Genomic DNA, 57,671 nt, shown 5'->3' with positions numbered 1-57,671 from the left:
GCAACATCTGTTCCTGAAATTACAGCTTTACCCAACTCCATAGCTTTTTTAATCAATGGGGTCTCGCGAGGGATAGCAACAACGTCAAATACAATTTTAGCTTGCTCAATCTCGTTAAATCTGAATGAGAGTTCGTCGGCACCCTCCCCACCCTGCATACCAACAGATGTTGCATTGATTAAAACATCTGCAATTACAGGCTCGCTGTCGAGTTGCGTAGTATACCCATATTCGTGGGCTAAAGCTTTTCCTTTGTCTAGACTTCGAACCACAAGCACCCCGTTGCGATAACCATTATTGGCCAATGCAGCTAGAACTGCTCGCGCCATACCACCGTTACCACGCAAGGCAAATCGCAATGAGGGATCAACTCCGTGCTTCCCAAGAAGTTGCTCAATAGCTATATAATCGGTATTATAACCCTTCAAGAAACCTGAAGTATTGACTATCGTATTGACAGATCCAATAGTTTGAGCCGAACGATCGAGCTCGTTGAGGTGTGGAATACAAACCTCTTTAAAAGGCATAGAGATAGCAGCTCCACGGATACCTAATGCTCGGATACCCGCCACAGCATCTCCAATATTCTGAGTAGTGAAAGACTTGTAGATAAAGTTTAGTCCGAGCTTTTGATAGAGGTAATTATGAAAGAATGTTCCGAAATTACCAGGACGTGCTGCCAATGACATGCACAGTGTAGTATCTTTATTTATTAACATAAGAGTATTATTTAATATTTAGTGGAATTAGAGCTTTACATTAAACTTATTTAGGCGATTGTCGACCATACTTGCTGGAATAATTTCCTTAAACTGCTTAATCAAAATATTGACTAAGCGCTCCTTTACAAAGTCGTGACGCATCACTAGTGCAATTTCTCTAACTTGTTCAGGATAGTTTATCGGACGGACATTTCTGCGTTGACACTTCTTGAGTAACCCGATATGTAGTTCAGGAATTAGTGTATAACCTCCATTCAAGTCGACAATGCGCACCAAGGTGTCAATACTTCCTTCTTCGTAGGCTGAAAGTTGAGCAGTACTAGGTTTAAGGTTGGGCTTAGTTTGTTTTTTAAGGCAATGTCCTTGCTTTAGAAGCCACATATGTTCGGTTTTAAATTCGTCAGGCACTACAGAAGCGTGACTATAAAGTGGATGATTCGGCGATATGTAGGCATAAAAACGTTCGCTATAAAGAGGCACGTGAATAAGATCATCGGCCTGTTCGGGAACTTGCATAATGGCAAGGTCAAGCTCACCACGCTGTAACTTGTGGACTAACTGATTGGGGCGAAGCTCAGATACCTCAAGATGTACTTTGGGAGCATTTTGAGTAATCTGATCAAATAGCTTTGGCAAGATGTAGGGTGCAACCGTAGGAATAATACCTAAACGAATATCTCCCTTATCATTCTTTCGCTCCAACCGAACGATTTCTTCAAATTGCGAAGTATGATAAAGAATAACTTTGGCCTGATCTATCAGTTTCTGCCCCAAGTGCGTGGGCATAATAGGTTGAGACTTACGATCAAAAATAAGCACATCGAGTTCGACCTCTAATTTTTGAATCATAGCACTTAGAGTCGATTGCGTAATATCGCAAGCCTGAGCAGCCTGACCAAAATGGCGATATTCGTTTACTGCAATAATATAATTGAGCTGTTGTAAAGTCATACTAATCGGTTTTATCAATGTAAAGATAGAAATTATCTGTTTGATAAATACTTATATATAACTTAAGTTTGTATCAAGCAATGAAAACGATTGCTAGTAATTAGTTCACAAATCACATTTAGAATACAACAAAAAACAAATCAGTTATGATTATTGCAATTCCAACAAAAAACGGCAACGTAGACAACCACTTCGGACATTGTGCCTACTATACTTTTTATACCGTAGATGAAAATAAAAACATCGTAGATGAGAAACGATTTGAAGCTCCAAGCGGCTGTGGCTGCAAGTCGGGTGTAGCAACTACACTTAAGGAACTAGGCATTAAGTTAATGCTTGCAGGAAATATGGGAGATGGTGCACTCAATGTACTGGCCCAAAATGATATTCAAGTAATCAGAGGATGCTCGGGTGAAGTCAAAGAAGTTGCCCTAGCCTACCTTCGTGGAGAACTTGAAGACACTGGAGTTGGCTGTGCATCACATGGTAGTGACCATGTATGTTCGCACGATCATGAACATGAATAGGAGGCAACTTTAGATTTAGACTAATCTCTAAATTTCTTTTAGCTAGCGTACTCCTACTTCAAGGATACGCTAGTTTTTTTATTTCATGCGTGCATAGCTATAAAAGCTAGTTAACACCAATTCGTTGTCTTCGTTATACTGATAGCTAAGCTTTACACCAGAGGCCAGTCGCAGAGCTACAATTTTATCGAAAGTATCTTTTGAATAGAAGTTCCAATCAATACCTTCAAGGGTTAAGTAGGCTAGCATCACAGATAATGGTGTATGGTTGCTCAATGCAAAGTTGAGATTGAGACAGAATTGACTATCCACTACATCGATATTGATACCGTAGAGTTGGTAATCGATAAACATGTATTCAACACCCTGACGAAAGATCGAAAACCCTTCGGTTGAGTCGGATGGATTGAAGTACTGCTTTTCGGACTCATGAATTTCTCCCATTCTTTCAGTGAACAGCAACAGATCAGCTCCTACTCTTAGCCCATCCAATGCACCAGTTTTGAGATATTGACTGATATTTAGCATACGTGAATTATTTAACGGTGATTTGATATAAGCATCTCAACAGTTGGGATATCGGCCTCAGCCCAAGCTAGTTTTTTTAGGTCAGATGGATGTAGCCAACACAAGTCTTCATGTTCAGTGAGCCGAGGGACGTCCTTAACCAATTGACACAAGTAAGTATTAAGTATAATTGCACGAGCGGCATTGACATGCGGAGTCCGTGCAAGCTGTTTCCCAACCTCAATGGTACAACAAAGCTCCTCCTGAATTTCTCGAACTAGGGCCTCTTCAAATGATTCCCCAACTTCGACCTTACCACCAGGAAACTCCCAATAATGTGCTAATTGCATCGCCCCACCACGTTGAACACAGAGAATTTTATCGTCTTTCACAATAACAGCACCAACAACCTCTATAAACTGACTCATTATATAATTGTATTTTAAAGCGTGCAAAATAACTTATTTTTACAGCATACGGAAATAAATATGCTTCTTAAATATTTATATATCGGATAAGTCTTACTAAATTAGTTCATTAATGATTTCAAGTATTTATTAATCCGACACACCTGATGAAGAAAACAACATTAGCCCTAGCAACCCTCTGTGGAGTCACGGGGTCAGCACTAGCTCAAACTGATTTAACTTATCAAAAACCTCCTCAAGAAATACTCGAACTAGCCGACTTTGAGCGTGCACCGCTCCTGATGATGGATAGTCAACTTAAGTATTTGGTATTTAACTATACCAACACTTATAAGACTCTCGAAGAGCTTGCCCAAGAAGAACTACGATTGGCTGGACTTCGTATTAACCCAGTGACTAGGATTAGCAGTACAGCACGCTATTACAATAAACTGACTTTTAAGAAGCTACTAGGGGATCAAGAAATAGCCTTTGAAGGAATGCCGACCAATGCTCAAATCGCTAACCAAACTTGGTCGCCCGATGAGAGCAAAATAGCCTTCACAAATACTACAGCAAAAGGTGTAGAATTATGGATAATAGATATGGCAACAGGAAAGGCTAATTTGCTGAGTCAGGCCAACCTTAACGCTGTGATACGATCACCTTTTGTATGGGCAGCCGATAGTAAGGGGCTTTTTATCACCGTTCGCCCTAAAAATGGAGATGAGCTTATAAAAGAGAACCAAGTTTTGCCTACTGGCCCTACAATTTCGAATAGTGTGGTGGGACAGACGGCACAGAATATTACTTATCAAGATCTTTTGCAAAACTCTACCGACGAAAAGAACTTTGATGCATTAATCAGTTCGGAAATCTACTATATAGATCTCAATGGTATAGCTAAGCTTTGGGCTCCTAAAGACCAATATGCAAAACTTGCCTTGTCACCAGATGGGAACTATCTCTTGATAGACAAAATAATACGACCCTACTCGTATATTGTGCCCTACGCCAAGTTCCCAGTGTTAACTGAGGTATATACTAAGGAGGGAGAACTTGTAAAAACGATCAATCAAAAACCTCTTATCGAGCATGAACCACGTGGGTTTATGGCAACCTATACGGGTAAACGAAATATTTCTTGGAGAGCAGATCAACCAGCAACACTCTACTGGGCCGAAGCACAAGATGGTGGTGACCCAGCCCAAGAAGTGCCTTACAGAGATTTTGTATACCAATGGGAAGCTCCTTTCACTGACGAACCAAGTTACCTGACCAAAACAATCAATCGCTTTGGTGGAATTGATTGGGGAAAGAGTACGCTAGCAGTGCTTTCAGATTTTTGGTGGGACACTCGTAATACCAAAACCTACATATTTGACCCCACAAAAGCTCAAGAAGAGCCTAAAATTATATTTGACAGAAACTATCAAGATCAATACAATAACCCTGGTGACTTTGATTTGGTTAAAAATAAGGCGGGACGATTTGTACTTCGCCTAGAAGGTGATCATGGCTTTCTTGTTGGCCAGGGTTACCGTGCTGATGGACAATTTCCGTTTGTTGACCAGTATGACTTCAAAACCCTGAAGTCTAATCGTATTTTCGAGTCGTCGTATACCGATAAACAATTGAATATATCCAGAATTATCAATCCTAAGAAGGGGGAATTCTTAGTTAGCCTTCAATCGGCTACTGAATACCCTAACTACTACATTATAAACTCGAAAAAACGAATTGCACCTATCCCTGTAACTTTCTTTAAAAACCCTTTCGAGTCGATCGCTGGAGTCTATAAAGAGGTGATTACCTACAAACGTAAAGACGGCGTAGAACTCAATGCAACACTTTACTTACCAGCAGACTACAATCGTGAAGAAAAGACTGAGAAACTGCCTATGGTTATGTGGGCTTACCCAACTGAATATAAGGATAAACAGAGTGCTGGCCAATCGACCACCAACCCAAATGAGTTTATCTATCCGTTCTACGGATCACCAATATACTGGGTAACTCGTGGTTATGCTATTTTGGACAATGCTGCCTTCCCTATTGTTGGTGAAGACAAGGAAGAGCCCAACGATACCTTCTTAGAGCAATTGGTAGCCAACGCCGAAGCAGCAATAGATGCAGTAGATGCTATGGGTTATATTGATAGAGATAGAGTCGCGGTTGGAGGACACTCTTATGGTGCGTTCATGACAGCCAATCTGCTTACGCATAGCAACCTGTTTGCGGCTGGAATTGCCCGTAGTGGAGCATATAACCGTACGCTAACGCCCTTTGGTTTTCAGGCAGAACAACGTAACTATTGGGATGTGCCTCAGGTCTACAATGCAATGTCTCCGTTTATGCATGCAGATAAGATGAAGACTCCGATGCTTCTTATTCATGGAGCTGACGACAATAATCCAGGTACGCATACCATGCAGAGTGAGCGATACTTCAATGCCCTCAAGGGGTTTGGAGCACCTGCAAGGCTAGTACTACTACCCAAGGAAAGCCATGGCTACGCTGCCAAAGAATCGGTTTTACATGTGCTTTGGGAGCAAGACTGTTGGTTAGAGAACTATGTAAAGAACAGACATAAATAAGTCTATAAACTAAAAAGAACGGTAACCCTATGCTAGGATTACCGTTCTTTTTGTATAATGATATTAAGAGTCAATTACTTTGCACTTGCTGCAAATTGGTCAAGCATCATAATACCCATTTGTGAAAGTCCTTCGTAAACCTCGTGAGGTAATTCACCTTTCACACGGAATGCAACCACTTTATTAGACTTATCAAAAAATACACCATAAGCCTCTTTCCAAGTGTCTTTTAGTTTCTGACCTACAACATAAACTTGAATACCGTTAGGATAGGTTTTAGAGAAAAGCACTTCGAAACCCTTAGGTACACTTACTGTTTTCATTTCTTCTTTAACAGCTGCCACTATTGTAGCAGATGCCGATTCAAAGACAGTAACTTCGTCTCCCTTGACTCCTTGAATACCCAATTCTTTGGCCATTTGCTCGTTTTCTTGCTGAGTAACCTTGTGATCCTCCCATTTCTCAGTAGTAGAAACTGGATAATCCTTTTTCCATTTCGTGAATAGGTCATCGATGTTTGTTGCAAATAACAGAGGCGTGCATAGAAGCATCACCAACACTAGATTTAATCTTTTCATATTCTTTTATCGTTATAAACCACCACTTAATTGACTGTAATATTTTATTAAAAGCGGTGAAAGGTAAAGGTCAAAAAAAATCATGGTATTGATCATAGACCTTTAATATAGTTCCATACCATGTTTATTAATAGTAAAATGAGTAGAGCATAAAGCACATAGGGATTCCACTTCTTACGGAGTGCTGGGATAAGTGTATCTGAACCCCTAAAAAGGTCAACCATAGCCCAAACACAACCCACCAACAGTGCAGAGTGTGTCAGTAGCGTTAAAGGATTCACCATAAAACCTCCTAGCAAATCCCCCTTTAAAAACAAACTTGTAGCTCTTATAGAGCCACAAGCAGGGCAAGGAATGTCTAACGTAAATTTTAATGGACAAAAAGTGAACTGCTCAACTTCTTGGGGATAGAAATAGAAAATTAGATATCCACCTACAAGAGTGAGAACAATTAACAAATACTTATATCTCGACTTGATAGGCTTTGTTTTAAAGAACATTCTTCATGAAAAGCTCAAAGTTCTTCTGCTTTGTCACATTCATTATTAAAAACCAATCGACAATTGTCCAAATCCCTAGTCCTCCACAAGTAATCAATTTAAGGATACCCAGACCCACATCTCCCAAGATAATTCGGTCTACACCGAGATAACCTAGGAATATAGATAGGATAAGAATCATTATAGGATTTCTGTAAGGCAATACCTGAATTACATGAAAATTATCCTCGTCCATCTCTTGTAATAACTTACGCATTGCATAAATTTTGTCAGCTGAGAAGTTATCACTCTCTCTTGCTAAAAACACTTCAATTTGCCTGCTGTCCATTTGTAATTAGTTTGAAATAATACATCGGTTTAATTAATATTCTACTGGAAAAGAAAATCTAAAGATTCTTCAACCCATCACGATCCAATATAGCAATCTGACGATTGTTTACTTGAATAAGTTGCTCTTCTTCTAACTCGGTTAATGTACGAATTAAGGATTGACGAGAAACACCAAACTTATCGGCCAACTCTTGACGCCCCATAGGAATCTCAATCACTTTATCATTATTTTGAAGCTCCGTAAAGCTCAAAAAGTACTGTGCTAATTTTAGTTTTAAACTCATCAATGAAAGAAAGTGTATTTTATCACTCAAGAATCGATTAATATCAGAAACTATCTGGATAAAGTTAAAGAGTAGATTTGAGTTGGCCTGCATAGCCTTCAAAAACTCTTTCTTACTCATCTTCAACAACGAGAGATCACCTTCGGGGATTACATTAACAGGAAACTCACTTTTTGTAGCAAATAACATAGCAGGTGCAAGAATTCGCCCTGCTCCAATCTTTTCAATTTGCAGATACTTTCCAGAGTCCGATACCATTCGTGCAATAGCATTGCCTTCGAGTACAAGTAACAAAAACTGACAGGGATCACCCATCAATGCAATAATGTCGTTTTTGGAATAGGTTTCTGTTTTGTAAATATAAAGGCTTAAAAATTCTTCAATGTCGTTTTCGGAAAATCCTTTAAACAAGGACGACTTACTTAAGACTTCTTTTATCATTTCAATATCCATAAAGCACTCCTTTATTATTAATTTAGAAACAAGATATAAATTCTAAGTCAAAAGAGAAGTAAGTTTCTTTTTTTTCTTTAAATTAGAAAGAAAGACCGATAAAGCTCAACAAAAATGGTAAATGTCACATAGGCGACAGTTTATCTCTTCCCAAAGCTTTTACTTTGTCTCAACAAGAAAGAAATAGATTATTAACTACGTAATAAAAATATGAGCTATGGAAAATATGTTTTGTTTTCAATGTCAAGAAACTGCTAAAAATGTAGGTTGCACCGTTAAAGGTGTTTGTGGCAAAGATGCTGTAACTTCTAATGCGATGGATTTACTTATATTCACACTAGAGGGAATCTCAGTTGTTTCGACTGCACTAAGAGAAAATCAAATCAAGTTTGACGAAAAAAGAGTTAACGAATTTGTTCGTGACGGACTTTTCGCAACCATTACCAACGCTAACTTCGATGAGACAAGTATTAAGAATCGTATCACTTCTGCACTTGCTTTACGAGAAGAATTAAAACTAATTGCACAAGAAAGCAATATTACTTTACCTAAACTAGATGCACTTAATTGGCATACTACTGCTGACAAATACGATGCAACAGCACGTGTTGTGAGTATCTTACAAGAAAGAGATGAAGACGTACGCTCACTCAGTCAACTAACAATCTACGGACTCAAAGGTATGGCTGCTTATGCTGAGCATGCTGCACGTTTAGGCTACACAGAAAATGAAATCGATGCCTTCATGCAAAAAGCGCTTAACGATATTATCCTTAAAAATCGCACGGTTGAAGAGCTAATCGCACTAGTTCTCGAAACTGGTAAGTTTGGAGTTCAAACAATGGCTCTTCTGGATAAAGCTAATACAGAAAGTTATGGTAACCCTGAAATGACTACCGTTAACATTGGTGTAGAAAAGAACCCTGGTATCTTGATAAGTGGTCACGACCTCAAAGATATGGAAGAGCTTTTGAAGCAAACTGAAGGTACTGGTGTTGATGTTTACACACATAGCGAAATGCTTCCTGCCAACTATTACCCCAAATTCAAACAATACAAACATTTCGTGGGTAACTACGGTAATGCTTGGTGGAAACAAAAAGAAGAATTTGAATCATTCAATGGCCCTATTCTATTTACAACAAACTGCATTGTACCACCATCCAAAGGTGCAAAGTATTCTGATAAAGTATTTACGACCAACTCTACAGGTTTCCCTGGATTTATTCATATCGAATCGGATGCCAACGGTAAAAAAGACTTCTCTCAGGTTATCGAGCTAGCTAAAACTTGCCCAGCACCAACCGCTATTGAAGAAGGTAGCATCGTAGGAGGTTTTGCGCATCACCAAGTGCTTGCACTAGCTGATAAAGTAGTTGATGCAGTTAAATCGGGAGCTATCAAGAAGTTTGTAGTTATGGCAGGTTGCGATGGCCGTATGAAGAATCGCGGATACTATACCGATTTTGCTGATGCACTACCTGATGATTCTGTCATCTTAACAGCTGGTTGCGCTAAATATCGCTACAATAAACTTCCGCTTGGTGATATCAATGGCATTCCTCGTGTGCTCGACGCAGGTCAATGTAACGACAGTTATTCACTAGCTGTGATTGCAATGAAGCTTCAAGAAGCATTCGGGTTAGACAATATTAATGATCTACCAATCGTTTACAACATTGCATGGTATGAGCAAAAAGCTGTTATTGTATTATTGGCCCTACTTAGCTTAGGTGTAAAGAATATCCACCTCGGACCAACACTTCCAGCCTTCTTATCTCCAAACGTAGTTAACGTTTTGGTTGAAAACTTTGGTATTAGTGGCATTTCTGATGTCGATACAGACATTGAAGAGTGGATTGCTTAATTCCTATAGCAAGTATTGAACCCACATTAACATCGCCCCTTTGCAAGCTTGCAGAGGGGCGATACTGTTTACATTTAGTTCATAAATGATTGTTCTTTCCAAATAAAACTTATCTTTGTAGCCGATTAAAAATTAACAACATCCTTGCTCGTTACTTGAGCGTAGGACGTGTGCTTGGCCAACCACGTAAAAAACAAGAATATATGAAACAAAAAGTGTCTATCCCCTTCATGATGATGGGGATATTATTTAACGTCTGTCTTATAACAGCGAATCTTTTAGCGACAAAACTAGTTCACCTTTGGGACTCACCTAGTCTGGATATCACAGTAACAGCTGGGCTTTTGGTCTTTCCGATTTCCTATATCATCAACGACTGTATTGTTGAGGTATGGGGGTTTAAGAAAGCTAAATTGATTATTTGGTCAGGGTTTGCCATGAACTTTCTGGTTGTGATTTTAGGTCTGTTGGCTACAGTCCTACCTCCTGCACCAGACTGGAATGGTAATGAGCATTTCAACTATGTCTTTAGTTTTGCTCCACGAGTTGCTGCTGCAAGCTTACTAGGTTTTTTAGTTGGATCTTTCCTCAATGCCATGATTATGAGCAAAATGAAAGTGGCTAGCAAAGGCAAGAACTTTGCCTGGAGAGCCATATGGTCAACCATTGTAGGTGAAGTTGGCGATTCAATCATCTTCTTTACTATTGCATTTACAGGTGTCGTACCTCTTCAAGTGATGCTATACATGATGCTCACACAAGTCGTGCTTAAGACAGCGTATGAAATTGTAATTCTACCGATCACTATGCGAGTAGTCAAGAAAGTAAAAGAGATTGAGGGAGAAGATGTATATGACGAAAGCATCTCTTATAATATACTTATAGTAAAAGATTTATGATATGTTGAATACCAATCAAGCGATCGTATTGTTTAGCGGAGGTCAAGATTCCACAACCTGCCTCTATTGGGCTAAAGAACGATTTGAGAAAGTCTATGCACTCAGCTTTAGCTACGGACAAAAGCACAGTAACGAAGTAGAAATTGCTCGGCAAATAGCCTCAGAGGCTGGCGTAGAGTTTCATGTACTAGATGCGCATTTCATCTCTTCACTGAGTGTAAATTCGCTCACTGATAGTAGTCTAGAAATGGACGAAAGCAATAGTCTCCCCAATACGTTTGTACCAGGTCGTAACCTCTTCTTTTTGAGTATGGCAGCTGTATTTGCATTTGAGCACGAGGTCAAACATATTATTACAGGGGTTTCTCAAACAGACTTCAGTGGATATCCCGATTGCAGACATAATTTTATCCTATCGACCAACACCACATTGAATTTGGCTATGGAGCGTGAATTTGAACTTCATGCACCGCTTATGTGGCTTGACAAATCACAGGTATGGGAACTCTCTGACCAACTAGGTGTTTTCGACCTAATTAAAGATAGAACTTTAACTTGCTACAATGGAGTCGTTGCACAAGGGTGTGGACATTGCCCTGCTTGCAAATTGAGAAATAAAGGATTAGAAGAATATTTAAATAGAAAGGAAAAACGATAATGCGTCAAGACAGTGAATTAAAAGAACAACTCTCAGCTCTTGGAGCTGCTACAGAGTATAAGCAAGACTATGCACCTGAGGTGTTAGAAGCCTTCGACAATAAACATCCGATGAACGACTATTGGGTGCAATTTAATTGTCCTGAGTTTACAAGCTTATGCCCAATCACAGGACAACCCGACTTTGCCGAAATCAAAATTAGCTATATCCCAGAGATTAAAATGGTCGAAAGCAAAAGTCTTAAGCTATATCTATTTAGCTTCCGTAATCACGGTGCTTTTCATGAAGACTGTGTCAACGTTATCATGAAGGACCTAATCAAGCTGATGAATCCAAGATACATCGAGGTTACAGGAATATTCACCCCCCGTGGTGGAATCTCAATTTACCCCTATGCTAACTTTGGTCAACCAGGAACTAAATACGAAAAGATTGCTGAGCATCGCTTAATGAATCATTAAAAGCCTACTAGGCAACTATGTGAAGAAGAATAGGGTCAATCTAGCTAAGTTAAAGCTAAGATTGACCCTATTTATTTTGAGTATATTCTAACTAATTACTCACCTAAACCTAAGAATTGGAACGGTTTAGAAGTCTTTAGAGATTTAACGGCATTACCATTATAAGTTTCTTCGTTGGTTAAGTTTAACTTCTTAACAGGAGCACCTGGTTTGAAATCTAGATCTTTCAAATCTAACCAAAAAGTATTTGGAGTCAAGACTGACTCGTAGAAGTAAACTTTATTCTTTTGATCAGAAACAGTTCTCCAACGTGTTGAAGCAATATTTGGTTGATCAGGTGTGCTGATTCCATAAGGAACTGAACAGTTACGAATCACACTAAAAATACTAGCTACACCAATGCGAACATCTGCTGTTTGTGGAATAGCGTGCGTATAGAATGAAGCTCTTACAAAACGGTCAGCAGCACGGTTAGTACCAGGTAACATTACTGTTCCACCAATTTGTTGCCAATAATCGTCTAAAGCCAATTGTTGAGCAAAGATTGGAGAGTTAGTCATTACTTGATATTCTGGGCTATGGCTAATTACTAATTCACCATCGATATATTCAAGTAAACCACACGAGTACAGGCATCAGCTTGGGTAAAACCAGCAAATGCTATACAACCTAATGCTATTAAAAACTTTTTCATAGTTATGTTTATTTTAAAAACTTAATGATTACATAACAAAAAAACAGATAGATGGTTGTCGTTTTTTATAGGTTTCGATGAAAATGGACGTATTTAGCTAAAATTCTTATTCTATATCATTTTGTTCGCACACTCCATGTAGCCATATAGAGCAAAGCAGCAAGTAACACAATAACTCCTCCTAGCTGAGATGAGAGGTAATCACTTGCTATTCCCATCAATAATGGGAATATAGCTCCACCAACTAAACCCATAATCATGAGTGCAGAAACTTCGTTCTTAGCCGAAGGCATCAATAATAAGCAACGTGCCACAATAATTGGGAAAACATTGGAATTACCTATACCCACTAAACCGACAAAGAAATATAGCCAACCAACCGTTGGAGCAAAAAACAATCCAATGAAGCCAACAGCAATCAGCACGGAGCCAATATTGAAAAACAGTTTTGACGATATTTTAGAGAGCGTCATAGCTCCTATTAAGCAACCCACAGTACGAAGTAAAAAGTAAACACTATTGGCATACGTAGCGATTTCGATGCTACAGCCTGTGCGCTCCATAAGAAGCTGAGGAGCACTAATGTTCATTCCTACATCAATCCCTACATGACAAAGCATTGCCAAAAAAGAGATCCGAATAACTCGGTTATTGAGCAGCCTCAAAGTAGACTTAATCCCCATACCCTGAACTACAGGTTGCTCATGGATAGGCGTAAAGCCTAAAAAAAATATTGCAAATAGACCGTAACCAATAACTATAGGCAACATAAGGGTCCAACTAGCCCACGACTGACTTGCCCAAGCTGCCATAAACGGTACAGTAAAAGAGCCCAATGCCTTAACGAACTGCCCCAAAGTTAACGCACTTGATAGCTTCTTACCACTTACAATATTTGCTAGCAGGGGGCTAGCAGCGACTTGAATCAATGTTATTCCAACTCCTAAAACTGCAAAAAACAGAATAACACTGACAAAAGTATAGCTAAAAAGTAAGAAGCTTAACGCCAAGCCCATCAAAACCATACTCAAAATTACAGTATTCTTTTGCCCGATCTTTGTCATTAAAGCACTCGTAGGGATTGAGAAAAATAAGAAAGAGAGAAACAAGAGCGTCGATAAGGCCCCAACCGTCGTATCGGAAAGTTGAAAATCTACTTTAAGATAATTTGAAGCAACGCCTATGACATCGTAGAACCCCATGGCCAAAAATGCAACCATGACCGAAATCAGACTTAACGTGATGTGTTTTTTATTTTCCATTGTGTTTGTTGTTCTTTTGAATACTAAGTACTGAGAATAATTAAACTCCACTTCGCAAAGAGAAGTGGAGTTTAAAATTATTTATGCTATAATTCGAGATCTAGACCTATTGTGTTACTATTTGTACCGCATCAATCCATAGTTTACTACCTGGTGCCCCACTATATAAATAGCCTTGGCTACTTGACCAGAAGAAAAATCCAATACGATAATTTAGAGCATAATCAAAAGCTTTCCCCTCGGCATAGACCAATGGAACATCAAAGCGAGCATAGCTCGATTGATCATCTGAGCTTACTAAATCTCCCCTAGCAATAATCCTACTTGAATTAGCCAAAACTTCGCTAAGTGTGAGCATCTCTTCATCGTTAAGAGGGTCTTGCACCTCATAGAGGAATACAGAAATTCTCATTTCGTCATTTACCCCCTTCAAATAAGCAGTTTCATCTGGCTTACTCAAATCGATACATTGGTAAAATTCCTGACCTTTCTCATATTTATAATATCCGCTAAGGCTAATCGGTTCATAGAAAATCGGATAACCGTAATGCATCTGTTTATCGAAATTATTCAAATTGGTCTGGAATGAACCTGTATAAAGTGTTCCTCCTGCAATTTTAGGGATACCATAGGTATTGTCCTTAGGTGGATTCATGTCTATCGTTTCAATAAGAGCAGCACTTCCACCCTGATATGAATCCGAGCTACTCACTACTCCATAACGACTTACTGGCTGGGTAGAAACCACTAGGTCATTTTGTTTTTTGAGCAAGTGCATAAAAGGTGCATACAGAGCATTACTACTCTCCCATTCAAATCCATATTGACCCACAGGAATCTGATATTTAGTAGCTTCATAAATGGTATTAGGATTCGCAATCTTCCAAGAGTCAAAAGAAAATATTCCTGGGCGTTCTAATATATTGACCGTATAAGTCTTCTGATATATTCCATCTTCTGAAGTTACAGTATAAACTACTGGAACCGTAAAATCTTGTGACGTATCAGCTGCAGGCGATATAGTAGCTCCTGACGAAACAGAAATATTGGGTACTAAATTAGTCAAATCAGCCAGAGAGCCTTCTTTTGTTGTTGCTAATAAGATATTACCTTGCTGCTCAAAAATATGAGTGCTATTGGGAATAAAGTATTCGCTGTCAATCCTAAAATCTAGGATTGAACAGCCTGAGTTCAAATCGTTGCTCATAGGGCCTGAAAAACTAAAAGACATTCCGTAAAGATCAACAGCATCCAATGATGAGATTGTGCCCGTGAAGCTTAATAGGCCATCAACAATACTACCTTGAAGCTCAACAGCAAGTTCAGCTCCAAAATCAGTGGTTATATTTTGCTGAGTAGAAAGCGTTACTGTGCCACCATATTCTACAATGGTAGCCAACACATTGATTAATTTCAGGTCTGCATTTAAATCAGATGAAAAAGGAAAATATGAAATTGTAAGGTTTACATGTTCATCCATATCCTTTTTAAGATAGACTTTACGCTTAAAAGAATCAGATGATGAGTTTAGATCGCGTTCAAGTTGTCCAATATAAACTCCATTATGTTCTGTCCCAATGGTGATCCTATCATCTAAGTCACTCTCCTGGGAACATCCCCAAAGACAGAACAAAGAGATACAAACCATGAGATAAAATAAGTATTTCTTTTTCATCCTATTTCAAATTTTCAGTTTATGCAATTATAATTCACTAACTCACAAAAATAGAGTAAATGAAATAGATAACATCAATTTTGAGCAGAATAAATAACTACGATAGCTTAACTTGGCTCCAAAACAAAAGCTATTTACCAGTCTAGTTTACAAATAATCAAGGATATAATATTAATAGATTATTTATGTTAAAAGACCCATTTATAAAGGCTTATAACACTTTTACACTAAACCAAATAGGGCGCAAATTTGTATTTATATATAGATTACAAATCAAAGTTTAAGGTTATGAGAAGAATACAAGTTACATTATTGACTGCTTTTTTATTTATTACAGCTTCTGTTTTTGGTCAGTCAAACAAAGTTCTCGATGGCTTGGCTAATTCTTACGATTACACTCAAGAAGCTATTGCTTCGATAGCCAAAGCAGCAGAGAATATGACTGAAGCCTATCAATATTTATCGTCCAATGGAGCTAAACGTTTTATTAAGTTTTCGCTAGAGAATTTTGAAATTGCTGGACAACAAATTACTGCTGCCAAATCTGAAGTAAATTCAATCGTTCATGCAGCCAAAGAGGCTGACATTTCGGAGGACATTGAGTCAATACTAAGTTTGTACGAAGAGATCCAAGATGAGATTGATCTGGCAGTAACAGCAAGCAAAGAAGCTATAAACCAGAGAGAATCATCCGAAATAGATCAAGAACTTCGAAAAGCTTCTCAAGGGCTTGAGTCTGCTCTACCCAAAATGATCTCTGCACTCGAAAAAACCAATGAGGTAGTATTAAAAATGCACTAACTTCTATTTTGTTAATAGAACAAACTATACAATATGAATTATAAAATCATTCTTTCGTTAAGCTGTAGCCTATTATTATCGGGAACAGCAATATCAGCTACCCCTAAACTAGCTAAAACAAATTACGTACAAGATCATAACCAACAAACTCCTGAGTTTGCTGTTACGATCAAAAAGCAAGCACTACTGACCATGGAAGCCATCAACGATACCTTCAGGAGCTTACACTCTGCCAACAAAAATGCATCTATCGATAATGCGATTGAAAATGCGAATAGCCTGATAGTATTGCTTGGAAAATCAGACTCGCAAGAAGGACTTAGTAAAGCTCAGAAATTAAGCTTTCAAAGCGTATTGAAAAGAACTCAACGAGCCAAGACATCACTCGGAAATGCAAAATCAGAAAGCTCTGTTCGAAAAGTAAAACAAGAAATTGTTGAAGCTAAAAAGAACCTAGGAAAAGCTTTAGGAACTATTGATAAAGCAGTAGGATACAGCTTATAGTGCTAATAAATCTAACGGAGTATTCTAGTTTACGATAGGCCGTTTCAAGCTTATTACTAGGGGCTTAAAATACATTATCAATAAGCTTAAATATATTCTTATCATTTGTATATTAATATCAAATCTTTGTTTACATTTGCGCCGCTTAAATTTTAAATAATACAATTATGGCAAGGAGCGAATTTGACGATTTCGATGATGACTTGGATAATGGCCAAGACATGTATAGCGATAATAACTACGACGAAGACATCAGTCTTGATGACGAGGATTTCGATGATGAAGACTCGTACAATATGATCGATTCGTATATGTTAGACGACAAGGATTGGGATGAAGACGACTGGACATCAGGCGATGAAGACGATTCAGATGAGTTTGACGATGACGATGCTGAGTAAGTAACTGTAAGCATTTACACAAAACAAAAAGCGATAGAAGTAATTTCTATCGCTTTTGTTTTATATCTAATTAAGCCGTTAAGCTTGGTCTTTGTCGTAGTGAACTAAGATATTCTCATCAACCTCATAGGTTGAAACAGGCTTAGCGCAAGTTTCATAAATAGGCACTACATAATACCCTCCTTTATCACAACCAACAACCTCAACCAAACATCCCATTATCTTAGCTGTAGAACACACTTTTTCTTCACATCTAACAGCTTGGTCGGCTACTTTGCCTTTAACCTTCTCCCAACGAGTCAATAATTCTGGAAACGGAGTTGAAACAACTTTTACCTTCATTTTTATTCCTTTTAAAAGTTAGTAAATCTGCATAATCTTGATTGATCATAAAGATAGCAAGAATATCCTATTAACACACTATAGAGGCTTTAGTTTGAAATTGCTATAACCTGAGACGGATAAAACAAAATCTCAAAAGAATTGGGTGTCAGATAAACTAAGACACTCAATTCTTTTGAGGTTTCAATACGTTATATTTTAAAGGTGAATCCCCTACTTATAAACTATAAGAAGTTAGTGGACTACCAGATATAGCATCTATACTAGGGACTGATAACTTAGCTTGGTGTGCCACTCGACCCGCTTGAACAGCCAATTGAAAAGCCTTAGCCATCTCAACAGGATTGCCAGAACGAGCAATAGCTGTATTTACAAGAACAGCTGCAACGCCCATCTCCATTACCTCAGCGGCATGTGAAGGAGCACCCAAACCTGCATCTACGATAACTGGAATATTACAAGCCTCAACAACCAAACGCAACATATCCTTGGCCTCAACACCACGGCTGGTACCTATTGGAGCAGCAATTGGCATTACACATGCAGCACCTGCTTCTTCTAGTCTTTTGCAAAGAATAGGGTCAGCAATTGTATATGGTAAAACCACAAAACCCTGTTTTACTAATTCTACTGTAGCATTATATGTTTCAATAGGATCGGGTAAAAGTGTTTTAGGGTCGGGATGAATTTCTAGCTTAATCCAGTTGGTTTCAAAGGCTACTCTAGACAGTTCAGCAGCAAAGACAGCTTCTCTCGCATTCTTAACTCCAGAAGTATTAGGAAGCAATTGAAGTCCTGGACGGCGTACATGCTTCAACATATTATTATCCTTATGTGATCTCTCTGGATCCAAACGTCTCATAGAAACCGTTACCATCTGCGTATTAGATGCTGCAATAGTTTTGCTCATCAACTCGTATGAGCTAAATTTGCTCGTGCCTAAAAATAGGCGAGAGTCAAACACTTTATCTGCGATATATAATTTACTCATAGTTAAATTTAAAATAGGGATACATGTTCATATCTTCAATATACCATAAGTCACGTATGAATTATAGCAACCTAAGTTTACTCTCTTTTTATTATCCTCCTGAAACTGCTTCAAGAACCATTAACTCAATATTCTCTTCAAGAATTGTATTACCCCAAAGATTACGAGGTACTACTTTATAATCAATTGCTATTGCAATGCCGTCTTTAGGTAACTCTAATTGAACTGCTAAATCGGCTAAGGAAGAACCTGCTTTAACTTCTAAAGGCTTGCTGTTAATTAAAATATTCATAGATTCTGAATTTTATTTTAATGTGATTATTTATAATATAGAAAATCTATAACGATGTATAACAAGAAAAAGCCATACATTTATAATTCATAAATATAACAGTTTTTTCATGAATGACCTTGGCCATAGCACTCTTTTTATGTAAATAAAACCGTCTCTATTTTTTAGCTACTTATAGTCAGAACGATAAAGATAAGCTAGTAAAAACAAAAGGAGTCCTCTTGGGCATCATTTAATACCAAGGGGACTCCTTCTTTAATATTTTCAACCTATTCTTTTTTCTGTGACCCTTTACGGCTATTTCTTTTAGCATTCCATACTACGGCAAAGAAAGCTAATATGATACAGAGTAGCGAGAGAACAAAGCTACGAGTATCTCCCAACTGCACACTCTTCAAGGCGTATGGCATTAATATAATTAATAGAATTACAAATAAGCCAATAGATACTTTAGTCTTCATAATAGGTTTGTTCTTATATAAATTGTGACAATACTCAACTACATAGTCTTGTATACTATAATAACAAAACAACGACTAAAACGTTTAGATTAACTTAGGGTTATTCTCCAGCAAGAATATCCCTTGAAAACTGAATCAGCTCTTCTTGTGTCACCTTGTCTGAGTAGACAGCTTTACTTCCGTTATTGTAAGGGCCGTATTGCTCAATAGAAGTTATGTTGAATAGTGCTAGAACTGGTATGTTTGAAGCACTTGCTAGATGCATAACACCACAATCGGCAGTAATGAACAGTGAGCCTTTAGATATGGTAGCCACCATTTCGTGCAAGTCAGTACTATAATAACTGGGTGCAGCAAAATCAATTTGTGATACCTTCTCTTTGGGTAAGACCTCTACGATATTGTAATTGGGAAACTCAAACTTCAATTTATCGTAAAAAGAAGTCCACCAAGTTATAGTTAGGCACTTATTACCTGTAGCAAAGGTGTATATATAAATCGTTGGCTTATCCTGAGGTATAATTTCATGATAGACTCTCTCCCCATTTTCGAGTTCATCTTCAGTCAGATTAAACGATAAGATAGGAATGGCAGCAGCAGGGAAATCAATACCCGACTGAGAAAGTAAATATCTCAGGTTATACACGGGTTGCTTTGCCATATGAATATAATCGGGGTACTCTAATTTCAATGACTCTACTTCATCGCCAAAATCTTTCATCGATGCTTTAGATAGCTGAGCAGAAAGTCGTCCTGAAGACGAATTAGGGATTACATTTAAGACTAAATCGTAATCCTCCTTCTTTAAATTCCACCATACTCGAATGTATTCACCCAATTCTTTAAAGGGTTTTGAAGGCAATACTATAAGTTTATTGATGCTTTTGTAGTTTTCGAAAATAGGAAATCCTACTCCACCCCGAACAAACAAATCGATTTTAGCATTGGGTAGTAATCGCTCTATCTCCTGAACTAAAGGTGTTACCATCAATAAATTTCCAAGTCTAGAGTTGGGTCGGCTGATTAAAACTCGGATGGGACGCTGCAATATATCATCGACTGAATCGAACTGTACAGTTTTACCTTTAATATGCTTGGTCAGACTGTAAAGCAACTTGCGTCGAATATTATTGATCTTTTTTTTCATTCTAAAGACTATCAATGTTATTTTAACATGCTAAATAAGCGAAACATTCTGTTGAAAAACTGTATTTCTTGGACAGGCTTTTGAACTAACATCAGAATAATACTATTAAATGCTTAATCCATCGGATATTACAATGGAGCTACTTTTCTAAATCGCGTAAAAGTTTTCCTTTGCTCGATAAGCTTCCATCCAATTTGGGTGAGCCAATAATTTGAGATGTATAGATACCACTATGCCCAGAGAACAAATAGGCAATAACACAACCCAGTGCAATAAAAACACCTGTCTCAGTGCCAAAAAGCTCCATCCCCATAATGGTGCAGGCTAAAGGAGTGTTTGTAGCTCCCGAAAATACAGACACAAAACCAACAGCCGCTAATATACCTACAGGCATTGGGATTATTCCACTTAGCGCACTACCTAAAGTTGCACCAATAAAGAACAACGGTGTTACTTCACCACCCTTGAAACCAACTCCCAACGTAAATGTTGTGAGTATTATTTTGATTAAGAACGAATACCACTCCTCTTGAATCAGAAAAGACGAAACAATAGTAGGTATACCAAGACCGATATACTTAGTTGTTCCCAATAAATAAATTACTAAAACCAGAATTATTCCACCCAAAAAAGGTCTAAGAGGAGAATATCTAATTAGTTTCTTTGAGTATCGGGTCCAGAAATGAACCATATGTGAAAACAAAAAGGCAGACAGCCCAAAGAGAATGCCTGCAAGAAGCACATAAATCAAATTCATGGGAGTAACTTGGGGTATCACCCCCACAGCATAAGCTGTATGATGTACTCCCCAAAGCGTATGACAAGTGTAATGAGCAACTATTGCTGCAATAAAGCTTGGCAAAATTGCTTCGTAACGAATCCGTCCTATTATCAATACTTCAAGAGCAAACACAGCACCAGCCAAAGGAGTGCCAAAAACTGAAGCAAAACCAGCGCTTACCCCAATAATAAGAAAGACACGACGATTAGATGCATCAAGACGGAATAGCTGTGCTAGCTTTTCACTAATAGCTCCACCCATCTGTACTGCTGTTCCCTCACGCCCTGCAGAACCCCCAAACAGATGAGTCAAGAGTGTCCCTATAAAAACCAAGGGAGCCATTCGGAAGGGAATAATATTTTTAGCAGAATGCACTTCATCAATCAAATAGTTGTTACCTCGCTCACTACCTTTTCCCCAATAATGATACATCAAACCAATAACAAGACCAGCTAGAGGAAGTAGTAAAATAATAGGAAGGTGCGACTCACGATAAGTTGTGACCCAAGTCAAAGAGACGAGCAACGCAGCCGAAGCTGTTCCGGCCAGTAGCCCAACAGTGCTAGCAAGCAAAGACCACTTTAGGGTATAAATTAAAATAGACAACTGTTCTATTGAGGCAAATGTTTTTTTAGAACTGAATAATGTTTTAATTTTCATCGACTTGAAATAATTTTAACAACCATGGGCCAGAACTAGGAGTTTGAGCAAATAAAAAAACCACCTAAAATAACTACAGACTCCTAGCATCATAAACCTCATAGAAGAGTTATGACTACATAGGAACTATCAGCTATTTATTAGCGGTTTATAACAGGGAAGTTCCATTCCCTTAAATTCTAAACACAAAAGTATATTAAATGATTGTTTAACCAAACTAATAGTGACATAAAAAAGGTGATATACTCTTGCACATCACCTTCCTTTATATAATCTTGAAGCTATCTTCTAGTTTGGCTTAGCTATATACGCTAAATCCACAGTATAAGTCTCCGTATTTGCTCTATCCTCAGACAACACTATTATTTCCATCGGTGTTCTAGGGTCAAGATGCTTAGATGATTGGGTAAAAGTAGCTCCTTGAGACACTTGAATATTAACTTCAAGTTGTTTGAGAGTAGCTTCACTTATTTCCTTATCAACCTTTACCGTAATCTTCTTAGTAGATTCATTTATGACAATATCATAAACTAGTGGACTATCTATAGTCACCTTTTCTACTTGGGCTTTATCGTTTTCTTTGCGATTAAGTTTACCTCCAATAAAAGAAGCTGGAACAGGGCCAGGTTTATGAGATAGAGTTAGTTCATAACTTATTGCTAAAGACTTACCCTCAACCACACCAGTAAACACAACATCAGCAATACCATATTCTCCTAGATTGACTTGAGCCTGCTTACCTTTAAAAGTAAAATAATCATCAGTAGCATTCTTACCATCAACGATAACATTTTCAGTCAAGAAGGTAGTTTGCTCCAAACTTCCGTCACGAAACAAAACAACCTCCATGTTTACTTTATAGGGATCTTGCAGTGTTGATGGTCGCAAATATACTTTAGACCCATAAACTAGATTATAGTAGGATACTTCAGTTACTCCTTTATAGATGCCCGTGAAGTCAGGAATTCGTTTGGAGCTATTTGAGCAGCTTGTCAGTCCTATATTGGCAAATAGAACAAATATCAGTAAGTAAATTAAGTTAGTTCTTTTCATAACTATTAAGTGTATATAAATTTCATTAGTTGATTAATCACAATTATTAATATCACAGGGTAACCAAAGTTATAATTATATGTCTTAAATAGCTGCTATAAGCACAATTATTATGAAATAATACGAAACTCAATTTATAACACGAAGTAGCCTTAACAAATTTAAACGGATAGAATCTAGTTAAGTTTAGGTATCATAATTTACAGAAATACCTAATTTGAGTGATTGATTGCTCTTAACAATAAGTAGAACTTTGTAGTCGAAATATTAACTAACTACAAAACAAATCAATGACAAAACAGAACTGTTTAATAGCTAGCTGCATGATAGCATTTTTCCTTTGCTTCATACCCTCGGCTATTTTTGCTAAAGATGAACACACACATTCAGCAATAAAAGGAGTTGTCAAAGATGAAGTAGGCGACATTATTGAAGCAGCTTCTATTATGCTTAAAGAGATTCAAAAAGGAACACTTAGCAACCAGAACGGCAAATTCCACTTGCGTGCTAAACCCGGCAAATATACGGTATATGTACAGTTCTTAGGCTACAAGCCGTTCGAGAAACAAGTAACATTGACAGCCAATAAGGATCTGTTTATCAACATCAAGCTCGAAGATACTAGTTACAAATTAAACGAAGTAGTTGTTGAATCAAAATCATCCGTACAACGTATCAAAGAGTCAGCTCTTAACGTTGTAGCTATCGATACTAAAGCATTATATAACACAACACTCGATATTTCAAATACACTTGGCAAAGTGTCGGGAATCAAAATACGTGAAGTTGGTGGTGTTGGCTCTGATAGCCAAATTTCTCTCAATGGATTTACAGGAAAGCATATCAAAATCTTTATGGATGGTGTGCCAATGGAGGGCTCAGGTTCTTCATTCCAAGTCAATAATATTCCTATTAATATTGCAGAACGAATTGAAGTTTATAAAGGCGTGGTACCTGTTGAATTTGGTGGTGATGCCTTGGGTGGTGCGATTAACATTGTAACTAAGAAAACTTCCAATACTTTTGTTGATGCCTCCTACTCCTATGGATCATTCAACACACATAAATCAAACCTAAGTTTAGGCTATACTTCCAAAAAAGGTTTTAATTTCAGCTTGAATGCTTACCAAAACTACTCTGACAACGATTACAAGATTAAGTCTAGATATCTAGATCTGGAAACAGGTCGATTCTCAAAAGAAGAGCGTTGGTTCAAACGATTCCATGACAAATACCACAACGAGGCGATAATAGCCAAGGTTGGGTTTGTCAATCAAAAATGGGCTGACCGTTTTTTATTGGGCGTTAATATCAGCAATGAAAGTGCAGATATACAGAATGCGAACTTAATGCGTATTGTTTATGGTGGTAAGAAAAGAAAGGCTAAGGCTATAAGCCCGTCTTTAACCTATTCGAAACGCAACCTATTTACCCCTAACCTACATCTAACGGTTAATGCCCACTACAATAAGCTTAAGAGTCAGAATATAGATACACTAGCTCGCCAATACAACTGGGCAGGCGAATACATTGATAAACCAGGCAAAGGCGAGAGCCAATACAGTCGTGCTAAATATGACAATGAGAATTACTCTGCTACAGCTAACCTAAGCTATAGTTTGCTAGGTAAACACTATTTCACACTAAACGATGTATATACTAATTTTCAGCGAAAAACTGCCGATAAAGCTGCCGATGAGACTAGCAATGAGGGCACATTTATGCGTCGTGTAAACACAAAAAACGTTGTTGGTCTATCTTATAAGTTCCGTCCTATTGCTGCTTGGAACATCATGGGATTTGTAAAACACTACAATACCAAAGTCAAAGGCCCTGTCAATGTTAGTACTGGAACTACTGAGGAGTTTCAAGAACAAGAACGTTCGTCCAATATTACTGGTTACGGATTTGCTACAACTTACCATCTAACTTCAGACATTCAGCTAAAAGCCTCTTTTGAACAAGCCTACCGCTTGCCATCGGAGAGAGAATTGTTTGGTGATGAAGCCTTAGAGGCAGGTAATACAACTCTTAAACCAGAGAATAGCAAAAACTTTAACCTGAATGCTTCGTACGATCATACTTTCAACAACATACATCACCTCTCACTTGATGCTGGGTTTATCTATCGCAAAACGACCGACTACATCCGCCGTATTATAGAACAACGCCTTGGAGGTGCATCTTCAATAAACCACGGACAGGTTAATACTATTGGTGGAGACTTTGAAGCTCGTTATACATTCAAGAATGCACTTGTTATTGGAGGAAATATTACTTATCAAAACATTCGAAACAAAGAGCGTTACTCTCCCTCGGGGCAAGAGTTAATCTATTATAACGACAGAATACCTAATGCACCCTACCTATTTAGCAACCTAGATGCTAGTTATAGTTTTAGAAATCTAATTGATAAGGGTGATCTTTTAAGCCTTGGTTACAATATGAGATATGTGCACGAATTTTATAGAGATTGGGAAAGTGAAGGTGGAGACATCACAATCCCTTCACAACTATCTCACGATATTAATCTGACTTATTCGCTCAAAAATGGAAGATATAATATCGCATTAGAAGCCAATAATATAACAGACGAAATTATGTACGACAATTATAGTCTGCAAAAACCTGGAAGAAACTTCTCTATGAAGTTTAGATACTTCTTCTTCAAAAACAAATAAGAATTAAATACTTAATTAACAATTAGAACATGAATACATCATTTATTAAAAGAAACCTTTTCCTTGGTCTATGTGTAGCATCAGTAGGACTTTTCTCTGCATGCAGTGATAGCGACAACAAAAACGGTAACGACGGAGATGACGATAATGGAGGCATTGTTGAATCAAAACCATTCTTTCTATCTCTAGCTGGAGCAGGAGAATCTGAGTATTTACTACAAATAGATAATATCGAGTCTGGGACTTACTCAATTAAAGACAACTTTAAGCAACTTGAGCAATCAGGATATACTTGGCTATTCAGTGATAACCATAAACATGCTTTAGGACTTCTATACAAGAAAGGTGATCCTGGTGTTTCACTAGCCTACGAGAAGAATAGCAAAGGTAAGTTTGAGCAAAAAGAAGAATTTATAATTAAATCTAGATATACAACTTATGGTTTTTTTGAGGACTATGCCATTACATCAGTAGGTGGGCAAGCAACTGAAGATTCAAATATCGCAGATGGAGTTATCTTCAATGTGATAGACTTAAAGAATGATTATAATCTTTCTCCAAGTGATCCTATACACACTCTAGGAGTATTCAATGAGGGACAAATAGCTACGTTTTCAGGTATTGCAGATACAGGTAGAGGTACATTTTTGACTGGAGTTGTAGTTTCTGAGCCAAAAGATCCTAGTGTTGAAGGTGGATCTAGCACAGGTGCTGTAACGGAGCCAAACAAAGTATGGGTTGCTGAAATTAACAACAAGTTCGAGATTGTAAGAACATTCGAGGACGACCGTATCAGCTATTCATCTGGACGTCACAGATCTCAATACTACTCACAAATCGGTATTGCCGACGATGGAACCACTTATGTATTCTCTGGTTCTTACGATGAGAATACTGAATTGCCAGCAGGTGCACTAAAAATCAACAAAGGAGCAGAAGATTTTGATAAAAATTACTACTTCAACATCCAGGAGAAAACGGGGCACAAGTTTAGAAAAGTTTGGCACATCACTCAAGACTACTTTATGCTAGAGGTGTATAATACTAACGACCCAATTACTGTTGAATCGGTAGCAACAAAGTATGCTATTGTGAAAATGGGAGACAAGACTTTCAACTGGGTTGAAAACATACCTGCCGAAAACAAGATCATCACAACGGGCTTACCTTTTGCCTATGAGGGTAAAATGCTATTCCCAATCACAGCTGAAAACAGTGATCCTGTAATCTATATTATCGACCCTGTAACAGCTACAGCTAAAAAAGGTACAACAGTTAAAGGAACTTCAGCAATTCGTGCAATAGGTTATCTTGATTAAAGAGACACCGTTACACAAATTGTGTAAATAATTAAAACTTGGGTTGGGCTATAATATAGCCCAACCCTTTTTTGTAAAGAATCAGGGACTGAGGCTTTGAGACTTTGCAATCAAGATTAGATTTGAAGCTTAAATAAACGAGTAGGTGGTTTACCCAAAACCACCTACTCGTTTGCTTATTACGAGCTACTGGCAAGTATAAAGTGTGTTATCTATTTAATAATCTTCAAAGATTTCCGAAAACATCTGACATACTATCTTGTTGTAATCATAATACTTAATAATTGTTTAATAGTATAAAACTCGTATCATACAACAGTATAAACCTCTGAAAAGCAGATGCAATCGCGATTCTAATATTTTTCTAATAGATATCTGTTAAATCAACATTAAAAGTCAGCCTATCTTTGCGACACAGTTAATAAGATACAAAACTTAATTAATCTCATTCTCATGAAAAGAAAACTTTTATACAGCACATTATTTGGCTGCACACTACTATTTTCATGTAGTACAAAACCAGAGAATCCAACTGCGGAGCCTTATAGCATCGTAGGAGACACAGTACATATTGCCAATGGTGAAGTACTTAAGAATAAGATTAAGTTAGATCGAGTCTCCCAAGAACTGGTAGCAAGTGAAGTAGTAACTGCGGGAACTATTCAAGCTATACCTACACAGTATGCCTATATAGCTCCTCCGTTTGCCGGAAGAGTCGTTCGCTCATATATCAAGCTGGGGGAGAAGGTAAAACAAAATACTCCCCTATTCGACATTATCTCTTCTGAATATACTACCGCGCAAAAAGAGTATTTCCAAGCAGAGTCTGATAGAGATTTAGCAAAGCTCAACTTAGATAGACAGAAAGACTTAATGGCAAATGGCGTAGGTTCACAAAAAGAGAACGAAGAGGCTTCAAATGCCCTGTTTATTGCCGAAAAAGAGTATGAGAATGCTTCTATGGCCTTGCAGGTATTCCAAACGAATCCTAGTCAAATGACACTTGGCGAGCCCCTTGTAGTTAGAGCACCAATTGCAGGTGATGTTATTGAGAACTCTATCGTTACAGGTCAGTTCATCAGTAGTGAGACAGACCCAGTTGCAGTGATTGCCAATTTGGATAAAGTTTGGATTGTAGCCCAAGTAAAAGAGAAAGATATTCGCTTTATACATCAGGGAGATAAAATTGAAGTGCAGATTGCGGCACTCCCCAATCATCCCATCGAAGGTACAGTTTACTATATAGATGAATCTATTGATATGGAAACTCGTTCAATCAAGGTTTTATCCGTGTGTGATAATCATGACAAACAACTTAAGTTGGGAATGTATGCTACAATTCATTTTACAGATCAACCAAAACCCAGTTTAGTTGTACCCGAAAAAGCAATCTTGCAAGGTGAAGATCATAGCTACATCTATGTTGAAGTTAAAGAAAACATGTTTATCCCCTGCCCTGTTCACGTTGAAAGCACCCGCGACGGTAAAGCTATAATTACTGGCGATCTTAAAAAGGGAGATGTGATTGTAAGTGAAGGTGGTTACTATTTTAAATAAGAAACAATGCTAAAAAAGAATTTCATGCTTTTAACCATCCAAAAGAGATGGGTTTTAGCACTAATGTTTACACTATTGGCTGTCTTTGGCTACTACTCATGGAAACAATTATCCATTGAGGCTTATCCAGATATTGCTGATGTTACATCACAAGTTGTTACACAAGTACCAGGGCTAGCTGCCGAAGAGGTGGAGCAACAGATAACTATCCCACTTGAGCGTTCACTCAACGGAATGCCTGGTATGCATGTTATGCGTAGCAAAAGCACCTTTGGCTTGTCAATCATTACTATAGTTTTTGAAGATGGAGTTGAAGACTATTGGAGCCGTCAGCGCGTTCAAGAGCGAATTGCTGAGGTGGATCTTCCACAAGATGCAGCTCCAGAACTTGACCCCCTAACCTCGCCAATTGGAGAGATTTACCGCTACATTATAGAGAGTGACCACCACTCCCTACGTGAACTAACCGACCTACAAAACTGGGTAATTATCCCACGTCTGAAAGAGATTTCTGGTGTAGCTGATGTTAGTAATTTTGGAGGTATTACCACACAATTTCAAGTAGAGCTTGACCCCACTAAGCTCGAGCAATACAACTTAGACTTGAGTGAAGTTGTCGAAGCCATTGAGAACAACAACTCCAATGTTGGAGGTAGTATCCTTAACCGTGGAGACCTAGGCTATGTAGTTCGTGGTATCGGACAAATTACTGATCTCGAAGACTTGGGTAAAATTGTTGTGAGTTCACAAAACGGTGTGCCTATTTTCCTAAATGACTTGGGTAAACTAAAATATGGTAACCTCGAACGTAAAGGTGTTCTAGGCTACTCGGATAGAACAAGAGAATATTCTGAGAGCATTGAAGGAATCGTTTTACTACTTAAACACGAAAACCCATCAACAGTACTCAAAGACATTCACAGTGCCATTGATGAGCTTAATAATGAAATCTTGCCCGAAGGAGTTAATATTCACACCTTCCTTGATCGTACGGAGCTAGTAGATACAACACTACATACAGTATCGACAACCCTTCTCGAAGGAATTGCCTTAGTTATTATTGTGTTAATCGTATTTCTTGGTAGCTGGAGAGGTGCTTTACTTGTAGCCATCACCATTCCCTTATCGCTGCTCATTGCATTTATCTTGATGCACATAACAGATATCCCAGCCAATTTATTATCACTGGGTGCGATTGACTTTGGAATTATTGTAGATGGTGCGATTGTAATGATGGAGACGGTACTAAAGAAGCGTGAAGATCATCCCGATGCGCCACTTACCGAACAAGGCATTGCCAAGCGAGTTACTAAGGTAGCCAAGCCAATTATCTTTGCGACTATCATTATTATTACTGCATATCTCCCCCTATTTGCTTTTGAGCGTGTAGAAAAGAAACTGTTTACACCTATGGCTTTCACTGTGAGTTTTGCACTCTTTGGAGCCCTATTAGTAGCCTTACTTCTGATACCAGGAATGGGGTATGCACTCTACAAAAAACCACAAAAGATTTATCATAATAAATGGCTTGAGAGATTAACAGCAGCCTACTCAAATGTAGTAGATAGAATTATTCATAAACCTCGCAAAGTAGTTACAGGTGTTATCGTAATTTTTGCAGCAGCACTAGGATTGACTTTTATGGTAGGAAAAGACTTCTTGCCTGAGCTTGATGAGGGTTCACTCTGGCTACAAGTCAATCTGCCTCCAGGTATTACTGTTGACCGCTCTAGGGAGTTGTCTGACACCCTGCGAGCACGTACCATGAAATACGACGAGGTTACCTATATTGCAGTCCAAGCTGGCCGTAACGATGACGGTACCGACCCTTTCACCCCTTCACACTTTGAAGTGTCTGTGGGCATCAAGCCCTACAAAGAGTGGCCAAGAGGTAAGACTAAGAAAGATTTGATCGATGAATTATCAGCAGAATATGCCACCCTACCCGGATTTTCGGTAGGTTTTAGCCAACCGATGATTGACGGGGTTATGGATAAAATATCAGGAGCACATAGCGAGTTGGTCGTTAAAGTTTATGGAAATGACTTCAAAGAGACTCGTAGAATAGCCGAAGAGGTGCTGTCGGTACTCGACAACACTCCAGGTGCTGCAGATTTGGATATCGACCAAGAACCACCTTTACCACAGCTACAAATTCAGATGGATAGAGATGCAATAGCTCGCTACGGATTAAATGTATCGGATGTTAACGACCTCATTGAGATTGCAATTAGTGGAAAGGCGATATCTCAGATTTATCAAGACGACCGAGTATATGATATAACTTGTAAGTATAAAGAGTCGAGCAGAGATACCCCCGAGAAGATTGCTTCACTAATGCTAACCTCGACTACTGGAGCTAAGATTCCGTTATCACAGGTAGCCAATATTAAGCTGAGTACAGGAGAAAGCACCATTACACGTGAGATGAATAAACGACACCTTACCGTAAAGCTTAACCTACGTGACCGAGATTTGTCCTCGTTCCTTAAAGAGGCTCAACGCAAGATTGAACAAGAGGTTGACTACGATCATAGTAAATATCACATCCGTTGGGGTGGTCAATTTGAGAATCAAAATCGTGCCTACTCAAGATTAACCGTAATTGTTCCTCTTGCCTTAGCACTAATGTTTGTACTACTCTATATCGCTTTCGGAAAGTTCCGACAAGCAGGACTAGTGCTCTGTATTGTGCCTTTGGCTCTATTTGGAGGAATGCTAGCCTTGAACGTCAGAGGAATGACACTCAATGTATCTTCGGCTGTTGGGTTTATCGCCCTATTCGGAGTAGCCATCCAGAATGGAGTAATTATGGTTTCGCATATCAATGACCTTCGCAAAGAGGGAGAAACCCTATACGAGGCCGTGACCGATGGAGCAAGACACCGATTTAGACCCGTTCTGATGACTGCCACAGTAGCTATACTTGGTCTATTCCCTGCCTCAATGGCAACAGGAATTGGATCGGACGTACAAAGACCACTTGCAACAGTGATTGTTTATGGGTTGATGTTTTCAACAGTGATTACCCTATTTGCACTACCCGTGCTATACTATTTAATCGAACGCAAAAATGAAAAAGCTTAAATACATAGTAACTTGCCTGATTGGCTTAGCCACGAGCTTCCCCGTAATGGCTCAAACGGAGACACAACAAGCAGAGTTACCCACTACAGGACTTGAGTTCACTGCCTACCTCAAAGAGGTGGGTGAAAAGAATCTTCAATTTCTTGCTGAGAAGTATAATGTTGATATTGCTAAAGCCGAGGTCATAGCTTCTAAAGTTATGCCCGATCCAGAGCTTAATTTTGAAGCAGAGAAAGACAATTATACCATTGAACTAGGCTATACACTAGAATTGGGTAAACGTAGAGCCCGAATCAACCAAGCACGTGTCGATGGTGAATTGGTCAATCTAGAATTGGAATCATACTTTAAAGAGCTTCGTGCCGAAGCTACAGTAGCTTTTCTTGATGCACTATTGCAACGTGACTTGCTGGAGCTAAAACAAAACTCCTACCGCATGATGGCAGAGCTTCATCACTCCGATAGCATTCGCTATAAATTGGGGGAGATTACACTCAATGATGCCCGTCAATCGAAGGTGGAAGCCATAACATTGCTCAACGAGGTGTACGAGCAAGAGGCAGCCCTAAAATCGGCAAATGTCTTACTCAACCGTTATATGGGTAGACCCATTACGCAAGCCACTATTCCTGTGGGCAATATGCAAAATATGGATAACAGTTATACCCTAACCGATTTGCTTCCAATAGCTCTCGAACAGCGTGTCGATGTACAGATAGCTCGCAAAAACATTCAATCGTCTCAAAGTCAACTCAAATTGGCGAAGGCTGAGCGTAGAGCCGACTTAGGATTAATGGTTGGTTACGAGAGAGATTGGCACGGCATGTGGCCAAACCGCAATACGATTAAAGGAGGAATATCTGTTCCTCTAAAGTTCTCGAATATCAATAAAGGGGAAGTTAGAGCCCGAAAATTGGCAATAAGCCAAAGTCAACTTTCTAGAGAGAGCAAAGAGATGGATATCCAAGTAGAAGTTTCACAAGCCTACTTCGAATACGAAGCTGCTCAGAAACAGGTCAAACAATTTAAATCGGGCCTATTAGCTGAGTCAAGAAGTGTTTTTGAGGGTATGGTATACCGCTATAAACGTGGTGAAACCAATATCATGGAGGTACTTATTGCTCAACGAACATATAATGAAATTCAAGAGCAATACCTCGAAACCATGAAAGCTTATGCCCAGGCTATGGTCAATCTTGAATACACTAGTGGCATCTGGGAAATAGAATTCTAAACCTTTAACTCTATATTGAATATTCCCGATACGTAGTTAAGCTGTGTATCGGGAATATTATTTTTATAAACTTCTTATTATTAACCAGCTCCTTAGACACCATCTACAGCATAAAATCATTTAAATTGTCTTTTATTACATAGAAGTCCACTTATTCCTATCTCAATAATAGGATCAAAAGAAGATTCATTTCGAAGGATTAATGGTTATCTTTGCAATTCTTAATTACTTACAGGATACGGAACCTCTCCTTACCAATGAGGACAATTCATTTTTAAATTCTGATAAACATTATGAGACTAGTTGATCACCTGATTGAACGAAGCCCATACGAAAGAGTTTTTCATGCCGTTTTATACGAAGTAGTCGGTATTATTACCAGTACACCTATCATTATCTTTTTTACAGGAAAAGGAATTGGAGATTCTGGGCTGATTGCACTGATTGTTTCAATAACAGCTACCATTTGGAACTACATTTATAACTTTGGTTACGACAAATTACTAGCCAAGTACAAGATCAAAAAGACATCACGCGTAAGGGTGATTCATGGTTTATTCTTTGAAGTTGGACTCGTTTTTATAACTGTGCCCATTTTAGCTTTAACCATGGGGCTAGGCATTATTGAGGCATTCAAGCTCGAATTTGCAATGCTCGTTTACTTCTTCCCTTATACCATTGTGTTCAATTGGATTTATGATAAGGCGAAATCTTTTGTTATTCTACGGTTAAACACCAATTAGAGCATATATCTAAAATAAAATTGACGAGGAATAGAGTATTAAAACTGTATTCCTCGTCCTGTTTTATGGCAAGATGTCAAGCATATTACGCTCAAGCCCTAAGGATTATAGCTATTAGCTGACATATCGAAATAATAATACTATATTTGTAGCCCCTAAACTGTACCACATAAAACACGTGTCATTTGAATGAGCTGATAGAGCTCTAGACGAATATTTAATTTATATAAAATCACTGTTAGATAGCATTATGAATACTAATCTATTTACTTCAAATTTTATCAAAGTTTGCCTAGCAAACCTTTTTTTATTCTTCTCATTATACACACTTCTGCCGGTAACATTTTTTGAAATATCACCAACGCTACAGGAGTATGGGTACAAAGGTTGGCTTCCATTGGGAATCTTTGTTGTGGGTTTGCTTGTCGGTGGACCATTTCATAATTATCTGATAGAGCATTTTAATCGTAAAAAGGTATGTAGCTTGGCATATATTGGCGTACTAGTTCCTTCGGTTATATTTTTAGTAACCAATCAATCCGTAACCATTTTTATAGGTCTAGCCATCTTAGGCATTGCTTTTGGTATAGCAACAGCTGCCAATGTCACAATAGCAATCGATGTCACTAGCCCCCGAAGACGAAGCCGAGGCAACGTAATTTACGCTTGGGCCGGACGTTTGGGTATGGTCTTAGCTATTCCCTCTAGCATCTATCTATTATTAACCTATTCCAAAGATTGGGCACTTTATGCTAGTATTGGAGCAATTTTTTTGGCTTGGGTAATGACTAAACTTACACATCACCCCTTTAGAGCCCCTACCGAAAGCTCTACATTGAGCTGGGATCGATTTATGCTCCCCAAGAGTTGGAAACTCTTACTGATGATGGTTCTTGTCGCCTATATGGTTGGATCATTACTACCTCTATTCTTCTTGGATGCACACGATTATATCACAGATATTACTACAGATAAACTCGGATTCATTTTGATTCCGTTCTTGGTGTTTTTTGGGTCTGCATTACTTTCGACAGCAGAAGTTCACAGCCTGCTAAGCAATAAGCTAATGAATTACCTTTTGCTGCGCACCCCTGTTGTAATCATTGGAGCCTATTTTCTAGTCGTTTACCATCACCACCTATCTGCGTGGAGCATACTAATTTGCATCGGGCTAATAGCGAGTTTCTTATCAGCAATCTGGCGAGTTGTTTCACCCCATCGCAAGTATTATGAATATAATAAATGGTCGTTAGAATCACAATACCGAATCGAGGTCATCTCACCTATCCTTACAGGATTATTCTGTATATTACTTGCCAATACGCTAGTAGGCGACCTACAACTTAGAGGATACCCCATATTCTTTCTATCGGCACAACTCTTTATCTTTGGAATAGCCAGAGTCTCTTCCCCCTTGTTCTTACTCTTAGTTTTGAGTGCGAAACACTGTGAGAGAGGAACTGCAAATACGACTCATCACTTAGGTTGGGAGATTGGCTTAAGTCTGGGAGTTGTTATCTCTATAGCATTCAAGTTCTCCATTAACAATACGATAGTTGTGGGGATGAGTATCCTAGCCGTTATATTTATCATCTACGTTTTTATCTATTTCCGTTTACATGCTTTGGCCAAACACAAGCATAGCTTTAAACATTAGCTTTCTTGTTTTATTATGAATAAGCTAACACTTAATGCACCAAAACCAATTTATTATCCTGAAGCTTATAAGTTAACTTGCTATTATCTTTAGCTGTAGCCCTAAATACCCCATCAGCGAATGTTATAACCGATTTACTCTGAATAGTCCCTAGGTATACAAACGCACCATTAGGAGTCTTTTGTAGGGCAAATAAAGAGAGGTCAATACGATCTCCTGGTTTACCAACTGCTACAGCAATCTCAGAACTATTGTCTTTATTAACATCTAGTAACGCCACTTCAACACTAAAAGCAGGGTTCAAATCACCATAATCATCAAAGAAATAATCATCGGGGACATCGTTAATTAGGTTTTGACCAATACCATTACGCTGAGCCAGTACACGCACCCCATTGGGATGATCTAGCCCTAGCAACACTGAACCCTCATCACCATTACCGAGCTTCAATGTTTTATCTTGTAGGAGCTGACGAGCCGAACTTTGAACGTATCGAGCAGGCAACGGGGCATCAAAGAGTAAGACCTCTTTAGACTTACTAGAAATCATCTCTGCTGACCCCGTAGCTTGGTGGTCACCTCCCTCCTGCGATGGAGTGGTAGGATAAATTACATCAGGCTGAACTAAAGAGGAATCTTTAGCATCAGAGTCGGAAGCTTTGCTGGATTTGTTCCAACAAGAGGCAAATAAGCCTAAGCTCAAAAAGAGCAAAGTATAAGTAAAGACTTTCTTCATGGTCGTAATTTATTTAAGTTTAAAGCGAAGTCTAAGAACTCCGTCAGTATATGAGTGCGAAGAGATAATAAACTCTCCTATTTCACTAGTATTCGATACGTGAGCACCAATACAAGCACAGGTATCGTAATCACCTATACGGATAATACGCAAAAGATTTGAAGCCTCATCGGGAAGTTTACTCAAATCAACCAAGCCTTCGGCCTCATCTTTAGGAATAAAGCTTTCGAACACATCGAGCTTGGCTTGAATTGCTTGGTTAACCAAGCGTTCTATTTCACGAATCTCAGTTTCAGATGGTGCCTTAGGCAATATATAATCGCATTTACTTTTCTTGCGCTCAATATGTGCGTTTTTTGATCGAGGGCAACCGTATAATTTTACCATTGTGGCATTTAGCAGATGTTCCGCTGTATGCATCGGTGGATATTCTTGTTTATTATGTTCGTTTAGATGAATAGTCGATGTCATTATTTAAGTTCTTGATTATATAGTTCATGTGCAATTTTCTTACATGCTGCTCTTTGAATCTTTTGGGAGAGTGTCATTGGGATTGTATCTGTATAAAAGATATACTTAGGCAATTCGTAACTTGTCAGTACTTCCCTTATTTGATCCTGTAGATTTGTTACGTCTACTCTCTTACCAGCAATTAGAAGAGTAACCGATTCGCCCAGAATAGCGTCACTAACACTAGTTATAACATACGGAGAAGGAATTAAGTTTTTGAGTTTTTCTTCTATTTCTTCAGCCTGAAGCTTTATGCCACCGCTATTGATTACATTATCAATTCTACCGAGTATTTTAAATCTCCCACAAGCATCAAAAGCCACAAGATCATTGGTAGTAAGTCGCTCTTCACATACCAAAGGAGCCCAAATAATAAGAGCACCAGTAGCCAATTGAGACAATTCAACTTCGGGTAAAGCCGTATAGTAAGCCGAACGATTAGCTCCATTAAGCTGACGAATAGCAATATGAGAAACAGTTTCCGTCATACCATAGCTCGAATAAACTCCACCAGGAAACAGAGCCAAATCTTCTTCCAAGGCTTTATCAATAGCACCCCCACCGATAAGCAATGTCTTAATTTGTTTTAGTCGGATAAGTTCCAACGTTGTTTGCATAGAATTGTAAACCTGCATAGGCACCATTGCAGCAAAGCTTAAATAACCATCAAAGTTTATCAAAGGGTGACTTGTTGGAGGAGCTACCCATAGTGAGAGTCTGCAAACAACAGCACGTACAAGCATCATTTTGCCAGCAATATACCTCACAGGCATACATAGAAGAGCCGAGTCGTCAGGCTTTAGACCAAAGTAAGTACAAGTAAGCTTGGCACTGTTTTGCATATGTGTTTTGCGAACCTCTAAAGCTTTTGGCCGCCCCGTTGAACCAGATGTTTGAACACGAACAGTTTGCTTTGAATCAAACCATTCACTCAAAAAAGAGCAGATTTCTTGATAGAATTCCTGCTCTTTAGGACTTTTAGCTGTTGCAACAAAGCAAGCTAAATTGGTGGGTGAATACAGTTCACCATTAAGCCGTATCCTTTGCATCATAAGTCAAAATCAATAGTCACCATACGATTGGGATTAAACCAAAGATAATCTTCACGGATTTCTAAAGGCAAATCAATATTATCGGAATAAAGCAGTCCTGTACCCAATCCTTGCGGAACAACAGGATTAAGAGTTGCTGTCCATTGTGCAAGAGCATTTAAACCTATGTTCGACTCTAGTGCTGAGGTAACCCACCATCCAATCTTACGAGCCTCAGCTTCACGAATCCACTCTTCACAACCAACAATACCACCGTGTAAAGAAGGTTTAAGAATAATGTACTGAGGCATGATGGCATCTAGTAGTTCTTTTTTCCCAGCAAGTGTATTCACTCCAATTAGTTCTTCATCGAGTGCTATGGGAAGTGGTGTGACCTTAGCCAATTTGGCCATCTCATCCCATTGGTTTGCCGCTATAGGCTGCTCTATCGAATGAATATCATATTTAGCGAGTTGTTCAAGTTTCATAAGGGCATCAGTAGCCGAGAAAGCTCCATTAGCATCTACACGTATCTGAATCTGTTCTGAACTAAACTGAGCACGAATTTGCTTAATCAGATCAATCTCATGTTCAAAGTCAATCGAACCAATCTTTAGTTTAATTAGTCTGAAACCATCAGCTATTTTAGTCTCTATCTGGTGCTGCATAAAATCTAAGCCTCCCATCCAAACGAGTCCATTGATCGGTATACCCTCTTGCCCCTTAGCAAAAGGAGTATCCCAGAGCTGAAGGGATTGCCGTTGGTAATGCTGAACAGCAGTTTCAAAACCAAACAGCATAGAGGGATAATTCCGTAGGGTCTCCCAGTCAATCTTATTGTTTAGACTAAACTCTTTTGCGAAATTCTTCAAGATGCTTTCGTACTGATCAGAATAATCACAGCTTAAGTCGGGAAGCGGTGCACATTCACCGATACCAAACAAAGAGGTATCTGACTGATATGAAAGGAGTATATACCACACTTTCCGTGTAGAATATACTCCTCTAGAAGTTCCTGCAGGATGCTTAAAATGAAGCAAGCGCGGAATAATATCTATTTTAATTGACATTATATATTAGCTTTAATCGTGAAAAAGCCAATTTAAGGAAATTTAGGGTACTTGTCAAAGTTTGGTTTACGTTTTTCTAAAAAAGCTTTCTTTCCTTCTTGAGCTTCTTCTGTCATATAGTACAACATAGTAGCATCACCAGCCAGTTCCTGAATACCTGCCTGACCATCAAGTTCAGCATTAAGACCTGCCTTAATCATGCGCAAGGCAATAGGACTCAGCAACATCATCTCTTCAGCCCATTTCACATATTCCTCTTCTAATTGATCTAATGGCACAACAGTGTTAACCAAGCCCATATCTAAAGCTTCTTGAGCATTGTACTGACGACAAAGGAACCAAATTTCACGTGCTTTCTTTTGACCCACAACACGAGCCAAATAAGAAGATCCAAAACCAGCATCAAAACTACCTACACGAGGACCAGTTTGACCGAATATTGCATTTTCCGAAGCAATCGAAAGGTCGCAAACAACATGAAGTACATGACCACCACCAATAGCAAAGCCATTAACAGCTGCAATTACAGGTTTAGGGATAGAGCGAATTTGTTTTTGTACATCAAGTACACTTAGGCGAGCTACACCATCTTTACCAATATAACCACCAAAGCCTTTGGCATTCTGATCGCCACCTGAGCAGAATGCTTTATCTCCAGCTCCTGTTATAACCACAACACGTATAGAAGCTTCTTCACGACAGATGCTCATAGCATCGCTCATTTCACCTGTTGTTTGAGGAGTAAAAGCGTTACGCACTTGTTCGCGATTTATAGTAATACGAGCTATACCGTTGTAAAATTCAAAAAGTATATCTTCGTAACCTTTAATAGTTTTCCATTCTCTTTTTGTCGACATATCTATTATTTGTTTTTTAATGAATGATAGTATGATTTATATTCTAAAATATCTTGGTCAGTATCTGTAAACACTTCGAGGAACATGGGTTTAACCAAGCTCACCTCTGGATTGAGAAACTCAACCAAGACATCGTTTAATTCTTCTTGATTCGTAGCAGATAGATAATTGAATCCTCTCTCTTTTGCCCATCCTTCAGCACGTGTACTGTGAGTTGCCCTGACAAAACGCTCGGCATTACCCGTCAAGTTCATAGGTAACCCCTTGAATATTTCACCACCACTGTTGTTGAGCAGAAGTATTCTAAAGTTTGAGCCGAAATTGCTACTCCAAATAGCATTCATATCGTAAAAGAAACTCAAATCGCCTATTAAGCAGAAATTGAGTTTGTCCGAAGCCATGGCATAACCTATGGCTGTTGAGAGTGATCCTTCGATTCCGTTGGTCCCCCGATTGCAACACACCTCAACTTCGTGAGATAGTTTAAAGAGTTGGGCATACCGAACAACCGAACTATTGGCCAAATGAAGAGCCGAAGGGATAGGTAAATTACCAATGATTTGACCCACAACTCCCATGCTTGAATAAGATAATTCGGGTTGAACCAAGGAGTTTGATTTACTTTCCCATAACTGATTATACTCTCCCTTAACTTTTTCGATATGTGGAGCAATTCGGTCAAGGAACTCAAAAGGAGTCATCTCAATTACGGTAGTTAGCACCCCAAACAAATCGACAACTTTTCCATCAGCGGCTACATGCCAATGCTCTTTAGGAGGATTCTCTCGCAAGTATTGCTTAAGCCTTTTAGAAACGATGTGTCCGCCATAAGTGATTACCAGTTCAGGACGGTAACGTTCTTTCTCTTTATCGTGGAGTGAATAGAGTATGGTATCAAAGTTTTGGATGGCTGTTCCACCCGTAGTTTTATTACCAAGATACTCAGTCAACCAAACAAAGTTTTTATTTAAAGCACGAGCTACTGGTTTATCAAACATATAGATCATCATCTGTTGTCCAGCAATCATCATGCGTTTATCGTAACTGTTTAAACGTTCAAAAAGCTCATCGTAGGATTGATTATAAATATTGAGTCCATCGTATCGGCGAATAACACGTACTTGGGGGAGTTCTGTAGTGTTGAACTCGAATAGAGGCTCCGATATAGGCACATTAATATGTACGGGACCCCTACCGTGATGATAAAGCGCCAATAAAGCCTCATTTATTAGTCGATTGCAATACCATAAATCACTATCGGTGCGAACATCAGGAAGATTTACAGCATATTTAACTAGCGACTTAAAAGCATCGGGTTGAGGAACCGTTTGCCCATCCATTTGACCAATCCACTCAGCTGGTCTGTCTGCCGAAATAACAACCAAGGGAACTTGCTGATAGAAAGCTTCAGCTACTGCAGGATGCAAATTGAGCAAAGCTGTGCCCGAGGTACAACAAACTGCAGCAGGTTCACCACCATTGAGTGCTAAGCCAAGTGCAATGTAGGCAGCACTGCGTTCGTCAGTGGCAGCAGTACAATTAAAATAGGGGTGATTAACCAAGGTCTGTACAATCGGTGCATTGCGACTACCAGGGCACAATACGATTTTCCTTACATTATGGGCTATAAGTAGCGCCACAAGTTCTTGAATATTTCTTTTATCTGAATACATAAGCTTCTATATTTAAGAAATCTTTTTGGCACCCAACAGTGCTTTCATAGTTTGCATTTTGTTTTCGGTTTCGCTCCACTCCTCCTCAAGCTTCGAGGTTAAGAGTAAGCCACCACCAGCATACAACGTACAATATTTTTTACTAATCTGCATACAACGTAAGTTAACATATAAGTTAGTCTGCCCTTCGGGGTCTAAAGCACCTATAAAGCCTGAATAATACTTACGACTCTGAGGTTCTTTTTGGGTGATAAATCGAAAAGCATAAGCCTTAGGCGTACCACAGACTGCAGGGGTTGGGTGCAATAAATGTAGTAAATCACCTAGCTTACTACGATCTTCGAGCTCAAAATTAAAATGAGAAACCAAATGGGTTACTTTACCTGCAGATATATCAATAGGACCAGTTTCCTGGGGGTTAGCACCAAACTTTTGAAGTTGATGTTTGACATAGTCGGACACAAATGCTTGCTCTAACTTATTTTTGGCATCCCAGGGTTGTTGGACTCCACAGATGATAGGTTTTGTTCCTGCTAAAGCTACGGTCTGCCACTTCGATTTATTGCCCGAAAGAATTACTTCGGGCGTACTTCCTAGCCAAGTGCCAGTACGATTGGTATGAAGCAGATAAACATAAGCATTAGGATTCGTTAAACAAGCCTGCTCGAAGGCTTTACCTAGCGACATACCTTGTTCACGCTCTATCACATCACGGCGAGACAAGACTAGTTTTTTGGCTTCACCTCGGCGAAGTGGGTCCATAAACTTTTCGAAGCTCGAACTGTACGAGTCAAACATCTGGTCCGTTACAACTTTTTCTTGATCTGCCTCTGTCGAATTTAAAGATTCGAAACCTTTTAATTCTTTTAGACTGGGAATAGTATCTCTATCAGGAGTAAGTAGCAAAATAGGATAAGTTGTAGTCGGCTCAAAAGGCGCTATAACATAACCTGATTTAGTATTTAAGCTAGACAAATCTGTAAACTCTTCTACCGGTGTATCAGCTTGCATTATAAAATGCCACGTCACTTGAAGTGGCATTTTATAAATAACAAATGCTAAGTTCTTTTTTATTAACTGATCAAGTGCGGTTAGCTGTTCTTGACTAAATTGAATCATCTTTTCTTTAAAATACTATTCATAACACGGATTGAAGAGACCAATTTGTCGGTCGAGGTAAACACATCAATATTCCATACATGGGATGAACGTCCCTTATGAATAATAGTGGCTACGGCTCTTACCGTATCGCCTTCATGTGCCGAAGAAATATGATTTCCACTGACCTGCATACCTACAACAAACTCATCAGCTTCTACCATAATCATAGAGCCTAATCCCGCTATTGTCTCGGCCAATGCTAATGTAGCACCTCCGTGTAGTATACCGAAAGGTTGACGAGTACGCTCGTCGACAGGCATAGTAGCCTCAATACGTCCAGCATCAGCATAAGTGTATTGAATACCTAAGTTACCCATCAAAGCATGTTTGCCACGTTTATTGAGTAACTCGAGGTCAATATCAGCAGCGGTAATTTGAGAAAGTATATATTCTTCAAGAATTAAAGCAATACCATCTTCGTTATTATCTTTAGTAATAACATCGGCACAACGCTTAACCGAATCTATTGCATTACCCATTGCTACCCCTAAGCCAGCCATTTGGATCATAGAGTAATCGGCTTTCCCATTACCTATTACAATAATTTGTTTTGCATCAATGCTAAAGGTCTCTAAAAGCACACCTAGTGCATTGGCTTTATCAATTAATTTAGGAACTACCTCCAAGAAGTAGGGCTCTGTTTGAAAGACATTCATCACCCCATCAAGACGCATTTTAATTTCTTCTTCGAGCTGCTCAATCTCTTGAACATCGTCATTGACTAAAATACATTTATAGGGATTAAAATTTACTGCTGAAGCTAGAGGCTTAACCTCTCTAACCTTCATGTTGTTAATTGCAGCTTCTCTTAGTATATAGGGGTTCTTAGCATCGTTAGTTAAAACCTCACTATCATTATAAGTAAAAATAGCTACGCCATGTTTATTGGCTTCTTTCTCTAAGAAAGGTATTGACTCTTGTTCAATAGTCTGTGATAGCAACACTTTTTTAGTGGGGACATCTATGATCTGTGCACCATTATAGGCTAAGATATAGCCACCGTATTTATCTAGATCTAGCTTTTCAGCTATAGGTAACAAACCATGAAGTGGACGACCCGAAGCCAAGACAATTGTAACTCCTGTTTGTTGAACTTTTCTTAGTGCGGTAAGTGTACGCTTACCTATTTTTCCTTCATCGGTAAGTAATGTTCCATCTACATCTAGAACTAATAACTTATAATCCATGTAATCTGTTTTTTTACCTTCTACTCCTTTATCTAGCAATCAATAAAACTGTTTAAGTATATCGTGTTTGATAAGTTATTCTCTAGTCGATTCGTATGAATTTACTAAGAAATACAGGAAGGTCGGTTAAATCAACTTTTAGTTTATCTCAATTATAGGTCGAAAATTATACGAAAGTCAAATATACTCAAAACACTTATTTAAGTCTACTTCTTTTATAGACAATATTCTTAGAGAGCTTAAAACAGCTGAATTAAAATCCAAAACCCAGTTCTACTATTATATAAATGATCAGGTAATTAACCTACAAGATGTAAATGATTATCTTGTCTTCATGGTAGCACAATATTTACAAGCTTCTAATAATTATAGCATCGTTTGACTAAAATCTATGCTTGATATGCAAATCCCACAGCTTTTCGGTATGATCCGGTATGATCCGAGCCCTTTTTGAGGTCAGATAGCGGCATAAAAAAAGGAAGACAATTATTAATCATCTTCCTTTTGAGCCTCTTGTCGGATTCGAACCAACGACCCCGAGATTACAAATCACGTGCTCTGGCCAACTGAGCTAAAGAGGCGGGTGGGTAAGCTTACTATATCGCGCCGCTACAACCGGCTACCTTTGCTGCGATCAAGCCCTGGAGGATTCACTAGGAGCTGGCCGTATAGGACTTACCCTTAACTGGATGCAAATTTAAGCCTTTTATTTTAATCTGCAAGCCTTATCACAATCTTTTTTTCATCCTTTCTTTTAACATACTGAATATTAGAATATTATTTACAAATCTTTTTTTATCTATTCTGTAATTCTAAGTTTTAATAGCAGAATTCCCTATATCCACTCTTTTATTTATACCTTTGTATAATATAAAATGCACTAATTAAGACATATGAAACAAGGCAGTTCAAATATTCAACAATATGCAATGTACTTTGGTACTTATATGGGGATTTATTGGATTCTCAAATTTATTTTGTTCCCTCTCTCTTTTAAAATACCCTTTTTATCTTTCCTTTTTGTCGGGCTAACTCTTGGGGTACCCTTTATGGGCTATTATTATTTGAAGATATTTAGAGATAAAGCTTGTGGTGGGGTGATTAGCTTTAGGAAAGCCTTTGCATTTACATTCCTTGTCTATATGTTTGCAGCAATGCTTGCAGCTGTAGCACACTTTATATATTTCCAATTTATTGACCACGGAGCAATATATTTAGCAATGGAAACTCAAATTACTGTTTTTCTAGAGGCTAATCAAGGCAGTACCGAATACACTTCGCTAGAAGAAACTTTCAAAGAAGCGTTAGACTATATGGCTAGCCTTACACCAACAGATATCACACTAGATAATCTTTCGAGAAATACATTTCTAGGTATTATATTAGCCATACCTACAGCTTTAATAGGACAAAGGAATAGTAAAAAAGAAGAAAATTAATCACGATACAAACTAGATGTTTAAAAATGGATATATCGATTGTTATACCCTTGTTTAATGAAGCAGAATCACTGCCTGAACTGCACGCTTGGATAAAACGTGTAATGGATGCACATCAATTCAGTTATGAGGTTATATTTATTGATGATGGTAGCAAAGACGATTCGTGGAAAATAATTAAAGAGTTACACGAATTTGATTCTAATGTCAAAGGAATTAAGTTTAGAAGAAATTATGGTAAATCTCCAGGCTTGTATTGTGGTTTTGAAAAAGCTCAGGGTGATGTAGTTATCACTATGGATGCCGACCTTCAAGATAGCCCAGACGAAATTCCAGAGTTTTATAGAATGATTACTGAAGATGGATATGATTTAGTATCTGGGTGGAAGAAAAAAAGATATGATCCCCTATCCAAAACAATACCAACCAAACTTTTTAATGCTACTGCACGTAAGTTCTCAGGCATAAAGAACCTACATGACTTCAACTGTGGCATCAAAGCATATAAAAAGGAAGTGATCAAAAACATCGAAGTTTATGGTGAAATGCATCGCTACATTCCCTTCATTGCCAAAAATGCAGGATTTGATAATATAGGAGAGAAAGTAGTACATCATCAAGCTCGTAAATATGGTGTTACCAAATTTGGATTTAGCCGATTCTTTAATGGCTATTTAGACTTGCTAACACTTTGGTTTCTTTCTAAATTTGGAGTTAGACCAATGCATTTCTTTGGCCTTCTAGGATCTTTCATGTTCTTTTTAGGTTTCATAGCAGTCGTTATTTTGGGTATAACCAAAATTTATCATCTAAATTCGGGCAATCCTTATCCATTAGTGACGGATTCACCTTATTTTTACCTTTCACTAACCTCTATGATTATAGGCTGTCAGTTATTTCTAGCAGGCTTCATTGGAGAGTTAATTGCACGTAGTGCGCCCGAAAGAAATAACTATAAAATCGAAAAGAATATTTAACTCCTAAAACCTATGGTAAGAAGATTACGATTTCCATTGTCATTTTTAACGCTATTGGCTGCAATTATAACACTCACTATCGGGTGTTCCGAAGAGAGTGACTGTTCAATGACTGCTCGCCCCTATATGGTATCCAACTTTTATAGGTATGGTGCCAGCAAAAATGTTATTATCAAAGATACATTGGACTTTCTTACTGTTAAGGCCATAGATACCGACTCAATTTTACTTAATGCTGGAGAAAAGATATCAAGTTTCAATGCTCCACTTAGATTTCAGCCACTTAGTGAGGAAATGACAGGTCTAGTTTTCGAGTTTGATAATGAAGGTAATCGCAAGGATACAATGTGGGTTACACATACTAATAGCGTTTATTTTGTATCAATAGATTGTGGGCAACAAGTCAAACAAAAAATAACGAATATACGCCATACAAAACACAGAATAGATCAAATAATTTTAACCAATCCAGAAGCTAATAATTATGACAAAGAAAACATCAAGATTATATTACGCTAGATTCTTCTGGGTCTTTCTTCTACTATTAACAATATCGACTTACTCAATAGCTCAAAAGAAAGATAAAAAGTCTGAAGACAAAAAGAAAATTACCAACCTGATTAATCAGGATGAAGTTCCACTATATAACGGCATGTTTATAGGTTATGATTTATCAGGACCAATTTACAAAGTATTCTCTGGCGACTATTTATCGAATGAGGTAAACATTGAATTCAACCTTAAAAACAGATACTTTCCCGTCATTGAGATGGGGTATGGTAGTGCGAATAAGTGGAGCGATTATGGTGTCAATTACAAAACTAAGGCCCCTTACTTTAGAATAGGAGCTGACTACAACTTTCTTTATAAGAAGCACCAAAAAAACTACCTAACAGGTGGTTTACGCTATGGAATGACAAAGTATGACTTTGACCTTGCAATTCCACCCATTATTGATGGTGTTTGGGAAGAAGATATATCTGCCGCCCCCGAATTAAAACACTCAAAAGTAGCTTCATCTATGCAGTGGCTAGAGTTTGTTGTAGGTGTACGCACATCTATATTTAAAAACATCTATATGGGCTGGTCACTTCGCATGAAGTATCGCCTTTCTTACAAAAAGAGTGAAGTAGGTAACCCCTGGTATGTACCAGGCTATGGTATTTTTAAAGACTCCCGATTTGGTATCACCTACTCTATTATCTATCGTATTCCTGGTAAAAAGAAGAAATAACACTCAATAAACGCCCGTCATGAAAAAGAAAATGATACGCAACACCCTATGGTTAGTATTTCTAGTCGTAGGCACTTTTTGGATAATAACAAATCAACAAAAGAAACTTGAATACCATAAAATTCAAGGATCAATCTTTGGCACAATATATTCTATCAAATATCAGTCGGATGGAGATATTCAAGCTCAAGTAACTGAAGAATTAAATCGCTTCGACTATTCACTATCTCCATTCAAAGAGAGCTCTGTTATTTCGAAGGTCAACAGAAATGAAGAAGTGGAACTTGACTCATTATTTATTAAGGTATTCAAACGCTCAGAGGAGATTTCACAGATTAGTAATGGTGCTTTTGACATTACAGTTGCTCCCCTAGTCAACGCTTGGGGTTTTGGCTTTAAGCAAGGTGCTTTTCCAGACTCACTAGCTGTAGATAGTCTATTGCAACATACGGGATTCAATAAGATCAAATTAATTGATAATAAAATCATCAAGGAGGATCCGAGTATCATACTCAATGCAAGTGCTATAGCAAAAGGCTACGCAGTAGATATTATTGGTGATCTACTCAAGCGAAAAGAGATCAAAAACTTCATGATTGATATTGGTGGGGAGATTTTAGCTCAAGGTGTCAACCCTGATGGTCAACTTTGGAAGATTGGCATAAACAAACCTATTGACGATCCATTGGCAGTTAATCAAGACCTCGAACTGGTTGTGAAACTTGAAAATAAAGCGCTTGCAACATCGGGTAATTATAGAAACTTCTATATTAAAGATGGCAAAAAATACGCTCATACTATAGACCCTAAATCTGGATATCCTGTACAACACAATATTCTTTCAGCTACAGTTCTTGCTGACGACTGTATGACAGCCGATGCGCTTGCAACAACCTTCATGGTCGTAGGTTTTGAAGAGTCGCTTGAGATATTAAAAAAGTTCCCTGAAGTTGAAGTTTGTTTTATCCTATCGGATATTGACGATAAGTACAAGCTAGAAATGACAGATGGATTTAAGAAATTAGTTTTAGAGTAGTCTTACCAGACTTTCTTCTTAGGAAGTAAATCTAGATCAACATTAGACATACTAGCCCATAAGCTATATTTAGCTTGTGGGCTAATTGTTTCTAACTGCTTAAGGACTTCACCCATAACCTTGCGGTTTGTTTGAGATTCGTAAGGGCAATTTTTTACTTGCTTTTTATAATTGCGCAGAGTAGCCAAATCAATCAAATCTTTTTCCTCTATCAAGCACATCGGACGAATAATCTGCATATCGAACTTATTCATCTGCAACAGAGGTGGCATAGAGCTAATTGATCCTTGAAAAGTCATATTCATCAGCAGTGTAGCTACCATATCATCCATATGATGCCCTAAGGCAATCTTGTTGCAGCCCAATTCCTTGGCAAGTTCGAAAAGTTGCTTTCGTCTATTCCATGAGCATAGAAAACAAGGCGATTTACGCTTATCGGTTGAAGGATCAAAGCTAGTTTCTCGAATATACAGAGGTACATCTAGGGCACGAGTAAACTCCTCAAAATAGCTAGTGTCCGATTCATAAGCAATGTTCGTCATCACCACGTGAACTACAGATATCTTAAAACGTGGCTTTAAAAGCTTCGATCGACCAGCCAATAACTCTGTCAGAGCTAAAGAATCTTTACCTCCCGAAAGTCCAATTAATATATGATCTCCTTCGTCAATTAAACCGTACTCACGGATGCCTTGCACCAGTTTTCGATCTATTTTTTGAATTAATTTATATTCAGCTCTACTATCCATAATAATCTGCAAATATTTTTGTCTGCAAATATACTATTATGATTCGAAAAGCTTTATAGATCGATCGATTCGACCAAAAAACTTTAAATCAAGTAAAACCAAGAGAATGGCCAATTTATTCCAAAATAATTACTATTTTTGAAACACATGAACAAACTTTATATTCCTTAAAATGGCAAGAATAAAACTCATAGCAACAGTCTTTTTCGCACTCTTTTCATTATCAGCTCAAGGGCAGACTATAGAAGAGGCTCGGACTTTATATATTGATAAAAAATACGAAGAAGCCAAGCCTATGTTTGAAAAATTCGTAAAATCAAATCCTAATAATGCCAATTATAATTTCTGGTATGGAGTTTCCGCTTTAAACACAAATGAAGCCCAGAAAGCAATCAGACCTCTAGAACTAGCAAATAAAAGAAGAGTTCCAGACGCTGCATTGTATTTGGGTAAAGCTTATCTGTACAGTTACCAGTTTGACGAAGCAATAAAGACCTTAGAAGACTATATAAAAACACAGGAGCGTCGCAAAAAGAATACAACTGAGCCCAAAGCATTGCTTGAACAAGCAAAGATTAACTCTAGGATGATTAAAGGAGTAGAACAAGTTACGGTTATTGATAGTATCGTAGTAGGCAAGGAAGACTTTTTAAACGCTTATAAACTTAGTGTTGAATCAGGCTCACTTATACAAGCAAATACAGACTCTATCGAATTACCCTCAATTATCTATCAAACCGAGCGTGGAAACAAAAGATATATAGCCAAAGCTAAGACTGATGCTTTCTACCAACTCTATACTCAGGCAAAAATCGGTAATGAATGGGGAGAGTTAAATGCCATTTCAGACTTAAACAAAGATTCTGTAAGTGTTGGATACCCTTTTATGTTGAGTGATGGAATGACATTCTACTACGCATCAAATAATCATGAAAACTTGGGTGGGTATGACATCTTAGTTACACGCTATAATACTAGCAACGATAGTTTCTTAATGTCCGACAATGTTGGCATGCCTTTCAATTCAATTCATAACGACTATATGTATGTTGTAGATGAATTTAACAACTTGGGATGGTTTGCTTCAGACAGATTCCAAAAAGAAGGAGATGTCTGCATATATATATTTATACCCAACGCAGCTAAGCGTACCTACGATTTTGAAACCGTACCCTACGAAGAATTAAAGAAGCTTGCTTCTCTCGAAGACATCAAACTAACGTGGAAAGACCAGAAAGAGGTTGAAGACGGACTAAAAAGACTTGAGTTTGCTCGCAGCTATCAGCCAACACAAAAAAGTGATGCTGATTTCATGTTTATTATAAATGATAAATCAATCTATAAATCTCTTAAAGATTTCCAGTCTAGTGAGGCTAGAGAAGCTTTCATGAAGTTTCAGGTGATGGAGAAAGATTTCAATGCACAACAAAATAAACTAAACACTCTTCGAAAAGAATATGCTACCAAAAAGTCTCCAAACTTAAAGCCTGCAATTCTAGATCTTGAAAAACGTATTGAGCAGATGAGAACAGAAATCAAGATTCAAGAAAAACTCGTTAGATCACTCGAATTAAAATAATTAGATATGGACATTATTCTTATTATTGCACTTAATATAGCTGCAATTATATTCTTCCTTATTGAGCTGTTCTTCTTCCCTGGAATAACAGTAGCAGCTATAGCTGGACTAGGCTGTATGGTTTATTCCATCTATTATGCCTTTATCGCTGTGGGAACTACTGCAGGTTATACAACTTGGCTGGCTTCAGGAGTAATTGCTTTAATTGCTATTTTTTACTTCACCAAATGGAAGAAAATAGATAAGTATGCCCTTAAAGCAAATATTAGCTCAACTGTCGATAGAGAAGCCGAAAGAAGTGTTAAAATTGGTGATGAAGGAGTTAGCATAACTCGTTTAGCTCTATACGGCAGAGCACTAATTAATGGTCATAGTGTGGAAGTTAAGTCTACATCTGGCCTTATCCATGAAAAAACAAACCTCCGTGTGGTAGCGGTAAGCAACGCTGAAATCAGTGTTGAAGCGATTCATTAAAACAATCTATTATTAATTTTAAATATCAAACGATGATTTTACTACAAGCTGCGTTAGATATATCTCTATTCCCTATAATGATAACATTTGCTATCATTATTGTGGTATTGGCTATATTCTTTCACTACGTGCCGTTCTTTCTGTGGTTCTCAGCCAAAGTGTCTGGGGTCCATATATCCCTATTACAACTTGCGTTAATGCGCATCCGTAAAGTTCCTCCATACGTTATTGTTCGTGCAATGATTGAGGCCCACAAAGCTGATATCCCTGATGTAACACGTAACGGACTGGAAGCTCACTACCTTGCTGGTGGTCATGTTGAACAAGTAGTACATGCTCTTGTTTCTGCCTCTAAAGCCGAAATGGATCTATCTTTCCAAATGGCTACTGCTATTGACCTAGCTGGTCGTGATGTATTTGAAGCGGTACAAATGTCTGTTAACCCAAAGGTTATTGATACTGACAGAGTAACTGCTGTTGCTAAAGACGGTATTCAGCTTATTGTAAAAGCTCGTGTGACCGTTCGTGCTAGCATCCGTCAACTTGTTGGTGGTGCAGGTGAAGATACTATTCTTGCTCGTGTAGGCGAAGGTATTGTTTCTTCAATTGGTTCATCGACCAATCACAAATCGGTACTTGAAAATCCAGACTCAATTTCTAAGCTAGTGCTTCATAAAGGTCTTGATGCTGGTACTGCTTTTGAAATCTTATCTATTGATATCGCTGACATTGATATAGGTGAAAACATTGGCGCAAGACTTCAAATGGACCAAGCCAATGCAGACAAAAACATTGCACAAGCAAAAGCTGAAGAGCGTCGTGCAATGGCTGTGGCTAGCGAACAAGAGATGAAAGCTAAAGCTCAAGAGGCTCGTGCTAACGTTATTGAAGCTGAAGCTGAATTACCTAAAGCTATTGCCGAAGCTTTCCGTTCTGGCAACTTAGGTATCATGGATTATTATAAGATTCAAAATATTGAAGCAGACACCAACATGCGATCTTCAATTGGTGGTGACTCCAAATAATAAAACAGAAGTATAATCTTTAACATTACTAGTTATGAAAAAGAAATTTCCTTCATCACAATTAATTATTAATGAAGATGGTACCATCTTCCACTTACATATCAAACCCGAAAATGTTGCTGACAAGATTATTCTTGTTGGTGACCCAGGTCGTGTAGCCCTAGTAGCTTCTCACTTTGATAATGTAGAGTGCAATATATCTAGTCGTGAATTTAACACGATTACAGGGACATATAAAGGCAAACGCATAACAGTTGTCTCAACTGGTATTGGATGTGACAATGTCGATATTGTAGTTAACGAGTTGGATGCACTGGTCAATATCGATTTCGAGACTCGTGAAGAAAAAGACACATTCAGACAGTTAGAATTGGTTCGTATTGGTACTTGTGGTGGTTTACAACCTCACACTCCAGTAGGTACATTTGTTTGCTCTCAAAAGTCTATTGGTTTTGATGGTTTGCTCAACTTCTATGCAGGCAGAGATGAAGCTTGCGATTTAGAGTTCGAACAAGCTTTCTTAAAACATATGGGATGGACTGGCAACATGTGTGCACCCGCTCCTTACGTGATTGATGCCAATGCTGAGCTCATTGAGCGTATTGGTAAAGACGACATGGTTCGTGGTGTAACAATTGCTTGTGGTGGATTTTACGGTCCTCAAGGTCGTGAATTAAGAATTCCACTACGCGATCCAAACCAAAACAGTAAAATCGAAGCATTCAAATACAACAACATGCAGATTACCAACTTTGAGATGGAAAGCTCAGCATTAGCAGGTCTTTCGAAGCTTCTTGGTCATAAAGCAATGACAGTTTGTATGGTTATAGCAAACCGCCTAAAAGAAGAAGCCAATACTGGCTACAAGAACACTATCGATACGCTTATTAAAACCGTACTCGATCGTTTCTAAATTCTAGCGAGTCTATAAAAACTTTAAGAACGAGGTATAATACTAATTATGCCTCGTTTTTTATTTCTATTCAGACCTATTCTAAAAAAAGACCTATCTTTGTAATAAGATTATAAGGAAACAATTATGATGATTCAAGATACAATTTGTGCCATTGCTACAGCTCAAGGTGGAGCTATCGGAACTATCCGTGTATCAGGCAAAGAGGCAATCACGATAACTGAAAAGATATTCCAACCGCTCAATAAAAATAAAACGCTCACTACTCAAGAGCCCTATACCTTGACTTTTGGTAAGATTATGGATGCCCAGGAAATTGTTGACGAGGTACTCGTTAGCCTTTTCCGAAACCCACACTCCTACACAGGCGAAGATTCAACAGAAATTACCTGTCATGGCTCACAATATATCTTACAAAAAGTAATGGAGCTATTAATAGCCAACGGTTGCCGAACAGCAAGCCCTGGTGAGTTCACTCAGCGTGCTTTTTTGAATGGCAAGATGGATCTTAGCCAGGCCGAAGCTGTTGCCGACCTGATTGCCTCAACATCGGCCGCTACACACCGCATTGCGATGAGTCAGATGCGTGGAGGATTTAGCAAGGAACTTGCTGAGCTTAGGAATCAGCTATTGCACATTACATCTTTAGTAGAGTTGGAACTCGATTTTAGTGAAGAAGATGTCGAGTTTGCTAACCGTGACGAACTCCGTGCATTATCAGATAAAATCGAGAAAATAATAGCAAAACTCACGCACTCATTTAGTGTAGGCAATGCTATTAAAAACGGTGTACCCGTAGCTATAATTGGTGAGACCAATGCAGGAAAATCGACACTACTCAATACACTCTTAAACGAAGAAAAGGCAATTGTTAGTAATATTCACGGAACAACACGAGATGTTATCGAAGACATCATTAATATAGGTGGTGTTACTTTCCGCTTTATTGATACTGCAGGGATTCGTGAAACTCACGACACCATTGAGAGTCTTGGGATAGAGCGTACCTTCCAAAAACTTGATCAGGCAGATATCGTTCTTTGGGTAATAGAGACTGCCATCGCTGAGGAGCAGCTCAAACTCTTGTCTGAGCGAATCTTACCACGCGCACAGGAGAAACAACTTGTTCTTGTCTTCAACAAAGCTGAGCTTATAGAAGACTCAATAAAACAAAAACTTAAAATATTAGTAGAGAACTCCTACCCTTCTACAACAGCTATATTTATATCGGCTAAAGAGAAGACTGGAATTGAGGAGCTAGAAACTTTGCTACTAGAATCTGCAAACCTACCAACAGTGAGTCAGAACGATATTATCGTGACGAATGTCCGCCACTACGAAGCCCTAACAAGAGCTTTAGGAGCTATTCATCGTGTTCAGAATGGACTAGATCAAGACATATCAGGTGACTTCCTTTCGCAAGATATACGAGAGTGTATTTATCATTTAAATGATATTGCCGGTGAGGTTACGACAGATAATGTACTTCATAATATTTTCAGGAACTTCTGCATTGGAAAGTGAAGTGGGTTTTTGAGAGGAGAACAAAGCACTAACAAAACACTAATAAAGCTAGTAATATGCTGATAATCAACACTACTTGATTTTCGGCATGTTTCTTATTTTATCTTAAAAATTTTGGCGTTTTACCTTTTTGGGCGTAATTTTGTCACCAGTTTGTCACCAGACCCGGTTATCGGTGACAAAACAGGCCATTTTAGATTATAAACTATTAAAAGTTTGCAACCATGAGTAGTGACAAAAACGTGCAAAAAAAGAACCGGTGAAAATCCGTGAGAAGAAATTGGCCAATGGAAATGTCCATCTCTTCCTAGACATTTATTACAATGGAAAGCGTACACGCGAGTTCCTGAAGCTGTACCTTATTCCAGAGAAAACTCCTGCCGACAAGGAACAAAACCGACAGACATATAATTTGGCTGTTTCGATTCGTTCAAAGAGACAGTTGGAACTTTCTAGAACTGAATACGACTTACCAAAGCCCTATGCAGAAGAAACCCCATTCTTATCATTCTATCGAAGCATGTGTGAAGAAAGACACAAGACTCCTGATTCAGATGGTAATTGGGGCAACTGGCATAGCTGTCTAAAATACCTTGAAATCTATGCTGATGAAAAAACAACATTCAAAGACATAAACAAAGAATAGGTTCTTGGATTCAAAGATTTCCTGAATACAGTAGAAAAGGATAGTCATAAAGTAACGCACAAAAAGGATAAGAGTGTATTTCAAGGTCTTTCGCAAAATTCAAAGCTCTCCTATTTCAATAAGCTAAGATGCTGTATTAACAAAGCCTTTGAAGATGGAGTTATTCAATTTAACCCAATGCGAGGCGTTGAAGGATTCAAGCAAGAGGAAGTTGAACGTGTTTACCTGACAGTTGAAGAAATAAAAAGTCTGACTGCCACTCCTTGTATGTATCCTTGGCTTAAAAGAGCATTCCTGTTCTCTTGCCTTACAGGTCTACGTAAAAGTGATATTGAAAAGCTACTGTGGTCAGAGGTTCAAGACTTCGATGGCTTCACTCGTATCGTATTCCGTCAGAAAAAGACTAAGGCTCAAGAGTACCTTGATATAAATGAACAAGCTGTTCAATATATGGGCGAACGAGGAAAGCCAACAGACAGAGTCTTCAGTTCTTTCAAATATAGCGCTTGGACTATTCTTGAATTGAAGAAATGGGCATTCACTGCCGGAATTACAAAGAATATCACCTTCCACTGCGGAAGACACAGAGAAAACTATTATCGACTATTAATCAACTGATTATGCACCCTCAACTTTTCAATAGGTAACGATTTAGAAACCAGCTTGGTTCTTAGATCTGCTTAATTTCCGCACTATATTAAAGAGCGACTTATCTTTTGTAAAGATAGAAAATAATTTTAGCCTTGTTCCAAATTAATATTAATTTCTTTTCTTCTGATTTGTTTAAATAAGGTTGCATATCCATTTGTAACTCTTTAAGAACAATGGATTCATTGGGCCGGGGTTATTAATCTAAATTGTTTATTAAGCCATATCAATATATCCTATTGTTGGAATCCTTCACAAACGTTAAAATAAAAAACTCATCCGGCAACTTCTTAGGTATATTTATCTAAGTATTATCTATTACTTAAATCGATTCAAACACACCCCCATACGTTTCATCCGTCATTTTAGTCGGTTGAGTCAAAAAAAACATTTTAATAAATTAGTGTCATAATATCTTTGGCATTATATAAATGAATAATTGATCGATGTATAAGCTATGTATGTGCCTTACTTTCTTGTTTTTTATTTTTGAACCAATAAAATCCCAAGGAATAGAAAAAGAATACTAGGCTGTAGCAATGACGATGAAGATAATCTGGATGTAGAAAAGCCGTCCATCGATATGAGTGGTAGTGATGCTTTCCCTCAGAACTGCATCATTTTGTATCGGGGTGAAAGCTTCCCTTTCAGAGCTGTATTCATCGATAACCAGGAATTGGGGAACTATAATATCGAAATACATAATAATTTCGACCATCATTCGCACAGCACGGATGATGTGGAATGCGATCTTGAACCGAAAAAGAAACCTGTAAAAGCATTTGTTTACAATCAGGATTTCTCAATTCCAGCAGGGAAAAAGACCTTTGAAGCTGATATCGATATTTCAATACCCTCAGATGTGGATACCGGAGATTATCATTTTATGATACGGCTTACTGATAAATCAGGGTGGCAACAATTAAAAGCTGTCAGTATAAAAATTAAGGATAAACCTTGATTGATGAATTGTATTTAAATGATTCCGGGAGTTTTAAAATCTCTCGGAATTATTTTTTCTGACAATCAGCACAAATTCCTTCTAATAGAATCTGGGCAGATTCAACTTTATATCCGGCAGGAAAATCTACCTCCTTATCTAAAAAAGAAGAATCCAGACAGGTAACCTTGTCACAAATGGTACAATGGAAATGTGGATGTACTTTTGCCAAAACAAGATGTTCACTCAGTGCATATTTTACAGACGTGTTGTTAAGGACGATACGATGTATAACCTTACTTTCTTCCAATGTTTTTAATGAGCGATAAAAAGTAACACGGTCAAATAAATCGGCAAAAGCGTCTGTTATTTCGCTTTCGGTCAAGGCTGTATTTTCGCTCTCAATTAATTTGTCCAGAATGCATTTTCTGCAAACAGTCTTCTTTATACCATATTTCTTTAGAATCTGTTCAGCTGTCATATCTTTTCTTTTTGCAAAAATAGCAAAAGTTAAGGTTATCAACGAATAATAGAACTTAATATCGTGTTGTGTAGAAAAATGGGTTACTCCAGAATGAGTATTCCATTAACCTGCCTACAAATTCGGTAGAAGAAAAGGAATGCCGAGGGTGTATCAATATCGTTAATCCGTTTTATGGTAGTATCGTATTAGGTACTCCCATTGCCCTCTAAAGTTGTCGTAAAATCGTATAGGATAACGGAATTTTTGAACTTGCTATCTCAATTACATGGAAAAATGTTCAGTATTTCCCATCCTGATAAATTCGGAGATACCATAATAACAGCAGAAAAACTAAAAAAAGAATTTTAATTAGGTTATATTTAAATCTTTATCTGCATCATATGGAGAGATAAAACATCCTATTTAATTATTTCCATTGAAAATTATAGTCATACAGGAAATAGGTAATGAGAAATTTCTCTCTAAGTTCATCATTGCCAAAGAAAAACACACATTTTTCTTCGATCCTTTTTTGCATACCTTGTTTATCATAAAATTGATAATTACAATAAGTGTCAGTATACAAATAGAAGGTTTCAACTTTTTCTTCTTCCAGATACTGAATAAAGCTTTGAAAAAGTTTCTTTCCCAATCCTAAACCGCAATATGCTGGATTAATCACGAAAAATGAAAGTTTACCGCCGTAATTTCTCCCA

Annotated in this window: 55 protein-coding genes, 1 tRNA gene, 2 pseudogenes and 1 riboswitch (2 of these 59 running past the window's edge); of the genes and pseudogenes, 28 read left to right on the top strand and 30 right to left on the bottom strand. The window is 38.1% G+C overall.

What is annotated here, in order from left to right; genetic code table 11:
• Together B091_RS11595 and B091_RS0100610 are read right to left on the bottom strand one after the other, a co-directional pair.
• Positions 1-719, bottom strand: the 5' portion of a protein-coding gene (locus tag B091_RS11595; RefSeq protein WP_025069320.1) for a shikimate 5-dehydrogenase. 121 nt of this gene lie to the left of the window's left edge; only the first 719 of its 840 coding nucleotides appear in the window; its start codon is at positions 717-719; its stop codon lies off the left edge, out of view.
• 27 nt (positions 720-746) lie between these two features.
• On the bottom strand, positions 747-1,673 hold the full coding sequence (locus B091_RS0100610; protein ID WP_018108062.1) for a hydrogen peroxide-inducible genes activator: 927 nt from the start codon (positions 1,671-1,673) through the stop codon (positions 747-749).
• A 146-nt stretch (positions 1,674-1,819) separates the two neighbouring features.
• Between B091_RS0100610 and B091_RS0100605 the strand changes: the two genes are divergently transcribed.
• Positions 1,820-2,200, top strand: coding sequence for a NifB/NifX family molybdenum-iron cluster-binding protein (locus B091_RS0100605; RefSeq protein WP_018108061.1), 381 nt, complete (start codon positions 1,820-1,822; stop codon positions 2,198-2,200).
• A 78-nt stretch (positions 2,201-2,278) separates the two neighbouring features.
• Here the strand turns inward: B091_RS0100605 and B091_RS0100600 are convergent, their stop codons facing one another.
• Complete coding sequence (locus B091_RS0100600) at positions 2,279-2,728, bottom strand: hypothetical protein (protein WP_018108060.1); 450 nt, start codon at positions 2,726-2,728, stop codon at positions 2,279-2,281.
• Positions 2,729-2,739: 11 nt separating this feature from the next.
• Positions 2,740-3,135 carry a (deoxy)nucleoside triphosphate pyrophosphohydrolase gene (locus B091_RS0100595; protein ID WP_018108059.1) on the bottom strand — a complete coding sequence of 132 codons (396 nt, stop codon included), beginning with the start codon at positions 3,133-3,135 and terminating at the stop codon, positions 2,740-2,742.
• A 146-nt stretch (positions 3,136-3,281) separates the two neighbouring features.
• On the opposite strand from B091_RS0100595, the gene B091_RS0100590 reads away from it, so the two are divergent.
• A complete protein-coding gene (locus B091_RS0100590; RefSeq protein WP_018108058.1) occupies positions 3,282-5,711 on the top strand; it encodes an alpha/beta hydrolase family protein in 2,430 nt (809 codons plus the stop codon).
• Between the two features lie 74 nt (positions 5,712-5,785).
• Here the strand turns inward: B091_RS0100590 and B091_RS0100585 are convergent, their stop codons facing one another.
• The 4 genes from B091_RS0100585 to B091_RS0100570 all read right to left on the bottom strand — a co-directional run bounded on the left by B091_RS0100585 (position 5,786) and on the right by B091_RS0100570 (position 7,856).
• Entirely contained in the window at positions 5,786-6,289 is a 504-nt protein-coding gene (locus B091_RS0100585; protein ID WP_018108057.1) for a hypothetical protein, read from the bottom strand.
• 92 nt (positions 6,290-6,381) lie between these two features.
• Positions 6,382-6,789, bottom strand: coding sequence for a DUF2752 domain-containing protein (locus B091_RS11590; protein ID WP_018108056.1), 408 nt, complete (start codon positions 6,787-6,789; stop codon positions 6,382-6,384).
• Positions 6,779-7,117, bottom strand: coding sequence for a TM2 domain-containing protein (locus B091_RS0100575; RefSeq protein ID WP_018108055.1), 339 nt, complete (start codon positions 7,115-7,117; stop codon positions 6,779-6,781). Before B091_RS0100575 ends, B091_RS11590 begins: the two co-directional genes overlap by 11 nt.
• A 58-nt stretch (positions 7,118-7,175) precedes the next feature.
• Positions 7,176-7,856, bottom strand: coding sequence for a Crp/Fnr family transcriptional regulator (locus B091_RS0100570; protein WP_018108054.1), 681 nt, complete (start codon positions 7,854-7,856; stop codon positions 7,176-7,178).
• Positions 7,857-8,073: 217 nt separating this feature from the next.
• On the opposite strand from B091_RS0100570, the gene hcp reads away from it, so the two are divergent.
• From hcp to queF, 4 genes are all read left to right on the top strand, one after another.
• Positions 8,074-9,723 (top strand): hydroxylamine reductase, encoded by a 1,650-nt coding sequence (gene hcp / locus B091_RS0100565; protein ID WP_018108053.1) that lies wholly within the window; start codon positions 8,074-8,076, stop codon positions 9,721-9,723.
• Between the two features lie 203 nt (positions 9,724-9,926).
• A complete protein-coding gene (locus B091_RS0100560) occupies positions 9,927-10,622 on the top strand; it encodes a queuosine precursor transporter (protein ID WP_025069319.1) in 696 nt (231 codons plus the stop codon).
• Between the two features lies 1 nt (position 10,623).
• Entirely contained in the window at positions 10,624-11,280 is a 657-nt protein-coding gene (gene queC, locus B091_RS0100555) for a 7-cyano-7-deazaguanine synthase QueC (RefSeq protein ID WP_018108051.1), read from the top strand.
• Positions 11,280-11,741, top strand: a complete 462-nt coding sequence (gene queF, locus B091_RS0100550) for a preQ(1) synthase (RefSeq protein WP_018108050.1) — start codon at positions 11,280-11,282, stop codon at positions 11,739-11,741. The genes queC and queF overlap by 1 nt, the downstream gene beginning before the upstream one ends.
• A gap of 95 nt (positions 11,742-11,836) precedes the next feature.
• On the opposite strand, the pseudogene B091_RS11585 reads toward queF, so the two are convergent.
• The 3 genes and pseudogenes from B091_RS11585 to B091_RS0100530 form a co-directional block, all read right to left on the bottom strand.
• A pseudogene (locus B091_RS11585) lies at positions 11,837-12,358 on the bottom strand (linear amide C-N hydrolase); the annotation flags it as partial.
• 193 nt (positions 12,359-12,551) lie between these two features.
• Positions 12,552-13,697 (bottom strand): MFS transporter, encoded by a 1,146-nt coding sequence (locus B091_RS0100535; RefSeq protein ID WP_018108047.1) that lies wholly within the window; start codon positions 13,695-13,697, stop codon positions 12,552-12,554.
• Positions 13,698-13,803: 106 nt separating this feature from the next.
• On the bottom strand, positions 13,804-15,372 hold the full coding sequence (locus B091_RS0100530; RefSeq protein WP_018108046.1) for a PCMD domain-containing protein: 1,569 nt from the start codon (positions 15,370-15,372) through the stop codon (positions 13,804-13,806).
• A gap of 288 nt (positions 15,373-15,660) precedes the next feature.
• Here B091_RS0100530 and B091_RS0100525 point away from each other — a divergent pair, with 288 nt between their 5' ends.
• From B091_RS0100525 to B091_RS11580, 3 genes are all read left to right on the top strand, one after another.
• Positions 15,661-16,173 carry a hypothetical protein gene (locus B091_RS0100525; RefSeq protein WP_018108045.1) on the top strand — a complete coding sequence of 171 codons (513 nt, stop codon included), beginning with the start codon at positions 15,661-15,663 and terminating at the stop codon, positions 16,171-16,173.
• A gap of 33 nt (positions 16,174-16,206) precedes the next feature.
• Complete coding sequence (locus tag B091_RS0100520) at positions 16,207-16,677, top strand: hypothetical protein (RefSeq protein ID WP_018108044.1); 471 nt, start codon at positions 16,207-16,209, stop codon at positions 16,675-16,677.
• Positions 16,678-16,844: 167 nt separating this feature from the next.
• Positions 16,845-17,078: a hypothetical protein gene (locus B091_RS11580; protein WP_018108043.1), complete on the top strand. Its 234-nt coding sequence runs from the start codon at positions 16,845-16,847 to the stop codon at positions 17,076-17,078.
• Positions 17,079-17,156: 78 nt separating this feature from the next.
• On the opposite strand, the gene B091_RS0100510 is transcribed toward B091_RS11580, so the two are convergent.
• The 7 genes from B091_RS0100510 to B091_RS0100480 all read right to left on the bottom strand — a co-directional run bounded on the left by B091_RS0100510 (position 17,157) and on the right by B091_RS0100480 (position 22,805).
• The gene (locus tag B091_RS0100510; RefSeq protein WP_018108042.1) at positions 17,157-17,420 is read right to left on the bottom strand and encodes a hypothetical protein; all 264 of its coding nucleotides are present in this window, start codon (positions 17,418-17,420) and stop codon (positions 17,157-17,159) included.
• Between the two features lie 217 nt (positions 17,421-17,637).
• The gene (locus tag B091_RS0100505; RefSeq protein WP_018108041.1) at positions 17,638-18,411 is read right to left on the bottom strand and encodes a thiazole synthase; all 774 of its coding nucleotides are present in this window, start codon (positions 18,409-18,411) and stop codon (positions 17,638-17,640) included.
• A 91-nt stretch (positions 18,412-18,502) separates the two neighbouring features.
• Positions 18,503-18,703 carry a sulfur carrier protein ThiS gene (gene thiS, locus B091_RS0100500; protein ID WP_018108040.1) on the bottom strand — a complete coding sequence of 67 codons (201 nt, stop codon included), beginning with the start codon at positions 18,701-18,703 and terminating at the stop codon, positions 18,503-18,505.
• 269 nt (positions 18,704-18,972) lie between these two features.
• Positions 18,973-19,164, bottom strand: coding sequence for a hypothetical protein (locus tag B091_RS0100495; protein WP_018108039.1), 192 nt, complete (start codon positions 19,162-19,164; stop codon positions 18,973-18,975).
• A gap of 100 nt (positions 19,165-19,264) precedes the next feature.
• Entirely contained in the window at positions 19,265-20,311 is a 1,047-nt protein-coding gene (locus B091_RS0100490) for a glycosyltransferase family 9 protein (RefSeq protein WP_018108038.1), read from the bottom strand.
• Between the two features lie 139 nt (positions 20,312-20,450).
• On the bottom strand, positions 20,451-21,752 hold the full coding sequence (locus B091_RS0100485; RefSeq protein WP_018108037.1) for a voltage-gated chloride channel family protein: 1,302 nt from the start codon (positions 21,750-21,752) through the stop codon (positions 20,451-20,453).
• A 113-nt stretch (positions 21,753-21,865) separates the two neighbouring features.
• Positions 21,866-21,933: riboswitch (Fluoride riboswitch) on the bottom strand.
• Positions 21,934-22,040: 107 nt separating this feature from the next.
• Entirely contained in the window at positions 22,041-22,805 is a 765-nt protein-coding gene (locus tag B091_RS0100480; protein ID WP_018108036.1) for a hypothetical protein, read from the bottom strand.
• Between the two features lie 323 nt (positions 22,806-23,128).
• Between B091_RS0100480 and B091_RS0100475 the strand changes: the two genes are divergently transcribed.
• From B091_RS0100475 to B091_RS0100445, 7 genes are all read left to right on the top strand, one after another.
• Positions 23,129-25,486, top strand: coding sequence for a TonB-dependent receptor (locus B091_RS0100475; protein WP_162137963.1), 2,358 nt, complete (start codon positions 23,129-23,131; stop codon positions 25,484-25,486).
• Positions 25,487-25,515: 29 nt separating this feature from the next.
• The gene (locus tag B091_RS0100470; RefSeq protein ID WP_018108034.1) at positions 25,516-26,805 is read left to right on the top strand and encodes a DUF4374 domain-containing protein; all 1,290 of its coding nucleotides are present in this window, start codon (positions 25,516-25,518) and stop codon (positions 26,803-26,805) included.
• Positions 26,806-27,258: 453 nt separating this feature from the next.
• Positions 27,259-28,362 carry an efflux RND transporter periplasmic adaptor subunit gene (locus tag B091_RS0100465; RefSeq protein WP_018108033.1) on the top strand — a complete coding sequence of 368 codons (1,104 nt, stop codon included), beginning with the start codon at positions 27,259-27,261 and terminating at the stop codon, positions 28,360-28,362.
• 6 nt (positions 28,363-28,368) lie between these two features.
• The gene (locus B091_RS0100460; protein WP_018108032.1) at positions 28,369-31,449 is read left to right on the top strand and encodes an efflux RND transporter permease subunit; all 3,081 of its coding nucleotides are present in this window, start codon (positions 28,369-28,371) and stop codon (positions 31,447-31,449) included.
• Complete coding sequence (locus tag B091_RS0100455) at positions 31,436-32,683, top strand: TolC family protein (protein WP_018108031.1); 1,248 nt, start codon at positions 31,436-31,438, stop codon at positions 32,681-32,683. The genes B091_RS0100460 and B091_RS0100455 overlap by 14 nt, the downstream gene beginning before the upstream one ends.
• A 293-nt stretch (positions 32,684-32,976) precedes the next feature.
• Entirely contained in the window at positions 32,977-33,426 is a 450-nt protein-coding gene (locus tag B091_RS0100450) for a PACE efflux transporter (RefSeq protein ID WP_018108030.1), read from the top strand.
• A gap of 250 nt (positions 33,427-33,676) precedes the next feature.
• Entirely contained in the window at positions 33,677-35,083 is a 1,407-nt protein-coding gene (locus B091_RS0100445; RefSeq protein WP_018108029.1) for an MFS transporter, read from the top strand.
• Positions 35,084-35,114: 31 nt separating this feature from the next.
• Here the strand turns inward: B091_RS0100445 and B091_RS0100440 are convergent, their stop codons facing one another.
• The 9 genes from B091_RS0100440 to B091_RS0100400 all read right to left on the bottom strand — a co-directional run bounded on the left by B091_RS0100440 (position 35,115) and on the right by B091_RS0100400 (position 43,889).
• Positions 35,115-35,819, bottom strand: coding sequence for a hypothetical protein (locus B091_RS0100440; protein ID WP_018108028.1), 705 nt, complete (start codon positions 35,817-35,819; stop codon positions 35,115-35,117).
• 9 nt (positions 35,820-35,828) lie between these two features.
• Positions 35,829-36,290, bottom strand: a complete 462-nt coding sequence (locus B091_RS0100435; RefSeq protein WP_018108027.1) for an alanyl-tRNA editing protein — start codon at positions 36,288-36,290, stop codon at positions 35,829-35,831.
• Entirely contained in the window at positions 36,290-37,381 is a 1,092-nt protein-coding gene (locus B091_RS0100430) for an AMP-binding protein (RefSeq protein WP_018108026.1), read from the bottom strand. The genes B091_RS0100435 and B091_RS0100430 overlap by 1 nt, the downstream gene beginning before the upstream one ends.
• Positions 37,378-38,430 carry an o-succinylbenzoate synthase gene (locus B091_RS0100425; protein WP_018108025.1) on the bottom strand — a complete coding sequence of 351 codons (1,053 nt, stop codon included), beginning with the start codon at positions 38,428-38,430 and terminating at the stop codon, positions 37,378-37,380. Before B091_RS0100425 ends, B091_RS0100430 begins: the two co-directional genes overlap by 4 nt.
• Positions 38,431-38,462: 32 nt before the next feature.
• Positions 38,463-39,287, bottom strand: a complete 825-nt coding sequence (menB, locus tag B091_RS0100420; protein ID WP_018108024.1) for a 1,4-dihydroxy-2-naphthoyl-CoA synthase — start codon at positions 39,285-39,287, stop codon at positions 38,463-38,465.
• Positions 39,288-39,292: 5 nt separating this feature from the next.
• Entirely contained in the window at positions 39,293-40,960 is a 1,668-nt protein-coding gene (menD, locus tag B091_RS0100415; RefSeq protein ID WP_018108023.1) for a 2-succinyl-5-enolpyruvyl-6-hydroxy-3-cyclohexene-1-carboxylic-acid synthase, read from the bottom strand.
• Positions 40,961-40,972: 12 nt separating this feature from the next.
• The gene (locus B091_RS0100410; protein WP_018108022.1) at positions 40,973-42,079 is read right to left on the bottom strand and encodes an isochorismate synthase; all 1,107 of its coding nucleotides are present in this window, start codon (positions 42,077-42,079) and stop codon (positions 40,973-40,975) included.
• Entirely contained in the window at positions 42,076-43,308 is a 1,233-nt protein-coding gene (locus B091_RS0100405) for a Cof-type HAD-IIB family hydrolase (protein WP_025069316.1), read from the bottom strand. The genes B091_RS0100410 and B091_RS0100405 overlap by 4 nt, the downstream gene beginning before the upstream one ends.
• 507 nt (positions 43,309-43,815) lie before the next feature.
• Positions 43,816-43,889, bottom strand: a tRNA-Thr gene (locus B091_RS0100400).
• Between the two features lie 312 nt (positions 43,890-44,201).
• On the opposite strand from B091_RS0100400, the gene B091_RS0100395 reads away from it, so the two are divergent.
• Genes B091_RS0100395 through B091_RS0100375 form a run of 5 tightly spaced genes read left to right on the top strand, consistent with a single transcriptional unit; the run spans position 44,202 to position 47,994 of the window.
• Entirely contained in the window at positions 44,202-44,747 is a 546-nt protein-coding gene (locus tag B091_RS0100395) for a DUF4199 domain-containing protein (RefSeq protein ID WP_018108020.1), read from the top strand.
• Positions 44,748-44,773: 26 nt separating this feature from the next.
• Entirely contained in the window at positions 44,774-45,724 is a 951-nt protein-coding gene (locus B091_RS0100390) for a glycosyltransferase family 2 protein (RefSeq protein WP_018108019.1), read from the top strand.
• Positions 45,725-45,736: 12 nt separating this feature from the next.
• The gene (locus tag B091_RS0100385; RefSeq protein ID WP_018108018.1) at positions 45,737-46,243 is read left to right on the top strand and encodes a DUF6452 family protein; all 507 of its coding nucleotides are present in this window, start codon (positions 45,737-45,739) and stop codon (positions 46,241-46,243) included.
• Positions 46,209-46,958, top strand: a complete 750-nt coding sequence (locus B091_RS0100380) for a DUF6048 family protein (RefSeq protein ID WP_018108017.1) — start codon at positions 46,209-46,211, stop codon at positions 46,956-46,958. Before B091_RS0100385 ends, B091_RS0100380 begins: the two co-directional genes overlap by 35 nt.
• Positions 46,959-46,977: 19 nt before the next feature.
• Positions 46,978-47,994 carry an FAD:protein FMN transferase gene (locus B091_RS0100375; protein WP_018108016.1) on the top strand — a complete coding sequence of 339 codons (1,017 nt, stop codon included), beginning with the start codon at positions 46,978-46,980 and terminating at the stop codon, positions 47,992-47,994.
• 2 nt (positions 47,995-47,996) lie between these two features.
• On the opposite strand, the gene B091_RS0100370 is transcribed toward B091_RS0100375, so the two are convergent.
• The gene (locus B091_RS0100370; RefSeq protein WP_018108015.1) at positions 47,997-48,743 is read right to left on the bottom strand and encodes a PP-loop family protein; all 747 of its coding nucleotides are present in this window, start codon (positions 48,741-48,743) and stop codon (positions 47,997-47,999) included.
• A 172-nt stretch (positions 48,744-48,915) separates the two neighbouring features.
• Between B091_RS0100370 and B091_RS11575 the strand changes: the two genes are divergently transcribed.
• The 7 genes and pseudogenes from B091_RS11575 (at position 48,916) to B091_RS0100335 (ending at position 56,513) form a co-directional block, all read left to right on the top strand.
• Positions 48,916-50,322, top strand: coding sequence for a tetratricopeptide repeat protein (locus tag B091_RS11575; RefSeq protein ID WP_018108014.1), 1,407 nt, complete (start codon positions 48,916-48,918; stop codon positions 50,320-50,322).
• A gap of 6 nt (positions 50,323-50,328) precedes the next feature.
• On the top strand, positions 50,329-50,796 hold the full coding sequence (locus B091_RS0100360) for an NfeD family protein (protein ID WP_018108013.1): 468 nt from the start codon (positions 50,329-50,331) through the stop codon (positions 50,794-50,796).
• A 77-nt stretch (positions 50,797-50,873) separates the two neighbouring features.
• On the top strand, positions 50,874-51,821 hold the full coding sequence (floA, locus tag B091_RS0100355) for a flotillin-like protein FloA (protein WP_425303978.1): 948 nt from the start codon (positions 50,874-50,876) through the stop codon (positions 51,819-51,821).
• A gap of 34 nt (positions 51,822-51,855) precedes the next feature.
• A complete protein-coding gene (locus B091_RS0100350; protein WP_018108011.1) occupies positions 51,856-52,734 on the top strand; it encodes a nucleoside phosphorylase in 879 nt (292 codons plus the stop codon).
• Between the two features lie 129 nt (positions 52,735-52,863).
• Positions 52,864-54,258, top strand: a complete 1,395-nt coding sequence (mnmE, locus tag B091_RS0100345; RefSeq protein WP_025069313.1) for a tRNA uridine-5-carboxymethylaminomethyl(34) synthesis GTPase MnmE — start codon at positions 52,864-52,866, stop codon at positions 54,256-54,258.
• A 259-nt stretch (positions 54,259-54,517) separates the two neighbouring features.
• Positions 54,518-55,522, top strand: a pseudogene (locus B091_RS11570) (phage integrase SAM-like domain-containing protein).
• Between the two features lie 532 nt (positions 55,523-56,054).
• Positions 56,055-56,513 (top strand): DUF4625 domain-containing protein, encoded by a 459-nt coding sequence (locus tag B091_RS0100335; RefSeq protein ID WP_026166269.1) that lies wholly within the window; start codon positions 56,055-56,057, stop codon positions 56,511-56,513.
• Between the two features lie 49 nt (positions 56,514-56,562).
• Here B091_RS0100335 and B091_RS0100330 read toward each other — a convergent pair whose 3' ends face one another.
• The gene (locus tag B091_RS0100330; protein WP_018108006.1) at positions 56,563-56,973 is read right to left on the bottom strand and encodes a Fur family transcriptional regulator; all 411 of its coding nucleotides are present in this window, start codon (positions 56,971-56,973) and stop codon (positions 56,563-56,565) included.
• 409 nt (positions 56,974-57,382) lie between these two features.
• Positions 57,383-57,671: the 3' portion of a GNAT family N-acetyltransferase gene (locus B091_RS0100325; RefSeq protein ID WP_018108005.1), read on the bottom strand. 377 nt of this gene lie beyond the right edge of the window; the window shows 289 of its 666 coding nt (coding positions 378-666); the start codon falls outside the window, past its right edge; the stop codon is at positions 57,383-57,385.

The sequence above is a fragment of the Bacteroides propionicifaciens DSM 19291 = JCM 14649 genome (assembly GCF_000375405.1).
In the GTDB taxonomy this organism is placed as follows: domain Bacteria; phylum Bacteroidota; class Bacteroidia; order Bacteroidales; family Bacteroidaceae; genus Bacteroides_E; species Bacteroides_E propionicifaciens.
The sequence above is the reverse complement of the archived record's forward strand: the minus strand, read 5'-3'. Positions and strand labels throughout refer to the sequence as shown.

Coding starts and splice junctions, on each gene's coding strand:
- B091_RS0100610 (WP_018108062.1), bottom strand. CDS start 1,673: ATGACTTTACAACAGCTCAATTATATTATTGCAGTAAACGAATATCGC.
- B091_RS0100605 (WP_018108061.1), top strand. CDS start 1,820: ATGATTATTGCAATTCCAACAAAAAACGGCAACGTAGACAACCACTTC.
- B091_RS0100600 (WP_018108060.1), bottom strand. CDS start 2,728: ATGCTAAATATCAGTCAATATCTCAAAACTGGTGCATTGGATGGGCTA.
- B091_RS0100595 (WP_018108059.1), bottom strand. CDS start 3,135: ATGAGTCAGTTTATAGAGGTTGTTGGTGCTGTTATTGTGAAAGACGAT.
- B091_RS0100590 (WP_018108058.1), top strand. CDS start 3,282: ATGAAGAAAACAACATTAGCCCTAGCAACCCTCTGTGGAGTCACGGGG.
- B091_RS0100585 (WP_018108057.1), bottom strand. CDS start 6,289: ATGAAAAGATTAAATCTAGTGTTGGTGATGCTTCTATGCACGCCTCTG.
- B091_RS11590 (WP_018108056.1), bottom strand. CDS start 6,789: ATGTTCTTTAAAACAAAGCCTATCAAGTCGAGATATAAGTATTTGTTA.
- B091_RS0100575 (WP_018108055.1), bottom strand. CDS start 7,117: ATGGACAGCAGGCAAATTGAAGTGTTTTTAGCAAGAGAGAGTGATAAC.
- B091_RS0100570 (WP_018108054.1), bottom strand. CDS start 7,856: ATGGATATTGAAATGATAAAAGAAGTCTTAAGTAAGTCGTCCTTGTTT.
- hcp (WP_018108053.1), top strand. CDS start 8,074: ATGGAAAATATGTTTTGTTTTCAATGTCAAGAAACTGCTAAAAATGTA.
- B091_RS0100560 (WP_025069319.1), top strand. CDS start 9,927: ATGAAACAAAAAGTGTCTATCCCCTTCATGATGATGGGGATATTATTT.
- queC (WP_018108051.1), top strand. CDS start 10,624: ATGTTGAATACCAATCAAGCGATCGTATTGTTTAGCGGAGGTCAAGAT.
- queF (WP_018108050.1), top strand. CDS start 11,280: ATGCGTCAAGACAGTGAATTAAAAGAACAACTCTCAGCTCTTGGAGCT.
- B091_RS0100535 (WP_018108047.1), bottom strand. CDS start 13,697: ATGGAAAATAAAAAACACATCACGTTAAGTCTGATTTCGGTCATGGTT.
- B091_RS0100530 (WP_018108046.1), bottom strand. CDS start 15,372: ATGAAAAAGAAATACTTATTTTATCTCATGGTTTGTATCTCTTTGTTC.
- B091_RS0100525 (WP_018108045.1), top strand. CDS start 15,661: ATGAGAAGAATACAAGTTACATTATTGACTGCTTTTTTATTTATTACA.
- B091_RS0100520 (WP_018108044.1), top strand. CDS start 16,207: ATGAATTATAAAATCATTCTTTCGTTAAGCTGTAGCCTATTATTATCG.
- B091_RS11580 (WP_018108043.1), top strand. CDS start 16,845: ATGGCAAGGAGCGAATTTGACGATTTCGATGATGACTTGGATAATGGC.
- B091_RS0100510 (WP_018108042.1), bottom strand. CDS start 17,420: ATGAAGGTAAAAGTTGTTTCAACTCCGTTTCCAGAATTATTGACTCGT.
- B091_RS0100505 (WP_018108041.1), bottom strand. CDS start 18,411: ATGAGTAAATTATATATCGCAGATAAAGTGTTTGACTCTCGCCTATTT.
- thiS (WP_018108040.1), bottom strand. CDS start 18,703: ATGAATATTTTAATTAACAGCAAGCCTTTAGAAGTTAAAGCAGGTTCT.
- B091_RS0100495 (WP_018108039.1), bottom strand. CDS start 19,164: ATGAAGACTAAAGTATCTATTGGCTTATTTGTAATTCTATTAATTATA.
- B091_RS0100490 (WP_018108038.1), bottom strand. CDS start 20,311: ATGAAAAAAAAGATCAATAATATTCGACGCAAGTTGCTTTACAGTCTG.
- B091_RS0100485 (WP_018108037.1), bottom strand. CDS start 21,752: ATGAAAATTAAAACATTATTCAGTTCTAAAAAAACATTTGCCTCAATA.
- B091_RS0100480 (WP_018108036.1), bottom strand. CDS start 22,805: ATGAAAAGAACTAACTTAATTTACTTACTGATATTTGTTCTATTTGCC.
- B091_RS0100475 (WP_162137963.1), top strand. CDS start 23,129: ATGATAGCATTTTTCCTTTGCTTCATACCCTCGGCTATTTTTGCTAAA.
- B091_RS0100470 (WP_018108034.1), top strand. CDS start 25,516: ATGAATACATCATTTATTAAAAGAAACCTTTTCCTTGGTCTATGTGTA.
- B091_RS0100465 (WP_018108033.1), top strand. CDS start 27,259: ATGAAAAGAAAACTTTTATACAGCACATTATTTGGCTGCACACTACTA.
- B091_RS0100460 (WP_018108032.1), top strand. CDS start 28,369: ATGCTAAAAAAGAATTTCATGCTTTTAACCATCCAAAAGAGATGGGTT.
- B091_RS0100455 (WP_018108031.1), top strand. CDS start 31,436: ATGAAAAAGCTTAAATACATAGTAACTTGCCTGATTGGCTTAGCCACG.
- B091_RS0100450 (WP_018108030.1), top strand. CDS start 32,977: ATGAGACTAGTTGATCACCTGATTGAACGAAGCCCATACGAAAGAGTT.
- B091_RS0100445 (WP_018108029.1), top strand. CDS start 33,677: ATGAATACTAATCTATTTACTTCAAATTTTATCAAAGTTTGCCTAGCA.
- B091_RS0100440 (WP_018108028.1), bottom strand. CDS start 35,819: ATGAAGAAAGTCTTTACTTATACTTTGCTCTTTTTGAGCTTAGGCTTA.
- B091_RS0100435 (WP_018108027.1), bottom strand. CDS start 36,290: ATGACATCGACTATTCATCTAAACGAACATAATAAACAAGAATATCCA.
- B091_RS0100430 (WP_018108026.1), bottom strand. CDS start 37,381: ATGATGCAAAGGATACGGCTTAATGGTGAACTGTATTCACCCACCAAT.
- B091_RS0100425 (WP_018108025.1), bottom strand. CDS start 38,430: ATGTCAATTAAAATAGATATTATTCCGCGCTTGCTTCATTTTAAGCAT.
- menB (WP_018108024.1), bottom strand. CDS start 39,287: ATGTCGACAAAAAGAGAATGGAAAACTATTAAAGGTTACGAAGATATA.
- menD (WP_018108023.1), bottom strand. CDS start 40,960: ATGTATTCAGATAAAAGAAATATTCAAGAACTTGTGGCGCTACTTATA.
- B091_RS0100410 (WP_018108022.1), bottom strand. CDS start 42,079: ATGATTCAATTTAGTCAAGAACAGCTAACCGCACTTGATCAGTTAATA.
- B091_RS0100405 (WP_025069316.1), bottom strand. CDS start 43,308: ATGGATTATAAGTTATTAGTTCTAGATGTAGATGGAACATTACTTACC.
- B091_RS0100395 (WP_018108020.1), top strand. CDS start 44,202: ATGAAACAAGGCAGTTCAAATATTCAACAATATGCAATGTACTTTGGT.
- B091_RS0100390 (WP_018108019.1), top strand. CDS start 44,774: ATGGATATATCGATTGTTATACCCTTGTTTAATGAAGCAGAATCACTG.
- B091_RS0100385 (WP_018108018.1), top strand. CDS start 45,737: ATGGTAAGAAGATTACGATTTCCATTGTCATTTTTAACGCTATTGGCT.
- B091_RS0100380 (WP_018108017.1), top strand. CDS start 46,209: ATGACAAAGAAAACATCAAGATTATATTACGCTAGATTCTTCTGGGTC.
- B091_RS0100375 (WP_018108016.1), top strand. CDS start 46,978: ATGAAAAAGAAAATGATACGCAACACCCTATGGTTAGTATTTCTAGTC.
- B091_RS0100370 (WP_018108015.1), bottom strand. CDS start 48,743: ATGGATAGTAGAGCTGAATATAAATTAATTCAAAAAATAGATCGAAAA.
- B091_RS11575 (WP_018108014.1), top strand. CDS start 48,916: ATGGCAAGAATAAAACTCATAGCAACAGTCTTTTTCGCACTCTTTTCA.
- B091_RS0100360 (WP_018108013.1), top strand. CDS start 50,329: ATGGACATTATTCTTATTATTGCACTTAATATAGCTGCAATTATATTC.
- floA (WP_425303978.1), top strand. CDS start 50,874: ATGATAACATTTGCTATCATTATTGTGGTATTGGCTATATTCTTTCAC.
- B091_RS0100350 (WP_018108011.1), top strand. CDS start 51,856: ATGAAAAAGAAATTTCCTTCATCACAATTAATTATTAATGAAGATGGT.
- mnmE (WP_025069313.1), top strand. CDS start 52,864: ATGATTCAAGATACAATTTGTGCCATTGCTACAGCTCAAGGTGGAGCT.
- B091_RS0100330 (WP_018108006.1), bottom strand. CDS start 56,973: ATGACAGCTGAACAGATTCTAAAGAAATATGGTATAAAGAAGACTGTT.